The sequence below is a fragment of the Streptomyces sp. NPDC001100 genome, from assembly GCF_053598575.1.
The window spans coordinates 32,839-88,090 of record NZ_JBSFKO010000033.1; the positions used below are offsets into that span (position 1 = coordinate 32,839).

General features: G+C 70.7%; 50 protein-coding genes and 6 pseudogenes (1 of these 56 cut by a window edge). 22 read left to right on the forward strand and 34 right to left on the reverse strand.

Annotated features, from left to right (window positions below; all coding sequences use genetic code 11):
• The 4 genes from ACWDEW_RS35965 to ACWDEW_RS35980 all read left to right on the forward strand — a co-directional run.
• The coding region (locus ACWDEW_RS35965) for an FMN-binding protein (RefSeq protein WP_450518604.1) at positions 1-318 on the forward strand (318 nt) is incomplete at its 5' end.
• Positions 319-395: 77 nt separating this feature from the next.
• On the forward strand, positions 396-1,778 hold the full coding sequence (locus tag ACWDEW_RS35970) for a ferredoxin reductase family protein (RefSeq protein ID WP_450518605.1): 1,383 nt from the start codon (positions 396-398) through the stop codon (positions 1,776-1,778).
• Between the two features lie 19 nt (positions 1,779-1,797).
• Positions 1,798-2,577, forward strand: coding sequence for an FMN-binding protein (locus tag ACWDEW_RS35975; RefSeq protein WP_450518607.1), 780 nt, complete (start codon positions 1,798-1,800; stop codon positions 2,575-2,577).
• Positions 2,578-2,632: 55 nt separating this feature from the next.
• Positions 2,633-3,373 carry an FAD:protein FMN transferase gene (locus ACWDEW_RS35980; RefSeq protein WP_450518710.1) on the forward strand — a complete coding sequence of 247 codons (741 nt, stop codon included), beginning with the start codon at positions 2,633-2,635 and terminating at the stop codon, positions 3,371-3,373.
• Between the two features lie 80 nt (positions 3,374-3,453).
• Here ACWDEW_RS35980 and ACWDEW_RS35985 read toward each other — a convergent pair whose 3' ends face one another.
• The 5 genes from ACWDEW_RS35985 to argC are packed head-to-tail and all read right to left on the reverse strand — an operon-like array spanning position 3,454 to position 8,305.
• Positions 3,454-3,993 carry an arginine repressor gene (locus tag ACWDEW_RS35985; protein ID WP_019066294.1) on the reverse strand — a complete coding sequence of 180 codons (540 nt, stop codon included), beginning with the start codon at positions 3,991-3,993 and terminating at the stop codon, positions 3,454-3,456.
• Positions 3,994-4,012: 19 nt separating this feature from the next.
• Complete coding sequence (locus ACWDEW_RS35990) at positions 4,013-5,212, reverse strand: acetylornithine transaminase (RefSeq protein WP_450518609.1); 1,200 nt, start codon at positions 5,210-5,212, stop codon at positions 4,013-4,015.
• Entirely contained in the window at positions 5,209-6,129 is a 921-nt protein-coding gene (gene argB, locus ACWDEW_RS35995; RefSeq protein WP_450518611.1) for an acetylglutamate kinase, read from the reverse strand. The genes ACWDEW_RS35990 and argB overlap by 4 nt, the downstream gene beginning before the upstream one ends.
• Positions 6,126-7,280, reverse strand: coding sequence for a bifunctional glutamate N-acetyltransferase/amino-acid acetyltransferase ArgJ (gene argJ, locus ACWDEW_RS36000; RefSeq protein WP_450518613.1), 1,155 nt, complete (start codon positions 7,278-7,280; stop codon positions 6,126-6,128). The genes argB and argJ overlap by 4 nt, the downstream gene beginning before the upstream one ends.
• A complete protein-coding gene (gene argC / locus ACWDEW_RS36005) occupies positions 7,277-8,305 on the reverse strand; it encodes an N-acetyl-gamma-glutamyl-phosphate reductase (RefSeq protein ID WP_450518615.1) in 1,029 nt (342 codons plus the stop codon). Before argC ends, argJ begins: the two co-directional genes overlap by 4 nt.
• A gap of 97 nt (positions 8,306-8,402) precedes the next feature.
• On the opposite strand from argC, the gene ACWDEW_RS36010 reads away from it, so the two are divergent.
• Together ACWDEW_RS36010 and ACWDEW_RS36015 are read left to right on the forward strand one after the other, a co-directional pair.
• Entirely contained in the window at positions 8,403-9,146 is a 744-nt protein-coding gene (locus tag ACWDEW_RS36010) for a VOC family protein (RefSeq protein ID WP_450518616.1), read from the forward strand.
• 151 nt (positions 9,147-9,297) lie between these two features.
• Positions 9,298-9,936 carry a TMEM175 family protein gene (locus ACWDEW_RS36015; protein ID WP_450518618.1) on the forward strand — a complete coding sequence of 213 codons (639 nt, stop codon included), beginning with the start codon at positions 9,298-9,300 and terminating at the stop codon, positions 9,934-9,936.
• 70 nt (positions 9,937-10,006) lie between these two features.
• Here the strand turns inward: ACWDEW_RS36015 and ACWDEW_RS36020 are convergent.
• Positions 10,007-10,181: pseudogene (locus tag ACWDEW_RS36020) on the reverse strand (CGNR zinc finger domain-containing protein); the annotation flags it as partial.
• Between the two features lie 15 nt (positions 10,182-10,196).
• On the opposite strand from ACWDEW_RS36020, the pseudogene ACWDEW_RS36025 reads away from it, so the two are divergent.
• From ACWDEW_RS36025 to ACWDEW_RS36035, 3 genes and pseudogenes are all read left to right on the forward strand, one after another.
• Positions 10,197-10,364: pseudogene (locus ACWDEW_RS36025) on the forward strand (aminotransferase class V-fold PLP-dependent enzyme); the annotation flags it as partial.
• Between the two features lie 51 nt (positions 10,365-10,415).
• Complete coding sequence (locus ACWDEW_RS36030; RefSeq protein WP_450518620.1) at positions 10,416-10,862, forward strand: MerR family transcriptional regulator; 447 nt, start codon at positions 10,416-10,418, stop codon at positions 10,860-10,862.
• A complete protein-coding gene (locus ACWDEW_RS36035) occupies positions 10,859-11,299 on the forward strand; it encodes a carboxymuconolactone decarboxylase family protein (protein ID WP_450518622.1) in 441 nt (146 codons plus the stop codon). The genes ACWDEW_RS36030 and ACWDEW_RS36035 overlap by 4 nt, the downstream gene beginning before the upstream one ends.
• Here ACWDEW_RS36035 and ACWDEW_RS36040 read toward each other — a convergent pair.
• Positions 11,286-13,772 (reverse strand): annotated as a pseudogene (locus tag ACWDEW_RS36040) (alpha-L-arabinofuranosidase C-terminal domain-containing protein). The gene ACWDEW_RS36035 and the pseudogene ACWDEW_RS36040 overlap by 14 nt on opposite strands.
• 151 nt (positions 13,773-13,923) lie before the next feature.
• On the opposite strand from ACWDEW_RS36040, the gene ACWDEW_RS36045 reads away from it, so the two are divergent.
• Positions 13,924-14,175, forward strand: a complete 252-nt coding sequence (locus ACWDEW_RS36045) for a hypothetical protein (protein ID WP_450518624.1) — start codon at positions 13,924-13,926, stop codon at positions 14,173-14,175.
• A gap of 2 nt (positions 14,176-14,177) precedes the next feature.
• Entirely contained in the window at positions 14,178-14,621 is a 444-nt protein-coding gene (locus ACWDEW_RS36050) for a DUF6314 family protein (protein ID WP_450518712.1), read from the forward strand.
• A 34-nt stretch (positions 14,622-14,655) separates the two neighbouring features.
• Here ACWDEW_RS36050 and ACWDEW_RS36055 read toward each other — a convergent pair whose 3' ends face one another.
• Together ACWDEW_RS36055 and ACWDEW_RS36060 are read right to left on the reverse strand one after the other, a co-directional pair.
• The gene (locus tag ACWDEW_RS36055) at positions 14,656-15,249 is read right to left on the reverse strand and encodes a histidine phosphatase family protein (protein ID WP_450518626.1); all 594 of its coding nucleotides are present in this window, start codon (positions 15,247-15,249) and stop codon (positions 14,656-14,658) included.
• A 103-nt stretch (positions 15,250-15,352) separates the two neighbouring features.
• Positions 15,353-15,790, reverse strand: a complete 438-nt coding sequence (locus ACWDEW_RS36060; RefSeq protein ID WP_450518714.1) for a GNAT family N-acetyltransferase — start codon at positions 15,788-15,790, stop codon at positions 15,353-15,355.
• A 309-nt stretch (positions 15,791-16,099) separates the two neighbouring features.
• On the opposite strand from ACWDEW_RS36060, the gene ACWDEW_RS36065 reads away from it, so the two are divergent.
• A complete protein-coding gene (locus ACWDEW_RS36065) occupies positions 16,100-16,294 on the forward strand; it encodes a DUF1918 domain-containing protein (RefSeq protein WP_450518628.1) in 195 nt (64 codons plus the stop codon).
• Position 16,295: 1 nt separating this feature from the next.
• Here the strand turns inward: ACWDEW_RS36065 and ACWDEW_RS36070 are convergent, their stop codons facing one another.
• Positions 16,296-17,549 carry a glycoside hydrolase family 10 protein gene (locus tag ACWDEW_RS36070; protein ID WP_450518630.1) on the reverse strand — a complete coding sequence of 418 codons (1,254 nt, stop codon included), beginning with the start codon at positions 17,547-17,549 and terminating at the stop codon, positions 16,296-16,298.
• A gap of 170 nt (positions 17,550-17,719) precedes the next feature.
• Between ACWDEW_RS36070 and ACWDEW_RS36075 the strand changes: the two genes are divergently transcribed.
• Positions 17,720-18,580 (forward strand): 3-hydroxybutyryl-CoA dehydrogenase, encoded by an 861-nt coding sequence (locus ACWDEW_RS36075; protein WP_450518632.1) that lies wholly within the window; start codon positions 17,720-17,722, stop codon positions 18,578-18,580.
• 204 nt (positions 18,581-18,784) lie between these two features.
• A complete protein-coding gene (locus ACWDEW_RS36080) occupies positions 18,785-19,042 on the forward strand; it encodes a hypothetical protein (protein ID WP_043681816.1) in 258 nt (85 codons plus the stop codon).
• Positions 19,043-19,114: 72 nt separating this feature from the next.
• Here the strand turns inward: ACWDEW_RS36080 and ACWDEW_RS36085 are convergent, their stop codons facing one another.
• The 10 genes and pseudogenes from ACWDEW_RS36085 to infC form a co-directional block, all read right to left on the reverse strand.
• Positions 19,115-19,678: an NUDIX hydrolase gene (locus ACWDEW_RS36085; RefSeq protein WP_450518635.1), complete on the reverse strand. Its 564-nt coding sequence runs from the start codon at positions 19,676-19,678 to the stop codon at positions 19,115-19,117.
• Positions 19,679-19,747: 69 nt separating this feature from the next.
• Positions 19,748-21,088 (reverse strand): transcriptional regulator, encoded by a 1,341-nt coding sequence (locus ACWDEW_RS36090; protein WP_431249492.1) that lies wholly within the window; start codon positions 21,086-21,088, stop codon positions 19,748-19,750.
• A 201-nt stretch (positions 21,089-21,289) separates the two neighbouring features.
• Positions 21,290-22,444 carry a PP2C family protein-serine/threonine phosphatase gene (locus ACWDEW_RS36095; RefSeq protein WP_450518637.1) on the reverse strand — a complete coding sequence of 385 codons (1,155 nt, stop codon included), beginning with the start codon at positions 22,442-22,444 and terminating at the stop codon, positions 21,290-21,292.
• A 256-nt stretch (positions 22,445-22,700) separates the two neighbouring features.
• The gene (gene pheT, locus ACWDEW_RS36100) at positions 22,701-25,205 is read right to left on the reverse strand and encodes a phenylalanine--tRNA ligase subunit beta (RefSeq protein ID WP_450518639.1); all 2,505 of its coding nucleotides are present in this window, start codon (positions 25,203-25,205) and stop codon (positions 22,701-22,703) included.
• Positions 25,205-26,332: a phenylalanine--tRNA ligase subunit alpha gene (gene pheS, locus ACWDEW_RS36105; protein ID WP_450518641.1), complete on the reverse strand. Its 1,128-nt coding sequence runs from the start codon at positions 26,330-26,332 to the stop codon at positions 25,205-25,207. Before pheS ends, pheT begins: the two co-directional genes overlap by 1 nt.
• Before the next feature lie 166 nt (positions 26,333-26,498).
• Positions 26,499-27,635 carry an ATP-binding protein gene (locus ACWDEW_RS36110; RefSeq protein ID WP_450518642.1) on the reverse strand — a complete coding sequence of 379 codons (1,137 nt, stop codon included), beginning with the start codon at positions 27,633-27,635 and terminating at the stop codon, positions 26,499-26,501.
• A 56-nt stretch (positions 27,636-27,691) separates the two neighbouring features.
• Positions 27,692-28,531 (reverse strand): TrmH family RNA methyltransferase, encoded by an 840-nt coding sequence (locus tag ACWDEW_RS36115; protein ID WP_450518715.1) that lies wholly within the window; start codon positions 28,529-28,531, stop codon positions 27,692-27,694.
• Positions 28,532-28,735: 204 nt separating this feature from the next.
• The gene (gene rplT / locus ACWDEW_RS36120) at positions 28,736-29,119 is read right to left on the reverse strand and encodes a 50S ribosomal protein L20 (RefSeq protein WP_019066261.1); all 384 of its coding nucleotides are present in this window, start codon (positions 29,117-29,119) and stop codon (positions 28,736-28,738) included.
• Between the two features lie 102 nt (positions 29,120-29,221).
• Complete coding sequence (gene rpmI, locus ACWDEW_RS36125) at positions 29,222-29,416, reverse strand: 50S ribosomal protein L35 (protein WP_019065473.1); 195 nt, start codon at positions 29,414-29,416, stop codon at positions 29,222-29,224.
• Between the two features lie 107 nt (positions 29,417-29,523).
• A pseudogene (gene infC, locus ACWDEW_RS36130) lies at positions 29,524-30,235 on the reverse strand (translation initiation factor IF-3).
• Positions 30,236-30,573: 338 nt separating this feature from the next.
• On the opposite strand from infC, the gene ACWDEW_RS36135 reads away from it, so the two are divergent.
• Positions 30,574-30,945 carry a DUF1844 domain-containing protein gene (locus ACWDEW_RS36135; RefSeq protein WP_200714450.1) on the forward strand — a complete coding sequence of 124 codons (372 nt, stop codon included), beginning with the start codon at positions 30,574-30,576 and terminating at the stop codon, positions 30,943-30,945.
• Between the two features lie 4 nt (positions 30,946-30,949).
• Here the strand turns inward: ACWDEW_RS36135 and ACWDEW_RS36140 are convergent, their stop codons facing one another.
• Positions 30,950-31,684, reverse strand: a complete 735-nt coding sequence (locus ACWDEW_RS36140) for an SseB family protein (protein ID WP_450518644.1) — start codon at positions 31,682-31,684, stop codon at positions 30,950-30,952.
• Between the two features lie 150 nt (positions 31,685-31,834).
• Between ACWDEW_RS36140 and ACWDEW_RS36145 the strand changes: the two genes are divergently transcribed.
• Positions 31,835-32,833 (forward strand): serine hydrolase, encoded by a 999-nt coding sequence (locus tag ACWDEW_RS36145; RefSeq protein ID WP_450518646.1) that lies wholly within the window; start codon positions 31,835-31,837, stop codon positions 32,831-32,833.
• Positions 32,834-32,893: 60 nt separating this feature from the next.
• Here ACWDEW_RS36145 and mycP read toward each other — a convergent pair whose 3' ends face one another.
• Positions 32,894-34,069, reverse strand: a complete 1,176-nt coding sequence (mycP, locus tag ACWDEW_RS36150) for a type VII secretion-associated serine protease mycosin (protein WP_450518648.1) — start codon at positions 34,067-34,069, stop codon at positions 32,894-32,896.
• Positions 34,066-34,938, reverse strand: coding sequence for a hypothetical protein (locus ACWDEW_RS36155; RefSeq protein WP_450518649.1), 873 nt, complete (start codon positions 34,936-34,938; stop codon positions 34,066-34,068). The genes mycP and ACWDEW_RS36155 overlap by 4 nt, the downstream gene beginning before the upstream one ends.
• A 2,677-nt stretch (positions 34,939-37,615) precedes the next feature.
• On the opposite strand from ACWDEW_RS36155, the gene ACWDEW_RS36160 reads away from it, so the two are divergent.
• Positions 37,616-38,818 carry an amino acid deaminase/aldolase gene (locus ACWDEW_RS36160; protein ID WP_450518651.1) on the forward strand — a complete coding sequence of 401 codons (1,203 nt, stop codon included), beginning with the start codon at positions 37,616-37,618 and terminating at the stop codon, positions 38,816-38,818.
• Between the two features lie 54 nt (positions 38,819-38,872).
• On the opposite strand, the gene ACWDEW_RS36165 is transcribed toward ACWDEW_RS36160, so the two are convergent.
• Genes ACWDEW_RS36165 through ACWDEW_RS36175 form a run of 3 tightly spaced genes read right to left on the reverse strand, consistent with a single transcriptional unit; the run spans position 38,873 to position 42,472 of the window.
• A complete protein-coding gene (locus ACWDEW_RS36165; protein ID WP_381245938.1) occupies positions 38,873-39,655 on the reverse strand; it encodes a 3-oxoacyl-ACP reductase in 783 nt (260 codons plus the stop codon).
• On the reverse strand, positions 39,652-41,061 hold the full coding sequence (locus tag ACWDEW_RS36170; protein ID WP_450518653.1) for an aldehyde dehydrogenase family protein: 1,410 nt from the start codon (positions 41,059-41,061) through the stop codon (positions 39,652-39,654). Before ACWDEW_RS36170 ends, ACWDEW_RS36165 begins: the two co-directional genes overlap by 4 nt.
• 46 nt (positions 41,062-41,107) lie before the next feature.
• Positions 41,108-42,472, reverse strand: a complete 1,365-nt coding sequence (locus ACWDEW_RS36175) for a glutamine synthetase family protein (protein WP_450518655.1) — start codon at positions 42,470-42,472, stop codon at positions 41,108-41,110.
• A 96-nt stretch (positions 42,473-42,568) separates the two neighbouring features.
• Between ACWDEW_RS36175 and ACWDEW_RS36180 the strand changes: the two genes are divergently transcribed.
• Both ACWDEW_RS36180 and ACWDEW_RS36185 read left to right on the forward strand, forming a co-directional pair.
• Positions 42,569-43,303, forward strand: coding sequence for a FadR/GntR family transcriptional regulator (locus tag ACWDEW_RS36180; RefSeq protein ID WP_362972172.1), 735 nt, complete (start codon positions 42,569-42,571; stop codon positions 43,301-43,303).
• Positions 43,304-43,367: 64 nt separating this feature from the next.
• Entirely contained in the window at positions 43,368-44,087 is a 720-nt protein-coding gene (locus ACWDEW_RS36185) for a gamma-glutamyl-gamma-aminobutyrate hydrolase family protein (protein WP_450518657.1), read from the forward strand.
• Here the strand turns inward: ACWDEW_RS36185 and ACWDEW_RS36190 are convergent.
• A pseudogene (locus tag ACWDEW_RS36190) lies at positions 44,053-45,031 on the reverse strand (phosphotransferase family protein). The gene ACWDEW_RS36185 and the pseudogene ACWDEW_RS36190 overlap by 35 nt on opposite strands.
• Positions 45,032-45,365: 334 nt before the next feature.
• Positions 45,366-46,289 (reverse strand): LysR family transcriptional regulator, encoded by a 924-nt coding sequence (locus tag ACWDEW_RS36195; RefSeq protein ID WP_450518659.1) that lies wholly within the window; start codon positions 46,287-46,289, stop codon positions 45,366-45,368.
• Positions 46,290-46,359: 70 nt separating this feature from the next.
• On the opposite strand from ACWDEW_RS36195, the pseudogene ACWDEW_RS36200 reads away from it, so the two are divergent.
• Positions 46,360-47,482 (forward strand): annotated as a pseudogene (locus ACWDEW_RS36200) (TDT family transporter).
• Here ACWDEW_RS36200 and ACWDEW_RS36205 read toward each other — a convergent pair.
• The 4 genes from ACWDEW_RS36205 to ACWDEW_RS36220 form a co-directional block, all read right to left on the reverse strand.
• A complete protein-coding gene (locus ACWDEW_RS36205; protein ID WP_450518661.1) occupies positions 47,394-48,113 on the reverse strand; it encodes a helical backbone metal receptor in 720 nt (239 codons plus the stop codon). The pseudogene ACWDEW_RS36200 and the gene ACWDEW_RS36205 overlap by 89 nt on opposite strands.
• On the reverse strand, positions 48,113-48,676 hold the full coding sequence (locus ACWDEW_RS36210) for a helix-turn-helix domain-containing protein (RefSeq protein WP_019066149.1): 564 nt from the start codon (positions 48,674-48,676) through the stop codon (positions 48,113-48,115). The genes ACWDEW_RS36205 and ACWDEW_RS36210 overlap by 1 nt, the downstream gene beginning before the upstream one ends.
• A 394-nt stretch (positions 48,677-49,070) precedes the next feature.
• Entirely contained in the window at positions 49,071-50,894 is a 1,824-nt protein-coding gene (locus ACWDEW_RS36215) for an ABC transporter permease/substrate binding protein (RefSeq protein ID WP_450518663.1), read from the reverse strand.
• Positions 50,887-51,945 (reverse strand): quaternary amine ABC transporter ATP-binding protein, encoded by a 1,059-nt coding sequence (locus ACWDEW_RS36220; RefSeq protein ID WP_450518665.1) that lies wholly within the window; start codon positions 51,943-51,945, stop codon positions 50,887-50,889. Before ACWDEW_RS36220 ends, ACWDEW_RS36215 begins: the two co-directional genes overlap by 8 nt.
• A 202-nt stretch (positions 51,946-52,147) precedes the next feature.
• Here ACWDEW_RS36220 and ACWDEW_RS36225 point away from each other — a divergent pair, with 202 nt between their 5' ends.
• Complete coding sequence (locus ACWDEW_RS36225) at positions 52,148-53,077, forward strand: 5'-3' exonuclease (RefSeq protein ID WP_450518717.1); 930 nt, start codon at positions 52,148-52,150, stop codon at positions 53,075-53,077.
• 89 nt (positions 53,078-53,166) lie between these two features.
• Complete coding sequence (locus ACWDEW_RS36230) at positions 53,167-54,021, forward strand: siderophore-interacting protein (RefSeq protein ID WP_450518667.1); 855 nt, start codon at positions 53,167-53,169, stop codon at positions 54,019-54,021.
• A gap of 141 nt (positions 54,022-54,162) precedes the next feature.
• Here the strand turns inward: ACWDEW_RS36230 and ACWDEW_RS36235 are convergent, their stop codons facing one another.
• Both ACWDEW_RS36235 and ACWDEW_RS36240 read right to left on the reverse strand, forming a co-directional pair.
• The gene (locus ACWDEW_RS36235; RefSeq protein ID WP_450518669.1) at positions 54,163-54,939 is read right to left on the reverse strand and encodes an ABC transporter permease; all 777 of its coding nucleotides are present in this window, start codon (positions 54,937-54,939) and stop codon (positions 54,163-54,165) included.
• Positions 54,936-55,252 carry the 3' portion of an ATP-binding cassette domain-containing protein gene (locus ACWDEW_RS36240; protein WP_450518671.1) on the reverse strand. Its footprint extends 709 nt past the window's final position, so only the last 317 of its 1,026 coding nucleotides appear in the window; its start codon lies beyond the right edge, outside the window — the gene reads right to left on this strand; the stop codon is at positions 54,936-54,938. Before ACWDEW_RS36240 ends, ACWDEW_RS36235 begins: the two co-directional genes overlap by 4 nt.

The window sequence follows — 55,252 nt, forward strand, 5'->3', positions numbered from 1 at the left end:
TCCAGCGGGTCCAGCGGGTCCAGTGGGTCGACGACCACCGGCACCAAGACCGTCACCGGCGACACCGTGCAGACGCGTTGGGGCCCGGTCCAGGTGAAGATCACCGTGAAGAACGGCAAGATCACCGATGTCACCGCGGTCCAGTACCCCTCGGACAATCCGCGCGACCAGGAGATCAACTCCTATGCCCTGCCGCAGTTGAAGAGCGAGGCGCTGGCCGCGCAGAGCGCGAGCATCGACACGGTGTCGGGAGCCACGTACACGAGTGACGGTTACCGCCAGTCACTCCAGTCCGCACTGGACTCCGCGGGACTCTGAACGCACAGCCTCCACGGCACGTACTTCAGGGCCAAGGGGCCACGCCACCCCCCTTGTGCCCCGTCCACGGAGGAACCGTGACCACCACGCTCGCAGGCGGACGTGCCGCCCGCCGACAGACGATGCGCCGCATCCGCCCGCGCCGCTCCCCAGCGACCCTGCTGCTGCTCGCCGTCTGGGCGGGTGCCGCCGGAGTCCTGTGGCTGTGGTGGCAGAACACGCCGTCCATCGCCGACCAGAACGGCAAGATCCTCAACGCGGGCCGTATCACTGGTCTGTTGGCCGGATATCTGATGGCACTCGTCGTGCTCCAGATGGCCCGCGTGCCCGCTCTCGAACGGCGGGTCGGCTCCGACCGGGTCGCCCGCTGGCACGCGATGAGCGGCCGGTACACGCTCTGCCTGGTCTTCGCGCACGTCTTCCTCATCATGTGGGGCTACGCCCTCCAGGCGGGCAAGACGCTGAACGACATCGTCCAGCAGACCATCGACTCGGTGAACCAGCTGCCCGACATGGGCAAGGCCGCCATCGGCACCGGCCTGTTCGTGCTCATCGGCCTCTCGTCGATCGGCGCCGTCCGCCGCAGGATCCCGTACGACACCTGGTACCACGTCCACCTGCTGACGTACGCGGCGGTGTTCCTCACCTTCTGGCACCAGATCACCACGGGCAACGACTTCGCGCTGACGCCGCTCGCCAAGACCGTCTGGTACGGGCTCTACGGCACGGTCACCGCGCTGGTGGTCTGGTACCGGATCCTCACCCCGATCCGGCTCAACCTGCGCCACCGGATGTACGTCGAGGCGGTCATCGAGGAGACGCCGGGCATCGTGTCCGTGCTGATCGGCGGGCGCAAGCTGCACCGGATGGGCGCGGAGGCCGGGCAGTTCTTCCGGTGGCGGTTCCTCGCGCCGGGGATGCGGTTCAGCTCGCACCCGTACTCGCTGTCGGCGGCGCCCCGTCCGAACATGCTGCGGATCACGGTCAAGGCGATCGGCGACCACAGCACCCGGCTGCGTGAACTGCGGCCCGGCATGAAGGTGTGGGCCGAGGGCCCCTACGGCGCGATGACCTCGCAGCGGCGCACCCGCGGCAAGGTGCTGCTGGTCGCCGGCGGCGTCGGCATCACGCCGATGCGGGCGCTGTTCGAGACGCTGCCCGGCGCGGCCGGCGACATCACGCTGCTCTACCGGGCCAACACCACTCAGGACCTGGCGCTGTGGGACGAGTTGGCGAAGATCGCCGACGAGCGCGGCGCCCGTCTGATGTACGCGGTCAACAGCCCCGACGGGGAGCGCCCCGACATCTCGGCGGACTCCCTGCGGCGGAAGCTGCCCGACATCGACAACCACGACGTCTTCATGTGCGGGCCGCCCGGCTTCGCGCAGTCGGTCTACGAAGCACTGCGCGGCGCGGGGGTCCCCGCCCGCCGTATCCATCACGAGTCGTTCGAGATGTGAGCGACGGGAGTCAGGAGCAATGAAGAAGAGCCACCCCATCCGGCGTGTTCTGCTCGCGAGCGCCGCCACCGTGTCCGGGATCGTTCTGCTGCTCTCCCTGAAGCCGGCGACCGACTCCTCCTCGGCGTCCGCGCAGGGAGCGGCGGCCCAGGGGGCCGCCGCCGCGCAGGAGTCGCCCCAGGGCGGTGCCGCGGCGGCCGGGACCTCGACCATCACCGGTGCCGCCACCCAGACCGAGTACGGGGTCGTCCAGGTGCGCCTGACGGTCGCCAACGGGAAGATCACCAAGGCGGAGGCCGTCCAGGCGCCGCACGGCGGCACCAGCGACCAGAAGACCGCGCTGTCCGTCCCCAAGCTCAACCAGGAGGTGGTCGCCACGCAGAGCGCGGACATCACCTCCGTGACCGGGGCGACGTACACCAGCGGCGGCTACAAGAAGTCGCTTCAGTCGGCCATCGACAAGATGAAGGCCGCGGGCGCGGCGGCCCCGGCCAAGAGTTCGGCCGCCGCGGCGCCCGCCGCGCAGGCCAAGACGGTCACCGGCGATGTCGCGACGACCCAGTACGGGCCGGTCCAGGTCCGGATCACGGTCGCGAACGGCAAGATCACCAAGGCCGAGGCGGTGCAGGCCCCGAGCGGCGGGACCAGCGACCAGAAGACGGCGCTGGCGATCCCGAAGCTCAACCAGGAGGCCGTCGCGGCCGGGAACGCGAACATCGACTCCGTGTCGAGCGCCACGTACACGAGCGGCGGTTACAAGAAGTCCCTGCAGTCGGCGCTGGACAAGGCCGGTGGCTGACACGGTGACCGATCCCGCGGAGGCTCCCGCCGCGCTGCGGCACGCCGAGGAGGTCATGGGGACGGTGTTCTCCTTCGACATCCGGGGCGGGGAGCCCGAGGCCGTACAGGCGGTACTGGAGCAGGCCGTCGCCCAACTGCACCGGGTCAACGAGGTGTTCAGCACCTACCGCGACGACAGCCAGGTCTCCCGGCTGGCGCGCGGCGAGCTGACCGTGGCGGAGTGCGACGCCGAGGTCGCCGAGGTGCTGGAGCTGGGCGCCGAGGCGGAACGGGTGAGCTCCGGCTGGTTCAGCACGAAGTACGAGGGCCGCCTCGACCCGACCGGCATCGTGAAGGGCTGGGCGGCCGAGCGCGCGGCCGAGCTGATCGCGACGGCGGCCGGGGTGAGCGGGGTCAGTGTGAACGGCGGCGGCGACGTCCAGATGTTCGGCACCCCGGGACCGCACCGGCCCTGGCGGGTCGGCGTCTCCGATCCTCTCCGTCCCGGCGGTCTCGCGGCGGTGATCTCCGCGGCGGGCGCCGACGAACTCGCGGTCGCCACCTCCGGTACGGCGGAGCGCGGGGCGCACATCGTGGACCCGTCCACCGGCAAGTCCGCGGTGACCGACCTGGTCGCTGTCACCGTGGTGGCCCCCCGGCTGACCTGGGCCGACTGCTGGGCCACGGCCGCGTTCGCGATGGGTTCACGGGAGGGCCTGGCCTGGCTGGAATCACTCCCGGACGTGGAAGCCCTGCTCATCACGGCGGGCGACGAAGTCCGCTGCACGGACGGACTGGCGGCCCGCCTCGGCTAGGGATCCCCCATACGAGTCGGGGGCGCACCGGACAACTCCGGTGCGCCCCCGACTCGTAGCCCGTCGGTCCTACGGGTATGTCAGTGGTCGTTCTGCGCCAGCCGCAGCAGATGGTCCGCGAGGGCCTGTCCGCCGAGCGGGTCCCGGCTGATCAGCAGCAGGGTGTCGTCGCCGGCGATGGTGCCGAGGATGTCCTGGAGTTCCGCCTGGTCGATCGCCGAGGCGAGGAACTGGGCGGCGCCCGGCGGGGTGCGCAGGACCACGAGGTTGGCGGAGGCCTCCGCGGAGATCAGCAGCTCGGAGGAGAGCCGCCGCATCCGCTCCTCCTTCGCCGACTCCCCCAGCGGTACGCGCGGGGTGCGGAAGCCGCCCTCGCTCGGTACCGCGTAGATGAGGTCGCCGTCGTTGTTGCGGATCTTCACCGCGTTCAGCTCGTCCAGGTCCCGGGAGAGCGTCGCCTGGGTGACGCTCAGCCCGTCGTCGGACAGCAGCTTCGCCAACTGGCTCTGGGAGCGCACCGGTTGCCGGTTGAGGATGTCCACGATCCGGCGGTGGCGGGCGGTGCGGGTCTGCGGCACGGCCGGCCCCGCCGACTGTTCGTGCTCCTGCGCCTGACTCATCGTCGACTCATTCTCCGGATCATCCGTCCCCCTTGGCCACGTCCAGGACACCGGGCAACGCCCGGAGGAACGCGTCCACTTCGTCGTCGCCGAGGTTCAGCGGCGGCATCAGCCGTACGACATCGGGAGCGGGCGCGTTGACCAGGAAACCGGCGTCCTGAGCCGCCTGTTGCACCTGGGGCGCGAGCGGCTCGGTGAGCACGATACCCAGGAGGAGGCCCGCGCCCCGGACATAATCGATCAACGGGTGACGAGAACTGCCGTCGGCGCCCTCGATTCCGTCCCGCAGCTTCCCGCTCTGCCGCTTCACGTTGTCGAGCAGGCCCTCGGCCTCGATCGTGTCGAGTACGGCGAGACCTGCGGCGCAGGCGACCGGGTTGCCGCCGAACGTCGTGCCGTGCTGGCCGGGCTGGAGCAGGTCGGCGGCACGCCCGAAGGCCACGGTGGCACCGAGCGGCAGCCCGCCGCCGAGCCCCTTCGCGAGGGTCACGACATCGGGCAACACGCCTTCGTGGGCCTGGTACTCGAACCAGTGCCCGGTCCGGCCGATCCCGGTCTGCACCTCGTCGAGGACGAACAGCGCGCCGTGCGCGGCGGTGATCGCGCGGGCCGCCTTCAGGTAGCCGACGGGCGGTACGACGACCCCGTTCTCGCCCTGGATGGGCTCGATGATGACGAGCGCGGTGTCGTCGGTGACGGCGGCGGCGAGGGCCTGCGCGTCGCCGTAGGGGACGTGCGTGACATCGCCGGGCAGCGGCAGGAACGGCTCCTGCTTGGCGGGCTGGCCGGTGAGGGCGAGGGAGCCCATCGTCCGCCCGTGGAAGCCGCCTTCGGTGGCGACCATGTGCTGACGGCCCGTCAACCGGCCGATCTTGAAGGCGCCTTCGTTGGCCTCGGCACCCGAGTTGCAGAAGAAGACCTTGCCGTCCCGGCCGAAGCGCTCCAGCAGCCGTTCGGCGAGGGCGACGGGCGGTTCGGCGATGAACAGGTTGGAGACGTGCCCGAGTTCGGCGATCTGCCTGCTGACCGCCTCGACGATCGCCGGGTGGGCGTGGCCGAGCGCGTTGACCGCGATACCGCCGACGAAGTCGGTGTACTCGTTCCCTTCGGCGTCCCAGAGCTTGGCGCCCGCGCCGCGGACGAGGGGGAGCTTCGGGGTGCCGTAGTTGTTCATGAGCGACCCCTGCCACCGCTGGGTGAGCTCCTCGTTCGCGGTCATACGGCATCCCCCTGGTTCTCGTCGGGCTTCTGGTCGGGCACGACCATCGTGCCGATGCCCTCGTCGGTGAAGATCTCCAGCAGGATCGAGTGCTGGACCCGGCCGTCGATGACCCGGGCGGTGGTGACGCCGTTGCGGACGGCGTGCAGACAGCCCTCCATCTTCGGCACCATCCCGGAGCTCAACTCCGGGAGCAGCTTCTCCAGTTGGGAGGCGGTGAGGCGGCTGATCACCTCGTCGCTGTGGGGCCAGTCCTCGTAGAGACCCTCGACGTCCGTGAGGACCATGAGGGTTTCGGCGCCAAGAGCAGCAGCGAGTGCCGCAGCCGCCGTATCAGCATTGACGTTGTAGACATGTCCGTCGTCCTCGCTCCTGGCGATCGACGAGACGACCGGGATACGGCCGTCCGAGAGCAGTGCCTCGATCGCGCCGGTGTCGATCGCGGTGATCTCGCCCACCCGCCCGATGTCGACCAACTCCCCGTCGATCTCGGGCCGGTGCTTGGTGGCGGTGATGGTGTGGGCGTCCTCGCCGGTCAACCCGACGGCGAGTGGCCCGTGTTGGTTGAGCAGTCCGACCAGTTCGCGCTGGACCTGCCCGGCGAGCACCATCCGTACGACGTCCATGGCGTCCTCGGTGGTGACGCGCAGGCCGGCCTTGAACTCGCTGACGATGCCGTGCCGGTCTAGGGCGGCGCTGATCTGCGGGCCGCCGCCGTGCACGACGACGGGCTTGAGTCCCGCGTGGTGCAGGAACACGACGTCCTGGGCGAACGCGGCCTTCAGGTCCTCGTCGATCATGGCGTTGCCGCCGAACTTGATGACGACGGTCTTGCCGTTGTGCCGGGTCAGCCAGGGCAGCGCCTCGATGAGGATCTGCGCCTTGGGCAGCGCGGTGTGCTTGCGAGTAGTGCTCATGACGAGTACGCGCTGTTCTCGTGGACGTAGTCGGCGGTGAGGTCGTTGGTCCAGATGGTGGCCGTCTCACTGCCCGCGGCCAGGTCGGCGACGATGTGCACCTCGCGGTAGCGCATGTCGACCTTGTCGCGGTCCTCGCCGACGCCGCCGTTCTTGCAGACCCAGACGCCGTTGATGGCGACGTTCAGCTGGTCCGGATCGAAGGCCGCCTTCGTGGTGCCGATCGCGGACAACACCCGTCCCCAGTTGGGGTCTTCGCCGTGGATCGCGCACTTGAGGAGGTTGTTGCGGGCGATGGAACGGCCCACCTCGACGGCCTCGTCCTCGCTCGCGGCGTTGACGACCTCGATCCTGATGTCCTTGCTGGCGCCTTCGGCGTCGCGGATGAGCTGCTGGCCGAGGTCGTCGCAGACGGCACGGACGGCCTCGGCGAACTCCCCGTACTCCGGGGTGACTTGGGAGGCCCCGGAGGCGAGCAGCAGCACGGTGTCGTTGGTGGACATGCAGCCGTCGGAGTCGACCCGGTCGAAGGTGGTGCGGGTGGCGGCCCGAAGTGCCGTGTCCAGTACGTCACTTTCGACGTCGGCGTCGGTGGTGAGGACGACGAGCATGGTGGCGAGGCCCGGGGCGAGCATGCCGGCGCCCTTGGCCATACCGCCGACGGTCCAGCCGGCCTTGGTGGTCACGACGGCGGTCTTGTGGACGGAGTCGGTGGTCTTGATGGCGATGGCGGCCTTCTCGCCCCCGTGCGGGGTGAGTTGACCGGCGGCGGTCTCGACTCCCGGCAGCAGCTTGTCCATCGGCAGCAGGATTCCGATGAGCCCGGTGGAGGCGACGGCGACCTCGGCGGCGTTGAGGCCCAGCACGTCCGCGACCTTCTCCGCGGTGGCGTGCGTGTCCTGGAAGCCCTTCGGCCCCGTACAGGCGTTGGCACCACCGGAGTTGAGGATCACGGCGGAGACCTGGCCGCCCTTGAGCACCTGCTCGGACCACAGCACCGGCGCGGCCTTGACACGGTTGGAGGTGAAGACGCCCGCGGCGGCGAGGCGGGGCCCGTTGTTGACCACGAGGGCCAGGTCCGGGTTGCCGTTCTCCTTGATTCCGGCGGCGATGCCCGCGGCCGTGAATCCCTGTGCTGCCGTCACACTCACGGCGCGACTCCGATCGTAGAAAGCCCGGTGGTCTCGTCGAGTCCGAGGGCGAGGTTCATGCTCTGGACGGCACCGCCCGCGGTGCCCTTGGTCAGGTTGTCGATGGCGCTGATCGCGATGATGCGGCCCGCGGCCTCGTCGTACGCGACCTGCACCTGAACGGCGTTGGAACCGTAGACGGACGCCGTCGCGGGCCACTGCCCCTCGGGGAGGAGGTAGACGAACGGCTCGTCGGCGAAGGCCTTCTCGTACGCGGCGCGCACGGACTCGCCGGTGACGCCGGGCTTCGCCTTGGCGCTGCACGTGGCGAGGATGCCGCGGGGCATCGGCGCGAGGGTGGGCGTGAAGGAGACGGTGACGGGCTCACCGGCCGCCTCACCCAGGTTCTGGATGATCTCGGGGGTGTGCCGGTGGCCGCCGCCGACGCCGTACGGCGACATGGAGCCCATGACCTCGGAGCCGAGGAGGTGGGCCTTGGGCGCCTTGCCGGCGCCCGAGGTGCCGGAGGCGGCGACGATCACGGCCTCGTTCTCGGCGAGCCCGGCGGCGTAGACCGGGAAGAGCGCGAGGGAGGCGGCCGTGGGATAGCAACCGGGCACCGCGATGCGCTTGGACCCCTCCAACGCGGCGCGGGCGCCCGGCAGTTCGGGAAGGCCGTAGGGCCAGGTGCCGGCGTGGGCGGAGCCGTAGAACTTCTCCCAGTCGGCCGCGTCCTTCAGCCGGAAGTCGGCACCCATGTCGACGACGAGGACGTCCGGGCCGAGCTGTTCGGCGACGGCGGCGGACTGGCCGTGCGGCAGGGCGAGGAAGACCACCTCGTGTCCGCCGAGGACTTCGGGGGTAGTTTCCTCCAGGACCCGGTCGGCCAGCGGCAGCAGATGCGGTTGGAGGGTGCCGAGTTTCTGACCGGCGTTGGAGTTGCCGGTCAGGGCGCCGATCTCGACCCCGGGGTGCGCCAGGAGCAGACGCAGGAGTTCCCCACCCGCGTATCCACTCGCTCCGGCCACTGCCGCACGTACCGCCATGGAACCCTCCTCATCGATGGCATGACTATACGTTTCGATGCACGTTTATGCAATCCAATGCAGTGGGTACCGGGAGCGGCTGAATAGGATCGCCGGCATGACACTGCGACCCGTCCAGGCGAACATCAAGGCCGTCGACGACACGGCGGTCGGACGCTTCTGGGCGGAGGCGCTCGGCTGGAGCGTCTCCGGCGCGGAGCCGGGCGCGACGGCCGTCAAACCGGCCGGCTTCGACTGGCTCGACCCGGTCGGTGTCTGCGTCGACGTCATCGCCGTACCGGAACCCAAGACGGCGACGAAGAACCGCGTGCACCTCGATCTCGCCACCACCTCCGCCGCCCACCAGGCGGAACTGGTCGCGCGCCTGCGCTCGCTCGGCGCGACGCCCGTCGACGTGGGCCAGGGCGTGGTGCCGTGGAAGGTGCTCGCGGATCCGGAGGGCAACGAGTTCTGCGTGCTGGAGCCCAGGGAGATCTACCGGGACACCGGGCCGATCGCCGCCGTGGTGATCGACTGCGTGGATCCGCGGGCCATGGCCCGGTTCTGGGGCGCGGCGACGGACTGGACACTGCACGAGGTGAGTGACGACCACGCGACGTTCCGCTCCCCCAAGGGCGACGGCCCGTATTTCGAGTTCCTCCGCACCCCCGGCGCGAAGACGGTGCCGGACCGCGTCCATCTCGACCTGCTGCGGTACCCGAGCGACGATCAGGAGGCGGAGGCGATCCGGCTGCGCGCCCTCGGCGCCACCGACCTCGATGTCGGCCAGGGCGATGTCCCGTGGCGGTGCCTGTCCGACCCGGAGGGCCACGAGTTCTGCGTGCTGGCGCGCTCCTCCTGACGCGGAGCCTCGGCGACGGCCCCGGCGCGTGCGCCCGATCGGCATCCGGGGCACGCCCGGCCCGGGCACACCCGACGAATGACGTCGTACGACCGACGCCCGCCCCGCCTCACGCGTCACAGGCGGCCCATGACGCCCTACTGTCGTCGCCATGACGGAGCCAGTGGCAGAGACCCGCCCGCAGGAGAACGAACCGAGCCCGACCCGCCTGATCGCACTGTCCGACGGTATCTACGCCATCGCGATGACCCTGCTGGTGATCGACGTGGCCGTCCCCGCGCATCTGGACGACGCCGGATTCCACAAGGCGCTCGGCGAGGCGCTGCCCGGCATCGGGGCCTTCGCGCTGAGTTTCTCCCTGCTCTCGGGGTTCTGGCGCGACCACCGGCGCATCCTCACCGCGCTGCCCACCGAGACGCCCCTGGTCACGCACCTGATACTGCTCGGTCTCGGCCTGGTCGCCGTCCTGCCCTTCCCCACCGGGCTGCTGGCCGAGTACGCCTCCCATCCCGAAGCCGTCGCCCTCTACGCGGGTGCCATGACCGCGATCCACGGGGTGCACGTGGCCCTGCTGCTGCTCACACAAGACCAGGTGCACCCTTCGCCCGAGTCACCGGCCGCGGTGGCCCGCCGCCGCTTCACCGTCCAACTCGGCACCAGCGCGCTGGTCTTCGCCCTGTCCATTCCGCTGGCCTACGTCGACACGACGGCGGCCATGTGTTTCTGGGTCACGCTCGTGCCCGCCCACTACCTCATCGGTCACTACTGGCGCCGACTCCCGCGACCGTGAGGCGCCCGCGGTCCCGGTCGGCGATCGTCCGGCCGCCCGCCCCTCCCCCTCACTCGTCCGCCCTTCCCCGTCACTCGCCCGCTCGCTCCCGCTTGGCCGCGTAGGCCCGCGCCGCGCGGACCCGGTTCCCGCACCTTGTGGTGCACCAGCGCCGGGCGCCGTGCGAGCAGGAACCAGCGGGTGCAGCCCTGGGCGGCGCACGCGGTGAGTTGTTCGGCCTCGGCGCCCGTGAGCAGGTCGGTGGCGAGGTCGCGGCCCACGAGCGGGGCGTGGCCGTCCGCGTCGGCCACCACTGCGCCCGCCCGATCGTGCGCCGGTACGGCATCCCGGCGACCACCCGGGCGAGCTTCTACGTCTACAAGACCCCGGCCGAGGTCGATGCCCTGGTCGAGGGCGTCCGCGCAGCTCAGGACTACTTCGGTAGCTGATCCACGGCAGGGCTTGACCTGGAGCGCGCTCCAGGTTCTACGGTTGTGTTCATGAGCAGCGGACAGCCCCTGAACCCCCTCCCCGGGGACCGGGAACCCACCCTGACCATCGCCCAGGTCGCCGAGCGCACCGGACTCTCGCACGACACCCTGCGCTACTACGAGAAGGCCGGCCTGATCGAGCGGGTCGGCCGGAGCACCGGCAACCAACGGCGGTATCAGGCAGCCGACTTGGCGTGGCTGGAGTTTCTGCTGCGGCTGCGCGAGACGGGTATGTCGATCGCCGACATGCAGCGGTTCGCGGCGCTGCGGGCGGCGGGGAACGTCACGGTCCCCGACCGGCTGGCGATGCTCCGCGAGCACCGCGCCGAACTGGGCGACCGCATAAGGGTGTTGCGCCGCAACGCGACTGTGCTGGACCAGAAGATCGACCACTACGAACAGCTGCTCCTCGAAGAGACCGAGCACGAGCGGCCGGGAACGGACGGAACGACATGAGCGCGAGCACCACCCGAGAAGAGCGGTTCACCCACGGCCTGGAGGTCCTGAAGCGGGTCGACGGCGAGGCCGGGCAGCGGGTCGTCGACTCGCTCGCCGACATCAACCCCGAACTGGGCCACCAGGTCGTCGCCTGGGCCTTCGGCGAGATCTACGACCGTCCCGGACTCGCCCCGCGCGACCGCCAGTTGGTGACGCTGGGCATGCTCACCGCGCTCGGCGGCTGCGAGGCCCAGCTCGATGTGCATGTGAACGCGGCGCTCAATGTGGGCCTCACGCCGGAGGAGATCGTCGAGGCCCTGACGCATTCGGCGGTGTACTGCGGTATGCCGAAGGCCCTGAACGCGACCTTCGCCGCGAAGAAGGTCTTCGCCGAGCGCGGGCTGCTGCCGCTGGGGCAGCAGCCCACCACGGAAGCCGCAGCTACTTCTGCCTGATCCTCAGGAAGGTGATCGAGTTCGCCGGGAAGGTGTAACTGAACTTGTCCGCAACGCCCTTGAAGGTCGAGACGACCGGCGCGACCACCGTGGCCGTCTCGCTGTTCACCGCGTCGGGCGCGGCGGCGAGCGTGGTCACCTTCACCCTGGACGCGACCTCGGCGCCGCCCAGGTCGATCGCCGTACGGGCCGCCGCGGACTGGGCGTTGACGACCTTGACGATCAGGTCACCGGTCTTCGCGTCCTTGGTGACGACCTGACGGAACGGCTCGGCCGGCTTGTCGTCGGTGAAGCTTCCCCACTCCTGCCCGTCGAGGTAGAGGGTGACCTGACGGCCCCTCACCTTGATGTCGACGTCGTAGGCGCGGCCCGTCTCGATGGTTCCCGGCTTGGCGATCAGCGTCGACTTGCCGCCGTCCACGGCCTGTTCGACGGCGGTCTGGGTGTTGTTCCAGCCGCCCAGGTTCCACCAGTAGTAGTTGCCGGTGTCCTTGACGCCGAACGCGACCAGGAAGCCTTCTTTCCCCGCCTTCTTGGTGGCCTTCACGTGCAGGTCGTAGTCGTGCCAGGCCGAGTCGCCCGCCGACACCATGGTGTTCTCGGCGGCGGTGTCGGTCTGGACGTACTGCCCGTCCTCAAGGCTCCAACTCCCGCCTCCCGTATGGGTCCACCGGGTCGCGTCAACGGAGAAGTCGTCGGAGAACAGCGCCGTACCGTCCGCCGCCGTCACCCGCACATCGTCGTACGCCGCGCTCGTCGCCCAGGTCGACAGACCGACCGCGCCGGAGATCGGGGCGACAAGTGACGGTGTGCCGGTGGCAGTTGACGGCACCACCCGGCTGCCGACGTTGTTCATGAACAGCTTCTGGACCTCGTAGTTGGCGGAGCCCCATGACGCGCGGTTGTTGAACCAGACCAGGTCCGGACGCCACTAGACGGAGTCCTCGTTGGCGAACAGCGGTGCGTAGGAGGCGAGTTTGACGACGTCCGCGTTGCGTTCCAGACCGGTCATGTAGGCGGCCTCGGCGAGGCCGTTCTTGAACGCGTTGCCGCCGGAGGCGTATTCGCCGAGGAAGACCTTCGGGCCGGTGCGGTCGTAGGAGTCGTAGCGGCTGTTGTTCTGGAGGAACCACTGCGGGCTGTTGTAGTAGTGCTCGTCGACCATGTCGACCTTGGCGTCCCTGTTGAGCTGCCAGGCCGTGTCGAAGGTCGAACCGCTGTCGTCCGGGCCCGCGTTGGAGATCACGGTCATGTACGGGTACGCGGCCTGGATCGCCGTACGGAACTGGGTGAGGCGGGCGAAGAACTCGGTGGGGAGGTTCTCCTCGTTGCCGACCTCGATGTGGGTGAGGTGGAAGGGCTTGGGGTGGCCCATCTCGGCGCGCAGCCTGCCCCACTTGGAGGTGACCGGGCCGTTGGCGAACTCGACGAGATCCAGGGTGTCCTGGATGTGGCGCTTCAGCAGCGCGGGGTCGTCGACGGCCTTGTTCTGGCCGCAGCCGGTCACCAGGGCCGGTACGACGGGCAGCGGCATCGCGCCGATGTCCTCGGCGAGGCGGAAGTACTCGTAGTAGCCGAGTCCGTAACTCTGGTTGTAGCCCCAGAAGTTGGAGTTGGTGGCGCGCTGCTCGACCGGGCCGACGGTGTCCTTCCATTGGTACGAGCGCTTGCGCTGGTAGCCGGAGGCCGCACTGTAGTCGTCCATGGAACCGGTGTTGACCAGGCAGCCGCCGGGGAAGCGCACGAAGCCCGGGTGCAGGGCGGCGATCTTCTCGGCGAGGTCCTTGCGCAGGCCGTTCGGCTCGTGCTTGTAGGTGTCGCGGGGGAAGAGGGACCCCATGTCGAGGGCGGTCGCGGCCGAGGAGGCGACGGTGAGGCGGCCCGTGGTGCTGGTGCGGGTCGCGGTGAACGTGGCCCTGTACTTGGCCCAGCCGTTCTTCCGCACGGCGACCTGACGGGCGGTCGCCAGGGTGCCGCCGGTGTCCTGGAGGCTCACGGTGAGCGTGGTGCCGCCCTCGGCGCGGGCCCACACCGAGAAGTCGTACTTCTTGCCGTCCTCGACCGCGATGCCGGTGTTGTAGCCGGCGTCGGTGACGGACGAACCGGCGGCCAGGGAGAGGTAGTTGCGGTTGGTCTCGTTGAGGCGGCCGGCGTCGTTCACCACCTGGGCCGTGCCGGTGACCGTCCAACCGGTCAGCGGGGTGTACGACTTGTTGTCGTCGGTGGAGTACTCGAAGGACCGGTTCTGGACGAGTTCGGCGTACAGGCCGCCGTCGGCCGCGCGGTTGATGTCCTCGAAGAAGACGCCGTACATCGTTCTGTCGATCGCGGCGCCCCGCGCGCCCGGGTCGACGGTGATCGCGTAGTCGGTGACGTCGGCGGCGTGGGCGGGGGCGGGGACGACGGCCGCCGCCAGCAGGAAAGCGCTTGCCCCCAGGACAGGTCTCAGGCGGGTGCGGCTGGTGCGTGACATGGATACTCCGCGGCTCGTATCGGATCGTGCGCGACGCTCGAATGTCCAGTTCGAGATATCGGACATCGGTCAGCACTTCGAACGGCAAGATAGGCAATGGTCGTGAGCACGTCAATGGGACCGGCGCGGGCGGCGACGTAGGGTCGAGGGCATGTCCGCGTTGTTGCCGTACCTCGTCCTGCTCGGCTTTCTCGCCGTCACGCTGGGGTTCTTCGCCTTGCTCGCCCGGCGGATCCGTCGCCGTGGCACCGCCGGGGGCGCGATCGGCGGCGCCCTGGCCGCGTACGAGGAGGCCTTCCGGACCACACGTCACGCGTCGCACCACGAGATCCGGGCCCAGGCGGAGCGGAAGGCGCCCGCCGACTCGCCGGACGGGTGGCGCCGGTGGCGCAGGAAGGGATGACAGTGGGTGAGTTCTGGCCGGTTCCCGATGTGCTGGCGTATCTGTCCGGAAGTTGGCGGGTGCGGCGGTCGGTGCGGGATCTGGCGAGCGGGGACGCGGGCGAGTTCTCGGGTACGACCGTGTTCGGCGCGCTGCCCGAAGGGGGCCTGCTGCACGCCGAGTCGGGCACATTCGTCTGGCAGGGCGTGGCCCGTCCCGCCGAGCGGACCTTGCGGTTCTTGCCGGGCACGGCGCCCGGTACGGCCGATGTGCGCTTCGGAGACGGGCGGCCCTTCCACGCGCTGGATCTGACCTCGGGACGGTATGTCGCCGACCATCCCTGCTCGGCGGACCTGTACCGGGGCGAGTTCACGGTCCTGGACGCGGACCGGTGGCGGACGGTGTGGCGGGTGGGCGGTCCCGCGAAGGACCTGGTGCTCAGCACGGACTACGTGCGCGCGGGCTGAACTCGGACCGCTCTCCTCGTAGTCGGCCGAGGACTCAGACCCGCCTCGACTGAACCGCCGCTCCGTCGAAGCGCAGGTTCCAGCGGCCCGCGCTGCCGGTGACCGTGGTGGTCGACAGAGGGCGTACGTCGAGGTTCCAGTAGGTCGAGGGCGGGGCCTTGAGGGCGTAGACCAACGCGGCCCGGATGACCGAGGGTTCGGCGACGGCGACTATCCGGTCGCCGTCCTCGATGGGCCGGGTGTCCAGCCAGCCGCCCACCCGGGCGATGAAGGAGAGCAGCGACTCGCCGCCGTGCGGGGTGGAGCGCGGGTCGGCGAGCCAGGCGTCCACCAGTGCCGGTTCGCGGGCCATCGCCTCGCCGAGCGTCAGCCCGCGCCAGCGACCCATGTCGCAGTCCCGCAGGGCCAGTTGCACCAGCGGGGTGTAGCCGAGGCCGTCGCCGGTGGCGCGGCTGCGCGGGGTCGGCGAGCAGTAGCGCAGCTCCGCCGCCGCCAGCGGCAGCAGGATCGGGGCGGCGCGCTGGACCTCGTCCCAGCCCGCCTGGTCCAGCGGCCGGTCGTCCTCGAAGCGCTCCGCGAGCAGCGGGGAGCTGCGCGCGGCTGCGACGAACGTGACCCGAAGTTGCATGCGGCGATCGTGATCCGCCGAAGTACGCAGGTCAAGGGGGGCCGGATGAGAGTTACCGAGGGTGGGCGAAACCTTACTTCGAAGTCAGGACCAGCCGGACAAGTCACTCGAAATAAAGGGCCATCCACCGGTCGGGCCGCTCCAGTGGCTTGAATCCGACCTTCTCGTACACCCCGTGGGCGTCGTGCGTGGCGAGCAGGATCCGGCGCACTCCGAACGGCCGCAGCTCCTCGCGTACGGCGGCGACGAACGCCGTGCCGATGCCCTTGCCGCGTGCCGACGGGTCGACGTACACATCGCACAGCCACGCGAACAGCGCCCCGTCGGTCACCACGCGCGCGTACGCCACCTGCTCGCCCGAAGCCGTGTCGTACACCCCGCAGTTCAGCGAGGACGCGACCGCCCGCTCGTGCTGCTCGCGGGGGCGGCCCTTCGCCCAGTAGGCGTCGGTCGACAGCCAGTGGTAGGTGCGGTCGAGGTCGACGCGGGCGGAGTCGGCGGAGAACTCGTAGCCGTCGGGGAGGCTCGGGATGTCGTTCATGGCGGGAGACTTGCAGGCCAGGGGTTCGGACGTCGAGTGGTTTTCCCTGCGGCCCGGCGGGGGCCGGGCGCACAGTTCCCCGCGCCCCTTTGGGGCGCTCACCTCGCCCCCTCGGCGGATCTCGTCGTCAGCCGGATGGGGGCGGGCGGGGACGAAGAAGGTGTCGACGCCCTGGATGGCGGGCGGCATCGCCGTCACCCGGCGCGCCCGGAGTCGAGGGGCGTGCGCGACCCGGTCCCGGCCGGGCGGGTCGCCGTAGACTCGAAGGGATGGATCGCTGCTCCCGGACTCGGTGAGGAGGCGCTGCAGATGCGTGCGACCGTTGGCGACAGGCTCGTCCAGCACGGCAGGGTGGTCGGACTGCACGACCAGGTCTCGGAGGTCGTCGAGGTGATGGGCACGGAGGGCGAACCGCCCTACCGCGTCCGCTTCCCCGACGGGCACGAGGCCGTGATGTCACCCGGCCCCGACTGTGAGGTCAGGCACCAGGACTCGGAACGGTAGATCAGCGCGGGGGTTTCGCCGGCTGCCGGTAGTGGTCGGCGACCACCCGCGCCATGGCGCCGACCGGGTCCACCGCGACGTCCCGGGCGGCGAAGAAGACATGCCCGCCGACCTCCGGATAGCGGTCGGCGAGGGTGAGGTGGCGGGAGAGTTCGGCCGGGTCCTGCCAGGCCGCGGGCTGCGCCGGGTCGCCCGCCTTGTAGAGCGCCTCCCCCGCGTACAGCCGCGTCTTCGAGCCGCGCGCGACCGCCGCCCACCAGGGCAGCAGCTTCGCGTAGTCGGCGGGGGCGAAGCCGATGTTCCAGTACAGCTGCGGGACGATGTAGTCGATCCAGCCCTCGCGCACCCACTTCCGGGTGTCCGCGCAGAGATCGTCGTACGTCTGCACCCCGGCCGTGGTGTCGGAGCCGCGCGGGTCGGTGGCGGCGTTGCGCCAGACTCCGAAGGGGCTGATGCCGAAGCGCGTGCCCGGGCGGGTCCGCCTGATGCGGGCGGCGGTCTCGCGGATCAGTTTGTCGATGTTGTCGCGGCGCCAGGCGGCCCGGTCGGTGAAGGCGCCGCCGTACTTGTCGTAGGCCGCGTCGTCGTCGAAGGTCTGGCCGGCGACCGGGTACGGATAGAAGTAGTCGTCGAAGTGGACCGCGTCCACGGGGTACTTGCGCACCGCGTCGAGGATCGCGTTCTCGACGAAGAGCCGGACCTGCGGCAGTCCGGGGTTGTAGTAGAGCTTCCCGCCGTACGTCACGACCCAGTCGGGGTGCTTGCGCGCGGGGTGCGAGGCGACGAGCTTCGTGAGGTCGGTGTGGTTGGCGATGCGGTACGGGTTGAACCAGGCGTGCAGTTGCAGTCCCCGCACATGCGCTTCCGCCACGGCCGTCTTCAGCGGGTCCCAGCCGGGGGCGACGCCCTGGGTGCCGGTCAGGTACTGCGACCAGGGTTCGTACGGCGAGGGCCACAACGCGTCGGCGGTGGGCCGCACTTGGAAGATCACCGTGTTGAGGCGGTCGCGGACCGCCGTGTCGAGGTGCGCGATCAGTTCGGTGCGCTGCTGCGCGGCGGTCAAGCCCGGGCGGGAGGGCCAGTCGCGGTTGGCCACGGTCGCCAGCCACACGCCCCGCATCTCGGTGAGCGCGCGCGGACGCCCGGCCGCGACCGGCGCGCGCCCGGTGTCCGCAGCCGCACTGCCCGTGGCGGCCGTGCTCGCCAGGGTCGACAGCGCCGCCATCGCGAACGTCCGACGTGACAATCGCCCCATTCGTACACCCCCATACGCCGTGGATCCGTGCGGTCACGGATCGTCTCCGCGCCCCAGGATGCCCGACCCCGGCGATCGATCATCGATACTTGCGGGTAACGTGCACGATCGGAGCAGACTCCGGACAACGGGGTTCTACCAGAGCCCGCATCAGCAGCGAAGGGGACGATGTGACCGACATCGAGCGCGTCGGAGTGGTCGGCTGCGGCCAGATGGGCGCCGGTATCGCCGAGGTGTGCGCCCGCGCCGGCCTGGACGTGAAGGTCGCCGAGACCACCGGCGAGGCCCTGGAGATCGGCCGGACCCGGCTGTTCAACTCCCTGTCCAAGGCGGCCGAGCGCGGAAAGATCTCCGCCGAGGAACTGGCCGGCACACAGGCGCGGCTCAGCTTCACCACCGACCTCGGCGAGTTCGCCGACCGCGACCTCGTCATCGAGGCCGTCGTCGAGAACGAGCAGGTGAAGACCGAGATCTTCCAGGTGCTCGACCAGGTCGTGACCCGCCCCGACGCGATCCTCGCCTCCAACACCTCCTCGATCCCGCTGGTGCGGCTCGCGGTCACCACCTCGCGCCCCGACCAGGTCATCGGCATCCACTTCTTCAACCCGGCCCCGGTGCAGCAACTCGTCGAGCTGATCCCGGCGTTGACCACCTCCGAGGGCACGCTCAGCCGCGCCCAGCTGTTCACCGAGAAGGTCCTCGGCAAGCACGCGATCCGCGCCCAGGACCGCTCCGGCTTCGTGGTCAACGCGCTGCTGATCCCCTATCTCCTCTCCGCGATCCGGATGTTCGAGTCGGGCATCGCCAGCCGCGAGGACATCGACAACGGCATGGAGCTGGGCTGCGCCCACCCGATGGGCCCGCTGAAGCTGTCCGATCTGATCGGCCTGGACACGGTCGCCTCGGTCGCGTACTCGATGTACGAGGAGTACAAGGAGCCGCTCTACGCCGCTCCCCCGCTGCTCCAGCGCATGGTCGACGCGGGACGCCTCGGCCGTAAGTCCGGCTCGGGGTTCTACACCTACGGCTGAGCGCGCGCCGCGCGGCAACTCACCGTGATGTCGCGGCCGTTACGGGCCCGGCGCTCTTCGGAGTGCCGGGCCCGCGGCATTCACACACCGTGTGCGCATCGGGCCCGCATATGCCGCTCGCACACTCTCCCCGGGCGTCCACCAGGCGAGTTGACTCTTCATGCGCATGCAAGGGATGTTCCGACTACGGAAAGGAGCGGACACGTGACCGCCGACCCCGAGCATCCCGTGGTACATGGAGAACTCGCAGAGTTACGCCGCCGCCTCGACGTCGCCTACGCGCGGGTCGAGGGAGGGCTGGCCCTGCTCAGCCATCGCACCGAGGAGACCGACAAGGAAGTGGACGACTTGAGCGCACGAATCGTCGCCCTGGAGCACACGCGGTGGCCGTTGCCGGCCATCGCTGCACTGACCGCCGTGGGTGCGCTTGTCGTGACGATCTGGCAGGCGTTGGGGCGCTAGCGGTCGTGGGCCGGTCGATCGGCTGCGGGTTCGCCGTGGCTGGTCGGGCCCACGCGGCGGAGCCGCAGAATGTCACCGCCCCGCGCCCCTTTGGGGCGCTGCGTCCTCCCCGAGCCTCAAATGGTGCAACAGCAGTAACGCGGCCGCCATGTTGGCGGCCGGGACCTCCCCGCGGGCGACCATGTCGGGTACGAGTTTGAGCGGTACCCATTCCCGGCGGTCCGACTCGAAGTCGTCCACGGGGTGTCCGGTGTACTCGCCCTCGTCGGCCCAGAAGATGTGGTGCCGGGCGTCCGTGAGCCCGTTGGACGGTTCCACGCTCATCAGGTGGTGCAGGGGCCCCGGCCGCCAGCCGGTCTCTTCCTCCAGTTCCCTGGCGGCGGCTCGCGCGATGTCCTCGCCGTCCTCGACGACGCCCGCCGCGAGCTCCCACCCCCAGCTGTCGGTGATGAAGCGGTGCCGCCACAGGAGGAGTACTTCGTTCGCCTCGTTCACGACCGTCGCCACCGCCACCGGCCTCAGCCGTATGAGGAAGTGGTCCAGGTGCTGGCCGTCGGGTAGTTCGACATCCGCGAGATTGACGCTGAACCAGCGGTTTGAGTACACAGTTTGTTCGTTCTGTTTCGTCCACTGCACGGTTCTGCCACCTTCCGTCGAGTAAGTGGCAATATCGCAGCAGGGACTGTGTGGTGGTCTACGGCGCCTTTACAGCGGTACGCGCAGTGCCCCGTCGATGAGTTCGGCCGCCTCGGCCGTACCCGCGCAGTCGCTGCGCACCAGGTACTCGCGTACCGCGCGGAGTCTGTCACGCAGCCGCTGGGACTCCATCCCCCTGGCCTGCTCGGCCATCTGCACCGCCGTGGCCACCGCTTTGTCGGCGTTTCCCTGGCGCAGTTCGATCTGGCTGAGCATGGCGAGGCGGTGCACCCGGCCCCGGTCGTGCGCCGGAGTGTCCACGGCCGCCGTGGCGTGCTCCCCCGCCGCGGTCAGATCGCCCAGGCTGAGCAGCGCCTCCGCCACCTGGACGTTGACGAGACCAGGCTGGACATAGCCCGTCTCGTCGGGTTCGTATCCGCGCCGGATGCGTTCGGCGGCCTGCTCGGCCCGCCGGATGCAGGACAGGGCGCTCGTGCCGTCGCCGAGGTGTGCGTACGCCTTGGCCTGCATCGCGTACAGGTCGGAGGCGAGCGCCGGGGTGATCTGCCGCCCCGCGGCCCGCAGCGCGGCCTCCGCGAAGGCGACGGCCTGGCGGAACTCCCGCATGAACAGCGACTGGTTGACGAGCAGCGCGATGACGTAGGCGCCAAGTCCCCTGTCGTTACTGGCCTTTGCGAGTCTGAGCGCCTGGTGGAAGTAGCGCTGGGCGAGTCCGTGCGCGTCGGAGTCGTAGGCGCAGATGCCCGCGATCGCCACCAACCCGCCGGTCGCCCGGTGCAGTTGGCGGCCGGTGGCGTCGGTGTAGCTGCCGCGCAGCAGCGGGGCGGTCTCGGAGTTGAGGAAGCCGACGATGCGGGTGCGGGTCGCCACGCCGCCGGCCTTGCGGTACATCTGCTCGTAGTGGGCGCGGGCCGCGCGCAGCATCTCGATGTCCGCCATGCTCACCCGGTGCCGGCCGCCGCGCGAGACGTCCACGTCGTCCGGTGGGTTCTCCCACTCCCACACGGGCATCACGGCGGGGGTTCCGGTGACAGCGGGCGCGCCGAGGATGTGCGGGCGCTGCTGTTCGTCGGAGCGCCACAGGGCGGTGGCCCGCTCGACGAAGCCGGAGAGGGAGGTGCCGTGCGGGGCGGAGGGTTCGCCGGGGACGCCGAGGCCGATGTCGTCGAGGGTGACGGGGCGGTGCAGGCGGGTCGCGAGCACCTCGCAGATCAGGTCGGGCACCTGACCCCGTGGCCGTTGCCCCTTCAACCACCTTGCCACGGCGGTGTGTTCGTACCGGAGTGCGAGGCCTCGGGCCCGGCCCGCCTGGTTCACATGGGCGGCGAGTCCCGCGTGCGAGATGCCCGCCTCGTCCAGGATGGCGTCGAGAAGTGTGTTGGGCTGCATGGATGGCCCCCCGGTGACTCGGTGCGGACAGAGTAGTGCGGGTTGGTTCACACGGGGTGTGAACGGAGTGCGTGGATCCGGGGTGTGTGCGCGCTGTTGCGGAGAGTTTCCAACCGGTTGACTGGATTGCCTCGCAAGAGGCCGGCCGGGCCGCCGGCTCCCCCTCGTAAGTGCGGCGGCCTGGCTTCGCGGCGGTGGCTCCTAAACGCCGTTGTGCTGTGGGTGGTTGGTCGGGTGCGGGTGCGTTGTGGCTGGTCGCGCCCGCGCGGCGGAGCCGCTGATGTCACTGCCCCGCGCCCCTGAAGGGGTCGATGCGGGCCTGCGGTCGTTGCGCAGGACGAGTAGGGCGACGTCATCCGTGGGTGCGCCGCCCGCGTGACGCAGCAGCGCCGTGAAGACCGAGCCCAGCACGGACTGCGGTCCCGGGAAAGGCTGTTGGGCCGTCACCTCTGCCAGGACATCGGCCAGCGGGAAGAAACGGCCTCTCGCGTCACGGGCGTCCTCCGCTCCGTCCGTGTACAGGAACAGGGCCTCACCCGGGAGCAGTTGGCCGCAGCAGACGTAGGGAAGCACCGTCGGCAGCGGAAACGGGCCGAGAGGCGGGAGGGGATCCGCCCGGGCCAGCGGCTCGGCACCCGTTCCGCTCAACCGATACGGCCACGGATGCCCGCAGTTGAGAGCCCGGAGTTCGCCGTCCGACCCGATCTCCAGGAGCAGCACCGTGACGAACTCCTCGGCCACCGGACTGTCGGGGTCAAGGGTCCCCGTCGACGGGTGTTCCGCGCGGGCGCGTTCGCGCAGGTGACGGGCGAGGGCGCGGTCGAGGCGGCGTAGGACGCCCTCCAGGTCGGGTTCGTCGTGGGCGGCCTCGCGGAAGCTGCCGAGGACCGCGGCGACCGTGCCGATCGCGGCGATGCCGTGGCCTCGTACGTCGCCCATCACGACCCGGACTCCGTGCTCGGTGGCGATCACCTCGTAGAGATCGCCGCCCACCACCGCACCGCGCTCGGCGGACAGTTGGGCGGCGGCGATGTTCAGGCCGTCGAGGCGGGGTGGCAGCGGGCGGAGCAGCGCGTTCTGGGCGGCGCCCGCGATCTGGCGGATCTGGCGGAGTTCGCGCAGCAGGGAGCGGCGGACCTGGACGATGAGACCGGTGCCGACCGCGAAGAACACGGCGCTGGTGACGATGCGTGCGCCCATGCCGTTCTGCTGGGCGAGCGGGCAGGCGAGTTTGTAGGTGATCGCTATGGCGCCCCACATCGTGGGCAGCCCCAGGGCGAGCGCCCGGCGCAGTGGACGGCGGGCTCGCGGCCTCGGGCGCGGCCTGCGGGGTACCCCAGCCTTGATGCGGATCATGCCTGTGGCCCCCCAAATAGGCCCCGACAGCGCAATCGGACCGGCCCCGAAAGGCCGGTCCGATTCTGTCGACCACATGCCCCGATCGGGCCGGATCGCCCGAACTTCTCACCCGAACGAGTGAGGTGACATGAGACAGGCGCATTTATGCAGGTGGACCCTTGAAATGCGGGCCCACACCAGGCGCACCGAAGGGGCGCGGGGAACTACGCGACCAGCCACGACGCACCGGCAGCCGGCAGCAGCTCCCCACCCCTCAGCCGCGAAGTACCGCCCCAACCCGCTCAGCGGCGAGCGCCACCGCCGCGTCCCGAGCCGCCGACGCCTCATCGACGGTCAGTGTCCGGTCAGCCGCCCGGAACCGCAGCGCATACGCGAGCGACTTCTTGCCCTCGCCCAGCTGCGCGGCGTTGTCGTAGACGTCGAACAGCCGGATGGACTCCAGCAGTTCACCGGCGCCCTCGCGCAGCGCCGCCTCGACGTCCGCGTGCGGGACCGAGGCGTCGACGACCAGGGCGACGTCCTGCGTGGCGACCGGGAACGTGGAGATCTTCGGGCCCTTGGGGACACCCGACGACGCCGACTCCAGGACGTCCAGGTCCAGTTCCATCGCACTGGTGCGCGCGGGCAGACCCAGGGTCTTCAGCACACCGGGGTGCAACTCACCGGCGTACCCGACGACTTGCTCAACACCCTCGACGACAACGGCGAGTTCGGCGCAGCGGCCGGGGTGCCAGGGACCGTACTGGCCCTTGCGGACGATGAGTTCGGTACCGGCCTCACGCGCGAGCACCCGCGCCGACTCGACCGCGTCGGCCCAGTCGGACGGGCGGCCCTTGCCCCACCAGCCGGCCTGCTCGCGAGCGCCCGTGAGGACGACGGCGGCATGCCGGGGCTGGAGCGGGAGGGCCTCGGTGAGGGAGGCGATCTCCTCGTCGGTGGGACGCCGGTCGACGGGGAGTCGTACGGCGATCTTCAGCTCTTCTCGCGGATGGAAGACCAGGCCGGTCTCGAAGAGCGCGAGGTCGTGGGAGCCGCGACCGTCGTTGCGCCGCAACGCACCCAGGAGCCCCGGCAGCAGCGTCGTGCGGAGGGCGGGTTCCTCGTCGGAGAGCGGGTTGACCAGCTTGACGACCTTGCGGTTCGGGTCGTCGGCGGCCAGGCCGAACTGGTCGAAGACGTGCTCGCCGACGAACGGGTAGTTCGGCGCCTCCACGTAACCGGCGCCCGCGAGTGCGCGGCCGACCCGGCGGTGCAGCCGCTGGCGGTCGGTGAGGCCCCGGCCCGCGGGGGGCTTGGGGAGCGTGGAGGGCAGGTTCTCGTAGCCCTCCAGGCGGATGACCTCTTCGGCCAGGTCGTTCGGGTCGGTGAGGTCGGGGCGCCAGGACGGGACGGTGACGATCAGCTCGTCCTGCCCGTACACGTCGCAGCCGACCTCCTGGAGACGCCGTACGACGGTCTCGCGGCCGTAGTCGACGCCCGCCACCTTGTCCGGGTGGTCGGCCGGGATGGTGATGGTGTGGGGTGCCGACGGGGCGATGACCTCGGTGACGCCCGCGTCCGCGGTGCCGCCCGCGAGGAGGACCAGGAGGTCGACCGTGCGCTGGGCCGCCGCGGAGGCTGCCTGCGGGTCGACGCCGCGCTCGAAGCGCCGGGACGCCTCGGAGGCCAGCTTGTGGCGGCGGGCCGTGCGCGAGATGGAGAGCGCGTCGAAGTGGGCGGCCTCGACGACAACCTCGGTGGTGGTGTTCTCGGTGTCGTCGATCTCGGTGTTGGCGCCGCCCATGACGCCCGCGAGGCCAATGGGGCCGCGGTCGTCGGTGATCACCAGGTCCTGGGCGTCCAGCGTGCGCGTGACGCCGTCGAGGGTGACGAGCTTCTCGCCCTGCTCGGCCCGGCGCACGCCGATCGGACCCTGGACGCGGGTGCGGTCGTAGGCGTGCAGGGGCTGGCCCAGCTCCAGCATCACGTAGTTGGTGATGTCGACGGCGAGCGAGATCGGGCGCATTCCCGCCTTCTGGAGGCGGCGGGTCAGCCAGAGCGGGGAGCGGGCCTCGGGGTCGAGGCCGGTCACCGTGCGGGCGGTGAAGCGGTCGCAGCCCATCGGGTCGGAGACCTGCACCGGGTACCCGAACGCGTTCGGGCCGGGTACGTCGAGCAGGGCCGGGTCGCTCAGCGGGAGGCCGTAGGCGGTGGCGGTCTCGCGGGCGACGCCGCGGATCGACAGGGCGTAGCCGCGGTCGGGTGTGACGGCGATGTCGAGGACCTCGTCGACGAGCTGGAGCAGCTCGATCGCGTCGCTGCCGACCTCGTGCTCGGGCGGCAGGACGATGATGCCCTTGGTGCCGTCGTCGCCCATGCCCAGCTCGTCGCTGGAGCAGATCATGCCGTGCGAGGTCTTGCCGTACGTCTTGCGCGCGGCGATCGCGAAGTCGCCCGGCAGGACCGCGCCGGGGAGGACCACGACGACCTTGTCGCCGACGGCGAAGTTGCGGGCGCCGCAGACGATCTCCTGGGGCTCACCGGTGCCGTTGGCCTGGCCGACGTCGACCGTGCAGAAGCGGATGGGCTTCTTGAAGCCCTCCAGCTCCTCGATGGTGAGGACCTTGCCGACGACGAGGGGGCCCTTGAGGCCGTCGCCGAGCTGCTCGACGGTCTCTACCTCAAGACCGACGGAAATGAGCTTGGCCTGGACGTCGCGGCCGGTCTCCGTCGCCGGCAGGTCGACGTACTCCCGCAGCCAAGAAAGCGGGACCCGCATCAGATCTCCATCCCGAACGGCCGGGTGAACCGGACGTCACCCTCGACCATGTCTCGCATGTCTTCGACGTTGTGGCGGAACATCAGCATCCGCTCGATGCCGAACCCGAAGGCGAATCCGCTGTACTTCTCCGGGTCCACCCCGCAGGCGACGAGGACGCGGGGGTTGACCATGCCGCAGCCGCCCAGCTCGATCCAGCCCTCGGAGGAGCAGGTACGGCAGGGGCGGTCGGGGTTGCCGACGGACTCGCCCTTGCAGACGTAGCAGAGCATGTCCATCTCGGCGGACGGCTCGGTGAAGGGGAAGTAGTTCGGCCGCAGCCGGGTCTTCATCTCCGCGCCGAAGAGCGACTGGACCATGTGGTCCAGGGTGCCCTTGAGGTCGGCCATGGTGAGGCCCTCGTCGATGGCGAGGAGCTCGATCTGGTGGAAGACCGGGGTGTGCGTGGCGTCCAGCTCGTCCGTGCGGTACACGCGGCCGGGGCACACGATGTACACCGGCGCCTCGCGGTCCAGCATGGCGCGGGCCTGCACGGGGGACGTGTGGGTGCGCAGCACGACACCCGACTCGTCGCCCTCCGTGCCCTTCGGGCCCTGGACGAAGAAGGTGTCCTGCATCTGCCGGGCCGGGTGATCCGGGGTGAAGTTCAGGGCGTCGAAGTTGAACCACTCCGCCTCGACCTCGGGGCCCTCGGCGATCTCGTACCCCATGGACACGAAGACGTCCGCGACCCGCTCCATGAACGTGGTCAGCGGGTGCCGGGCGCCGGCCGGGACGCGGTCGTACGGCAGCGTGACGTCCACCGCCTCCTCGACCAGGACGCGGGCGTCGCGGTCGGCCTCCAGCTCGGCCTGGCGGGCGGCGAGGGCCTTGTTGACGGCGCCCCGGGCCTGCCCGACGAGCTTGCCCGCGGCTGCCTTGGCCTGCGGGGGCAGCGCGCCGATCTCGCGGTTGGCGAGGGCGAGCGGGGAGGTGCCGCCGGTGTGGGCGACCTTGGCCTCCTGGAGCGCGTCGAGATCACCGGCGGCGGCGAAGGCGGCGAGCGCCTCGTCCCGCATGCGCTCGATCTCTTCCGGTTTCAAGGCCTCGACCTCTACAGGGTCGTACGACTTATTCGGTGCCGACATCTCTTCCCGTGCTTCCGGTTGGCTGGCGGATGGTCCCCGTCCCGACTCGACTCGGGGGACGCGTCGTCGTCCCTGAAACGGGGACGCAAAGGTGCCAAAGGCCGAGTCTAACGGGGGTGAGGCAGGTGACCGCGCCCGTGGGGCCTCGTCGGCGGCTGCGGCAGGGTTACTGCAGATACGCCGGGGTGCCCACGGGCAACATAAATCGGAACTCGGCGCCGCCGCCGGGGGCCCGCCCGACCGTGATGGTGCCGCCGTGGGCTTCGACGATGCCCTTGACGATGTACAGCCCGAGTCCGGTGCCGCCGCGCTTGCTGCCCCGCCAGAAGCGGGTGAAGACGCGGTTCATGGACTCCTCCGGGATGCCTGGGCCCTCGTCGCTGACCGTCACCGATGTGCCGGTCTCCTCCCCCTCGCGGGGGGACGGCGAGGCCGTGACGTCGATAGTGACGGTTCCCTCGCCGTGGCGCACCGCATTTTCCAGCAGGTTGCTCAGCACCTGGTCGACCTTGTCGGGGTCGGCCCACAGGTCGGGCAGCGGCTGTTCGACACGGAGCATGAACCGGTCGGCGGGCTGCCCTGCGGCGACGTACGCCTGGATGTGACGGCCGACGGCCGCGCCGATGTCGACGGGCTGGCGGCGCAGTTCGAGCCGCCCGGAGTCGATGCGGGAGATGTCGAGCAGTTCGGCGATGAGCCGGGTGACACGGTTGGCGTCGGCGTCGACGGTCTCCAGCATCAGCCGCTTCTGGTCGTCGGTGAACCGTTCCCACTTGGCGAGCAGGGTCGCGGTGAAGCCCTTGACCGAGGTGAGCGGGGAGCGCAGTTCGTGGGCGACGGTGGCGATCAGCTCGGCGTGACTGCGCTCGGTACGGCGACGGGCCTCGGTGTCCCGCAGCGAGACGACGACACGACGGACCGGACCGAGCGGTTCCGCACGGACATAGCGAGCCGTGACGAGCACCTCGTGCCCGCCCGGCAGCAGCAGGTTCCGCTCCGGCTGCCGCACCCGGATGGCCAACCCCCCATAAGGATCGGTCAGTTGCCACCAGCGGCGGCCCTCAAGGTCCTCTAAGGGGAGGGCCTTCTCCAACCGCTGGCCGAGGGCGTCGGCGGCGCGGACGGAGGTGATGCGCTCGGCGGCGGCGTTGAAGCAGACGACCTGGCCGTGCTCGTCGGCGACGACCAGGCCGTCGGCCAGTTCGTCCGGGTCGATGCCGAGGCCGGTGAGGTCGTCGTGCCGGGCCGCGGACGGCCGGGGCACGCCCCGTGCTCCCGGCGCGCTGCTCGTGCCGACAGTCATCCCCGTACCCCACCTCTTCTCATACGGCGCAGGTGGCCCCCGAGCTGGTCACCCTACTAGCTGTCGGTGACGGAGCGGCACCCTCCGGAGCCGCGCTGTGCACGGGCAGACGCATACAGACATACGGCGGCGGCGGTGGCCAGGTTCAGGCTCTCGGCCTTCCCGTGGATCGGAACCCGCACGACGGCGTCCGCGAGTGCGCGGGTCTCCTCCGGAAGCCCCCAGGCCTCGTTCCCGAACACCCAGGCGGTGGGCCCGCCCATGGTCCCCTGGTCCAGCTCGTCGTCGAGGTCGTCGGTCCCGGCCCCGTCGGCGGCGAGGATCCGCACCCCGATCTCCTTGAGCCCGGCCACGGCCTGCTCGACGGGCACTCCGACGGCGACGGGCAGATGGAACAGGGACCCCACGGAGGCCCGTACGGCCTTGGGGTTGTAGAGATCGACAGAAGCGTCGGTCAGTACGACGGCCTCGGCACCGGCGGCATCGGCGCAGCGCAGGACGGTGCCGGCGTTCCCGGGATCACGCACGTTGGCGAGCACGGCGACGAGCTTGGGCCGGCCCTTCAGGATCTCCTCGAAAGGGGTGTCGAGGAACCGACAGACCCCGACGAGCCCCTGCGGGGTCACGGTCGTGGAGATATCGGCGATGACCTGCTCGTCGGCGAGATGTACGCGAGCCCCGGCGTCACGGGCCTCGCCGACGATGTCGGCGTAGCGCTCGGCAGCCTCGACGGTGGCGAACAGCTCGACGAGCGTGTCCTTGTACCCGGCCGCCTCCCGCACGGCTTGCGGCCCCTCGGCAAGAAACAGCCGCTCCTTGCTCCTGAAGTTCCGCCGCGCGAGCCGCCGGGCAGCGGCGACGCGGGGGGAACGGGGGGAGATGAGGTCGGGGGCCATGTTCTGCTTCACCTTCAAATCTCAGGACGCGCGAATTCCCCTGGGGGCGCGGGGCTGTATCGATTTGCGGCGCCGCCGCGTGGGCGCGACCAGCCACAACGAACCCGCACCCGACAACGAACCGGGACCGGGCCAGCAACAAAGGACCCGCAGGATAAAAACCTGCGGGCCCTTCAATCACGTCGGCTCAAAGCCAGCGCAGCGTCACGCGGCCTTCGGCGCGTTGACGTCGCTCGGCAGCGCCTTCTGCGCAACCTCGACCAGCGCGGCGAACGCACCGGCGTCGTTGACGGCCAGCTCGGCGAGGATCTTGCGGTCGACCTCGATGTTGGCCGCGTTCAGACCCTGGATGAAGCGGTTGTACGTGATGCCGTTGGCGCGGGCAGCCGCGTTGATGCGCTGGATCCACAGCCGACGGAAGTCGCCCTTGCGCTTCTTGCGGTCGTTGTAGTTGTAGACCAGCGAGTGGGTGACCTGCTCCTTGGCCTTGCGGTACAGGCGCGAACGCTGACCGCGGTAGCCGGAGGCGGCTTCGAGGATCGCCCGGCGCTTCTTGTGGGCGTTGACTGCCCGCTTGACGCGTGCCACTTGTTTAACTCCTTGTAGCGGGGCCGTGGTTGGACTCACACGGCCCGGAATCGATGGGGTCCCGGTCCAGACGTACGGCGCTCGATCGGAGCGCCGCGTACGTCACTTGCCGAGAAGCTTCTTGATCTTCTTGGCGTCGCCCGGGGCCATCTCGGCGTTGCCGGTGAGGCGACGCGTCACGCGGGACGACTTGTGCTCGAGCAGGTGGCGCTTGCCGGCGCGCTCGCGGAGCACCTTGCCGGAGCCGGTGATCTTGAAGCGCTTACTGGCACCGCTGTGCGACTTGTTCTTCGGCATAGCGCCGTTATCTCCTCGTCGGTGGCGCTCCGATGCCCGGTCGTGAAACCGGGCACGGTGGAGCGTCGCTCTTGTTTCGGTTGCGTCCCTGGACTGACGTCCGGGGATCAGGCGTCGGCGGAAGCCTCGGCCGGGGCCTCGACCTCGTCGACGATGTCCTCGCCCACGCTGTTCTCGTCCTCGGCGTCGGACTCCGCGGCGTTCTGCGACTTGCCCGGGTTGGCCTTCGCTTCCGCCTTGCGGGCGGCCTGGGCCTCGCGGGCCTCGGCCATCGCCTCGGTCTTCTTCTTGTGCGGGCCGAGCACCATGATCATGTTTCGGCCGTCCTGCTTCGGGTTCGACTCGACGAACCCGAGGTCCTCGACGTCCGAAGCGAGACGCTGCAGCAGTCGGTAGCCCAACTCGGGCCTGGACTGCTCGCGACCGCGGAACATGATCGTGATCTTGACCTTGTCGCCCTGCTTCAGGAACCGGACGACGTGACCCTTCTTGGTGTCATAGTCGTGCGGGTCGATCTTCGGCCGGAGCTTCATTTCCTTGATGACCGTGTGCGCCTGGTTCTTGCGCGCCTCACGGGCCTTCATGGCCGACTCGTACTTGAACTTCCCGTAGTCCATGAGCTTGCACACGGGCGGACGGGCGTTCGCCGCGACCTCGACCAGGTCCAGGTCGTACTCCTGCGCAAGCTCCAGGGCCTTAGCAAGCGGCACGATGCCGACCTGCTCGCCACTGGGACCGACCAGTCGCACCTCGGGAACGCGAATCCGGTCGTTGATGCGGGGTTCGGCGCTGATGGATCCTCCTCGGTTAGCACCACACGGCCATCTGGCGGACGGCCGCGTTTGTCTCGATAGACAGACCTAACCGCGCCGAAGCACAAAAAATGCCCCGGACGATCACAAGACGGGGCTCCAAAGCACTGCCGGAGCACCGCCGCGATGATCGCGGGGCGCGCTTTCGGGCGACTCCATCGTCCGTACGGAACGATGGCAACCGCCTGACCGGGGTGACCCGCCGTCCGTGAGGACAGTCAGGTGGGAGATCGGAGCCTCCACTTGTTGGCCGGGCACGCGAGTGCCTGGCCGGTCATCACACAAGGTTAGCAGCAACCCGGGGGTGGTGCGAACCGCCGTACACCGGGCCCTATCGTGTGGGGCATGAGTGACACGCCCCCCGAGTCCGCGAATCCCGACTCCCCCGACTTCGACGCCCTGACCCGCGACATCGCGGAGGTCCCGGCGGTCGAGGTGATCGTGACGGTCGCCGTCAACCTGATGAGCGCCGCCGCCGTGAAGCTCGGTCTGACCGACGAGGGCGACAAGTACAAGGACCTGGACGAGGCCCGCAAGCTGGTCACCGCCCTCGCCGGGCTCCTCGACGCGAGCACGACCGAGATCAGCTCCTTCCACGCGGCCCCGCTGCGCGACGGTCTGAAGTCGCTCCAGCTGGCGTTCCGCGAGGCGTCCCTCGTCCGCGACGAGCCGGGCCAGGGCCCGGGCGAGAAGTACACGGGCCCGGTCTACGGCTAGGAACTCACCCCACACGTACGTAAAAGGGCTCGCCCGGAGGCGTCGCCCCGGCCGGCAGGACCGCCAGGTCGAGGCCGTGCACCAGGCGGGCCCTCAGCGTCTCCTCGGCCGCGAGCCAACGTGCCACCCCGTGGATGCCGGCGGCGTGCGGTACGGCGGGTTCGAAGACCAGGGCGAGGGTGCCGTCCCCGCGGCCGGGGCCGAGATAGGCACGGAGTACCCCGCGCATGTTGCCGAGCGCGGAGCGGACCGCCGCCGCGACCGCCGGATCGGTGAGCGGGTCCACGCTGGTACGCCCCTCGGCGAGGGCCAGCAGCACGGGCCCCGAGAGCTCGAAGGACACCGGCCCGGCCAGGTCCAGCACGATCGTGTCCGCCTTCTCGTGCGCGGCGGCCTGCAGCGCCTGGTGCAGCGGTACGGCCACGGGGCGCGCCGCCGGGTCCCAGCGGGCCAGCGAGTCGCTGGAGGTGAAGGCGGGCAGCGCGGTGCGACCGCCTGCCTTCAGGGTGGGGACGGCCATGTCGCTGGTCTTCTCGCGGCGCAGCCCCTTCTCGTCGACCTCGACCTCGCCGAGCACGGCCACCACGGGCACGAGCAGCCGGGCGCCCTTGAGGGCCGCCAGGACGGGGTCCACGGCGGTGCGGTCCTCGGCCCAGGCGGCGAGCGCCGCGCTCAGTGCGGGATCGGCCGAGCCGTCGTCGTCGGAGTAGCCGGAGTCGGGAATGTTCTTGTTCGCCACGGTGACCGACCCTATCGGGGGGATGCTGCAGGGCTTGTGCGGGCCCTGAAACGCAGGAGACACAGGTTTCACACGTTTCTCAGAAACCGTTGACAGACATCTAACTTCCGTCTCACGGTTCGCACAGTCGTCCCCTCCACGATCGCGGGCATGGAGTCTTCCAGAGCCGCCCGCCGCAACCACCGCGCGCGTCCCCCCCGGCGCCGTCCACTCCTCTACACCGCCCTCGCCACCGTGGCGGTCGTGGGCGGTACGGCGGCCGGAACCGTGTACGTGAAGGCGCAGGCGCACTCCGGCCCCGTATCGTCGGCGGCGGCACCGTCCGCCTCGGCGTCGGTGTCGGCATCGGGCAGCGGGGAGGCGACGGTGGAACCGGTGACACAGCCGGCGGTGGACTACGACGCGCTGCTGGCCAAGGCCATGAAGGCGGTGACACCGGCCGGCGACCAGAAGGTGTCGGTCGCCGTGCTCGACGTGGACTCCGGTGAGAGCGCCACGTACGGCAGCACGGCCTACGACACGGCGAGCATCGTCAAGGTCGACATCCTGGCGGCACTGCTGCTCCAGGCGCAGGACGCGGGACGGCAGCTGACCACGACGGAGAAGTCGTACGCCACCACGATGATCGAGAACAGTGACAACGACTCCGCGACGGCGCTGTGGAACAGCATCGGCACGGCGGACGGGCTCGACGCGGCCAACAAGAAGTTCGGGCTGACCGGCACCAAGGGCGGCGACGGCCCGCTCTGGGGGCTGACCCAGACTACGGCCGCCGACCAACTCACCCTGCTCCAGCAGGTGTTCGGGGACGACTCCAAGCTGAGTTCGGCCTCGAAGTCGTACATCCAGGGGCTGATGGGGAAGATAGAGGCCGACCAGCAGTGGGGGGTGTCGGCGGCGGCCGACGGCTCCCAGTGGCGGCTGAAGAACGGCTGGCTGGCGCGGAGCACCACCGGGCTGTGGGACGTCAACAGCATCGGGCGGGTGACGGCGCCCGACGGGCACGAGTACCTGATCGCGGTGCTGTCGAAGGGCAGCACGACGCAGAACAAGGGGATCACGATGATCGAGGCGGCGGCGAAGGCGGGGGTCGCGGCGTTCGCGGGGTCCGACTCTTCTACGTGGGCCTCCGCGTCGGCCACCGACTGACTCGTCCGGGATCTCCTCCGAGGTCTTCTTCGGGGCCTCCTCGGGGATCTCCTCCGGGGGCTAGAAGCCCTCGGGCCGTTTGCGGCGGCCGCGCCAGAGGACGACCGCCGCGACGAGCAGGACTCCGCCGACGCTGCCCGCGAGGGGGCCCGCCCAGTCGGACGTACGGCTGTCGGTCTTGACGGGGTCGGGTCCCGCGCCGAAGTACTTCCCGCCGTAGGCGGCGGGGTGCAGGTTCGTCGGCTTGAGGGCGGCGGCGGCCTTGATCGCGGCGGCGGGGTCGATGAAACCGAAGCCGCGGGAGTCGTCACGGCCGCCGACCGGGGGGTTGCGGGCGGTGTCCTCAAGGAGCTTCTTGATCTGGGCCGGGGTCAGCCCCGGGTGGGCCGCCTTGATGAGGGCCACCGCGCCCGACACGAAGGCGGACGCGGCGCTGGTCCCCCAGCCCTCGTAGTACTTGTGGTCGGGGTCGGCGATGACGACGTTGACGCCGGGTGCGCTGACCGTGGCGTACCAGCGGCGGGTGGAGAAGGAGGCGCGGGTGCCGTAGCGGTCCACGGCGGTCGCGGCGATCACACCCGGGTAGGCGGCCGGGTAGGAGACGTGGTCGCCCTTCTCGCCGCCGTTGCCGGCCGAGGCGACGACGGCGACACCCTTCTTCAGGGCGTACTGCACGGCCTCGTCCTCGGCGGGCTCGGGGTGGGCGGACGCGGAGTCGTCGCCGAGGGAGAGGTTGATGACGTCGGCGCCGTGGTCGGCGGCCCAACGGATGCCGTCCGCAAGGGCGTTGCCACGGGTGGTGCGGGCCTTGCTGCGCGCGGAGTCGCCGTCTTCGAGGATCACGCGGACCGGCAGGATCTTCGCCTCCGGGGCGACACCCATGACGCCGTCCTCGTCCCCGGGGCCGTGTCCGTGCCCGGCGATGATGCCCGCCATGGCGGTGCCGTGGCGGGCCCAGGCCCGGTCGCCCGGCTTCGCCCCGAAGCCGACCATGTCCTTGCCCGTGAGGACGTTGCCGACGAGGTCGGGGTGGTCCGCCTCGACGCCGGTGTCGAGGACGGCGACGGTGATGCCCTTGCCCTTGGTGGTCTGCCAGACCTCCTGGGTGTGCATGGCGTCCAGGGCCCATTCCTGGGCGCGTATGCCGTCGGCGTGCGCGACGGTGGACGGGACCAGGGCGAGGGAGGCGGCCAGGAGGACGCTCACCAGCCCGGCGCGGCGGGACGTGACGCTCATCGGTTCTCCTCCGAGGCCTTCGAACTCGCCGCGGTCTCCGACGTCTTGGACGTCCCTGAGGCCGAGGTCCCGGAAGGTGAGTCGACGGTCTTGCGCAGGCTCCGCTCGACGCGGTCGGCGAGCCCCTGCGCCTCGTTGCCGAGACCCGACTGCGAGGGGGCCGTGGTGGAGCCGGAGGTGACGGCTTCGTCGGCGGGTTCGGGCGCGTCGACGGTACGGCCGTCCGCCCAGCCGGAGACGGCGTACACGACGACGGGCGCGTCGGTGAGGACGGAGACGGTCCAGGAGGCCCGCTGTTTGTCGCCGAAGGTGGCGGCGAGGGTGCCCTTCGCGGCGTACGGGCGGGGCAGGAGGTCGGTCCGGTCGCCGAGCTTCTCGTTCTTGAACCGGGTGGACAGCGAGGTCATCGCGGCGATGTCGGCCTTGGTGAAGAGGAGGCCGACCGTCGTGACATAGCTCTGGGTGGCGTCGGTGTAGGTGGCACGCAGGAGCCGCCGGCAGCCGACCGGGGCGAGCACTTTGCTCAACAGCGGGTCGAAGGCGCCCGCGCAGCCGGTGTCCGGAGCCACGGCGATCCGGGTCCAGGTACGGTCGGCGCCGCCGGGGCCCGCGCCCTGTCCCTGGAGGGTGGGCGGAAACAACTCGTCGACGGGCACGCTGTGCCACAACTGCCCGGCGGCGGCAAAGGTGCTCGCACCGCCGTCGTCCCCGTCGTCGCCGGTGAGCCAACTCCCGGTCACCGCACCGCCGATGAGCCCGAGACCGAGCACCACACAGGCGGCGACGGCTGCGGTACGGGACCGTATCCGCGCCCCCAACGGCCGCGGCCGTGCCCGCTCGTCATACCCCTCGGGCTCCCCGAACGACACAACCGGCCGCCCGCCGCCGGGAATTACGGGCGAGCTCCACGAAAAGGCGGGATCGGGACCGGGGTTGCCCCCGGGCCGCGGCATCTCGGAGGCGGGGCGAACGGGAGTCCCGGGGGCGGCGGGTGACCAGGCGCTGGTACCGGCGCCGTCGGGGACGGGGGGCGCGACGGGCTGAACCGGGGTACTGGGAGCGGCAGATGCCCAAGGGGCGGTGCCGGTGGTGTCGTCGGCGGGCCGAACCGGGTTGCCGGGAGCGGCAGTTGACCAGGAGCGGGCACCGGACGAGTCTTCGGCCGGCCGAACCGGCTTACCGGGAGGGGCCGATGACCAGGCGCCCGTGCCGTTGCCTTCGCTGGTGGGCGCCACGGACGGGGAGGAGCCGGACTCCGTGGGTCCGGCGGGAGGGGCCTCGGCGGGCCCGGACCCGGCAGTTCCGGTACCGGAGGGGGGATACGGCGCACCGGCACCGGAGGGCGACCACACACCGCGCGTGGGTGCACCGTCAGTTGGATCCGTGAACGATTCACCCCGCCAAGGCGCACCAGGGGGCGGTGGCCTCAGCAGAGAAGTGGTCCCCGACGGTTCCTCGGGAGTCCCGGCCGAACCCGACGGAGGCGCCGCAGACCGGGCCGGGGTGTCGCGTTGCCGGTCGACGGGCTGCGGCGAGGTCTCGGTCGCGGGGCGCGTCGGATCGGCGGGGCCGGGAGACGTCACGGGGCGCGGCGGAACAGCGGAACTGGGGGGCGTCGCCGGGCGGGACGGTTCCTGGCGCAGCCGGTCGGGCGACGGACGCGGAGGCTCACCAGCAGGCCGGGGTGGAACGGCAGAGCTGGGAGGCGTCGCCGGGCGGGACGGCTCCTGGCGCGGTCGCTCAGGGGTCTCTCGCGAAGCCTCGGTCACGGGGCGCGGCGGAACACCCGGCCCCGCAGGCGCGACCGGACGAGACGACTCTTGTCGCAACTGGTCGGGCGACTGACGCGGAGCCTCGCCCGCAGGGCGGGGCGGAACACTGGAACCGGGAGGCGTCGCCGGGCGGGTGGGGTCCTGGCGCGGTCGGTCAGGAGCGTCACCCCCAGGACGCGGTGGGACAGCCGGGCGCGGCGGGCTGGACGGCGTCCCGGAGGCCATGGGCGGGGTCGGGCGGAGGGGTGTGCTCGTCTCCGGCCTGGTTTCCCGGGGTGCTTCGCCGGCGCCCGTCGCCGTGGGCCGGTGAGGTGGCCGGGGCGGGACGGTACCGGGCCGTTCGGGGTTCGCGCGGCGCGGGTCGGTCGCGGATGCCGGCGGTGTGTCCGGGAAGCGTGCCGAGGCCGGCGGCGGAGGCGGGCTCACCGTCTCGGCGGCGAAGGGCGCGAAGGGCCGAAGACCGGGGAAGCGTGGCCGGGTGTCGGAGGTGCCTGATGCCGACGCGCCAACAGAACCTGAACCGGCTCCAGTTCGGGTCCCGGAGCCCGAGCCGACCCCGGACCGAGCCCCAGTCCCAGACCCGGACCCGGCCGCGGATCCAGACCCAGACCCAGACCCAGACCCAGACCCAGACCCAGACCCAGCCGCGGATCCTGCCTCAGACCCGGACCCGGACCCGACCCCGGATCCACCTCCGGACCCGTCTCCGGTTTCGGTGCCCGCCCCGGACCCAGCCCCAGCCCCGTTGCGGTCCCCAGCCCCATTGCGGGTCCCCGCCCCGTTACGACCCCCCGGCCCATCGCTCGCGATGCCGTCGCTCTCGAAGTTCTCGAAGTTCGCGAAGTTCTCGAAGCCACCGCCCTCGAAGCCGCCGCTCCCGAAGCCGTTGCCCTCGGACGCCCCGCGTGCGTCAGTGCCGTTGCCGGGACGCACCGCGCGCGCCTCGAAGTCGTAGCCCGGAGAAACCGAACCCCCGTCGAACCCGTTGCCCGGAGCCACAGCGCGGCCCGCTTCCGAACCGTTTCCCCGGAAGTCCGCGCCCGCGTCGGCCCCGGCGCTCCGTCGGGCCGCGCGTCTCGCGTTGCCGCCCTCCCACCACCCCGTACCGGGCTGGTCGCCGCCCCAGGTCACCCTGCCGCTACCGCTACCGCTACCGCCACCGCTGCCGGCCGACGCCGCTGGTCCGTCCTGCACGTCCGACTGCCCCTGTGTGTCCTGCGTACCCGACACCGACGGAACCGGTGGGACCAGTGGGACCAGTGGGATCGGTGGGACCGGACCGCGCCCCGAACCCGTCCCCGAAACGGCTCCGGAAGATCCCCCGGTGCCGGAATGCGGTCCGTCCAAGTCTTCGCCTGTCGTGTCGTTCACGGGCTGCGTCGAACTCCCCGAAGGGGCCTGCGGCGAGGTGGGATGGGGCGGTACGGGGGCGCGCCGCGCTTCCGTGCTCATGCACCCCCCGTTTCCTCGTACCCGGGCCACCGTTTTGTTTCTTGTGCGGGCCGGCGTGCTCCTGCCCTTGTTCGTATACGCACCGGCGTCCACCCCGCCTCACCCGGCACGCACACAAAAAAACAAAGTCGTCCCGAGCACGCATACCCGCCGCGGCGGACCGCCATCCCGGGCGAGGTCGAACGACCGGCGGCGTTTCCTCCGTGCGTGCGCGTCACTCTACGGGTTGCCCCCGCTCGAACGGGAACCAGTCCGCACCCCCGGGGCTTCTGCCCGGAACGTCCTACTACCCTGCGGTAATCCTGTCTGGCAGGCTGCGTTCATGACTGCGCGCGCCGCCGACCGGGCCCGTTACGACAGGGCCACAGCCCACCTCGACGCCCCTCTCGCGATCGTCGACCTGGACGCCTTCGATGCCAACGCGGACGACCTCGTCCGCCGGGCCGGCGGCAAGCCGGTCCGCGTCGCCAGCAAGTCCGTCCGCTGTCGAACCCTCCTCGAACGCGTCCTGGCCAGGGACGGCTTCGCGGGCCTGATGTCCTTCACGCTCGCCGAGTCGCTGTGGCTCGCCCGCTCCGGCTTCGACGACGTGCTCCTCGCCTACCCCTCCGCCGACCACGCCGCCTTCGCCGAACTGACCAGCGACCCCAAGCTCGCCGCCGCCGTCACCGTGATGATCGACGACCCGGCCCAGCTCAAACTCATCGACGACTCCCGCGCCGGCGGCACCGAAGTGGTGCGTGTCTGCCTGGAGTTGGACACCGCGCTGCGGATGCTCGGCGGCCGGGTGCGCATCGGCGCACTCCGCTCCCCGCTCCGCTCTCCCGCCCAACTCGCCGACATCGCAAGGACGGTGTCGCGTCGCCCCGGCTTCAAGGTCGTCGGGATCATGGCCTACGAAGGCCATATCGCCGGTGTGGGCGACTCTGTCACGGGGCGGCCCTTCCGCTCCCGCGCCATCCGGCTGATGCAGGCCACCGCGAAGCGCGAACTCGCCGAGCGGCGCGCGGAGGTGGTGCGTGCCGTGCGGGCCGTCGTACCGGATCTGGAGTTCGTCAACGGCGGTGGCACCGGCAGTGTCCAGTACACCGCCGCCGAGGACTCCGTGACCGAGATCGCGGCCGGTTCCGGGCTGTATGTGCCGCGCCTCTTCGACAACTACACGTCGTTCACCGCCCGTCCGGCAGCGCTCTTCGCCCAGCCCGTCGTACGGCGCCCGGGCGTCGGCGTGGTGACGGTCCTCGGGGGCGGCTACCCCGCTTCCGGCGCCGCGGGGCCCGACCGGCTCCCGGTGCCGTACCTCCCGGAGGGGCTGCGTTACGACCCCCAGGAGGGGCCCGGCGAGGTGCAGACGCCGCTGCTCGGCTCCCCCGCCGACGATCTGCTCATCGGCGACAAGGTGTGGTTCCGGCACGCCAAGGCCGGTGAACTGTGCGAGCGGTTCGACTCGTTGCACCTGATCGAGGGTGACCAGGTGACGGCCACCGTCCCCACCTACCGGGGCGAGGGCATGACCTTCCTCTGACGGCCGATGGGGGCCGTCGGGTCGACTGCCCCCGTCCCGGCGGGGGTTCACGTCCTACATGGGGGTGACGTACGCCCCCGAGATGCCGCCGTCGACCAGGAAGTCGGCGGCGTTGACGAACGACGAGTCGTCGCTCGCCAGGAACGCGACGGCGGCGGCGATCTCGGTCGCCTCCGCGAAGCGGCCGACCGGGATGTGGACCAGGCGGCGAGCGGCCCGCTCCGGGTCCTTGGCGAACAGCTCTTGCAGGAGTGGGGTGTTGACCGGTCCCGGGCAGAGGGCGTTCACGCGGATGCCCTCGCGGGCGAACTGCACGCCCAGTTCACGGGACATGGCCAGCACTCCGCCCTTGGAGGCGGTGTAGGAGATCTGGGAGGTCGCCGCGCCCATCCTGGCCACGAAGGACGCCGTGTTGATGATGGAGCCCCTGCCCTGGCGGCGCATGTAGGGGATGGCGGCCTTGCAACACAGGTACACGGAGGTGAGGTTGACGTCCTGGACGCGCTTCCAGGCCTCCAGGCCGGTGTCGAGGATGGAGTCGTCGTCGGGCGGCGAGATGCCCGCGTTGTTGAAGGCGATGTCGACGCTGCCGTAGGTGTCGAAGGCGGCCTTGAAGAGCGCCTCGACCTGCTCGGGGTCGGTGACGTCGACCTTCACGAAGAGCCCGCCGACCTCGTCGGCCGCCGCCTTGCCGTGGGTCTCGTCGATGTCGCCGCAGACGACGTTGGCCCCCTCGGAGGCGAGCCGCCGCGCGGTGGCGAGGCCGATGCCGCTGCCGGCTCCGGTGATGACGGCGGTACGGCCGACGAGTCGCCGGCAAACAATCTCTGAGGTCACTGTGCGGGGCCCTCCGTGCTGGTCGAGACGCTGGTGGTGGAGACGTCGCTGATGAAGACGTTCTTGGTTTCGGTGAAGGCGGTGAGCGCGTCCGGGCCGAGTTCACGGCCGATCCCCGACTGCTTGAAGCCGCCGAAGGGGGTCCAATAGCGGACGCTGGAATGGGAGTTGACGGACAGGTTGCCGGCCCGGACGGCCTTCGAGACGCGCAGGGCGCGGCCGACGTCGCGGGTCCAGATGGAGCCGGAGAGGCCGTAGTCGGTGGCGTTGGCGAGGCCGATCGCCTCCGCCTCGTCGTCGAAGGGGAGCACTACGGCGACCGGGCCGAAGACCTCCTCGACGGCCACGCGTGCGTGCGGGTCGACGCCGGTGACGACGGTGGGCGGGAACCAGAAGCCGGGGCCCTCGGGAGCCTTGCCCCGGATGCCGTCGAGGTCGTCCGTGACGTACGAACGGACGCGCTCCAGCTGGACCTTGGAGATCAGCGGGCCCATGTCCGTCTTCTCGTCGGCCGGGTCGCCGACCCTGACCGCCTCGATCGCGGGGGCCAGGAGGTCCAGGAACCGGTCGAAGACGCCGCGTTGGACGAGGATGCGGGTGCGGGCGCAGCAGTCCTGGCCGGAGTTGTCGAGGAAGGACATGGGGGCCGCCGCTGCGGCTGCCTCGATGTCGGCGTCGGCGAAGACGATGTTGGGGCTCTTGCCGCCGAGTTCGAGGGTGACGCGCTTGAGGAGTTCGGACCCCTTCGCCAACACCTGTTTGCCTACGGCCGTTGATCCCGTGAACACGATCTTCGCGACACCGGGATGCTCGACGAGCGCGGTGCCCGCGACCGGGCCGTGGCCGGGAAGTACCTGGAACAACCCCTCGGGAAGGCCTGCCTCCAGGGCGAGTTCGGCCAGCCGGAGCGCGGTGAGCGGGGTCGTCTCGGCCGGCTTGAGGATGACCGCGTTGCCCGCCGCGAGCGCCGGGGCGGTGCCCCAGGCGGCGATCGGCATCGGGAAGTTCCAGGGCGCGATCACGCCCACCACGCCCAGCGGTTCGAGGATCGTGACGTCAAGGCCGCCCGCGACCGGGATCTGACGGCCGGTCAGCCGCTCCACTCCCCCGGCCGCGTAGTCGAGCAGATCACGGACGTTGCCGGCCTCCCAGCGGGCGTTGCCGACCGTGTGCCCGGCCTCGCGCACCTCCAACTGGGCGAGTTCTTCGAGGTGTTCGTCGACCGCGGTCGCGAAGCGGCGCAGCAGCCGGGCCCGGTCGGCGGGCGGGAGCGCGGCCCATTTCGCCTGGGCCCGGGTGGCGCGTACGACGGCGGCGTCCACGTCGGCCGCGGTGGCGGCCGGGACGGTGGCGATGACCTCCTCGGTGGCGGGGTTCAGTACGTGCAGCGGGTGCTCGGCAGGCAAGGGGGTCCTCACAGGCGTTCGTCGGCAGGCAGAGGGGTCGGGGTCCTCACAGGCGTTCGAAGGAGCGGCGCAGCTCCCAGTCGGTGACGGCGGCGTCGAAGGCCTCCAGTTCGACGCGCGCCATGTTGCGGTAGTGCGCGACGACCTCGTCCCCGAAGGCGGCCTTGGCGATCGGGCTGTTCTCCCACAGCTCGGCGGCCTCGCGGAGGTTGGTGGGCACGTGCGCGTAGTCGCCGCTGTAGGCGTTGCCCGCACAGGCCTCCGGCAGCTCCAGCTTCTGCTCGATGCCGTAGAGCCCGGCCGCGACCAGCCCCGCCACCGCGAGGTGCGGATTGACGTCTCCGCCCGGCAGCCGGTTCTCGAAGCGCATGGAGCGGCCGTGGCCGACGACCCGCAGCGCGCAGGTGCGGTTGTCGTAGCCCCAGGCGACGGCGGTCGGCGCGAACGAGCCCGGCTGGAACCGCTTGTAGGAGTTGATGTTCGGGGCGTAGAGCAGCGAGAAGTCGCGGAGCGCGGCGAGTTGGCCCGCGAGGAAGTACCGCATGACCTCCGACATGCCGCCCTCGCCGTCCCCGGCCATGGCGTTGCCGCCCTTGCCGTCTCCCAGTGAGAGGTGGATGTGGCAGGAGTTGCCCTCGCGCTCGTTGTACTTCGCCATGAAGGTGAGCGAGACGCCTTCCTGGGACGCGATCTCCTTGGCGCCGGTCTTGTAGATCGCGTGCTGGTCGCAGGTGACGAGGGCGTCGTCGTAGCGGAAGGCGATCTCGTGCTGGCCGGGGTTGCACTCGCCCTTGGCGGACTCCACGGTCAGGCCCGCGGCCGCCATTTCGTTGCGGATACGGCGGAGCAGCGGCTCGATGCGCCCCGTCCCCAGCACCGAGTAGTCGATGTTGTACTGGTTGGCCGGGGTGAGGCCTCTGTAGTTGGCGTCCCAGGCCTGTTCGTACGTGTCCTTGAACACGATGAACTCCAGCTCCGTACCGACCTGCGCGGTGAAACCGTGCTCGGCGAGGCGCTCCAGCTGGCGGCGCAGGATCTGGCGGGGTGCGGCGACCACCGGCGATCCGTCGTTCCAGGCGAGGTCGGCGATGAGCATGGCGGTGCCCGCGTTCCAGGGCACACGACGGAGGGTGGAAAGGTCCGGGTGCATGGCGAAGTCGCCGTAACCGCGCTCCCAGGAGGACATCGCGTAGCCGTCGACCGTGTTCATCTCGGTGTCGACGGCGAGGAGGTAGTTGCAGCCCTCGGTGCCGTGTCGGAGCACGTCGTCGAGGAAGAAACGGGCGGCGAACCGCTTGCCCTGGAGCCGGCCTTGCATATCGGGGAAGGCCAGGACGACAGTGTCGATCTCGCCACTGGCGACGAGGGCGTGCAGCTCCTCGACGCTCAGCGGGGGTGTGCGGTCTGCCACGGGAAAGCTCCTTCGGCTTCTGCGCGCTTTTTCCGGCCGGGCCGGAAGCCATAAGGTATTGCGGAGAACCATTGCTTGGGAAGGGGGTGCCGCCATATGTCGCTGGATGCGGAGGACGGCGTAGAGGACCGGTTGACCCCGGTGCTGCGGCCGGTGCGGGCGGGCAACGGCTTCGAAGAGGCACTGGAACAGATTCTGCAGGTCGTGCGGCTTGGGCTGGTGCCGGGGGGCGAACGGTTGCCGGCCGAGCGGGAGCTGGCCGAGCGGCTGGGGATCAGCCGGGTGACCCTGCGCGAGGTTCTGAAGGTACTGCAGGACCAGGGGCTCGTGGAGTCACGGCGCGGACGCTACGGCGGGACGTTCGTGCTGCCGAAGTCGGACGCCGGCGGCGAGGACGAGCTGCGGCGGCGGATCAGCGCGGTCGACATCGAGGACGTGCTGCGGTTCCGGGAGGTACTGGAGGTCGGTGCGACGGGTCTGTGCGCGACGCACGGACTGACCGCCGAGCAGGCCGGGCGGCTGCGGGACGCCCTCGCCCGCACGCACGACGCCCCGCTCGCCGACTACCGCCGCCTGGACACCCTGCTCCACCTCACCCTGGCCGAGCTGTGCGGTTCGCCGACACTGACCGCGCAGTACGCGGCGGTACGGGCCACGGTCAACGACCTGCTCGACTGCATCCCCCTCCTGGTCCGCAACCTGGAGCACTCGCAGCGGCAGCACATCGCGCTGGTGGAGGCGGTGCTGGACGGGGACGCGGACGGGGCGCGGGAGATGATGCGGGAGCACTGCGCCGGGACGGCGGCTCTCCTGCGGGGCTTCCTCGCGTGACGGGTGGGGTTGTCTAATGGTCCCCGTCGAGTCCATTCACGTCGCTTGGCGGTCGGAGGAAAGCATGGCGGGCAGGCCGCTGATCGGCATCAGTACGTATCTGGAGGCGGGGGCGCGCTGGGGCGCCTGGGAGCTGGAGGCCGCGCTGCTGCCGGCCGGCTACCCGCGCCTGGTCCAACGGGCGGGCGGTCTCGCCGCGATGCTGCCGCCGGACGCCCCCGAGCACGCGGCGGCGACCGTGGCCCGCCTCGACGGCCTGGTGATCGCGGGCGGTCCCGACGTCGAGCCGGTCCGCTACGGCGCCGAGCGCGACCCCCGCACCGGCCCTCCCGCTCTCGCCCGCGACGCCTGGGAACTCGCCCTGATCGAGGCCGCGTTGGCGGCGGGGCTGCCCCTGCTTGGCATCTGCCGGGGCATGCAGCTCCTGAACGTCGCCGTGGGCGGCACCCTCGTCCAGCACATCGACGGCCACGCGGAGACACCGGGAGTCTTCGGCCGCCACCCGGTCAAGCCGGTACCGGGAACGCTGTACGCGGCGGCGGTACCGGAGGAGACCTCGGTCCCGACGTTCCACCACCAGGCCGTGGACCGCCTGGGCGCGGGCCTCGTGGTCTCGGCCTGGGCCGAGGACGGCACCGTGGAGGCGGTCGAACTCCCGTCCGCCGACTGGGTGTTGGGCGTCCAATGGCACCCCGAGATGGGCGAGGATCTACGCGTGATGCGGGCTCTGGTGTCAGCGGCCACAGTCGCTACTGCGACGGCGCCGTCTCCCACCGCGTCCTGAGCCAGGCGAGGGCCGCGTCGCCCTGCGCCCGCTGGAAGGCGCGCAGGGTGGGCAGGCCCGGCGGCGGGGGGCAGGAGCGAGTGCTCGACAAAGAACGCGGCGAGCCCCGCCAGGGTGGCGGTGACACCGGACGGATAGGCACCCTCCGCAAGGGGATGCCCGCTGAACAACTCCTCGGGATCCGGGCCGCCTTGGGCCCGCACACACGGCAACATGACCAGCAGGTCGAACCAGGGGGCGGCAAGGACGGCGTGCGGCCAGTCGACGAAGACGACCCCGCCGTCGTCCGTGAGCAGCATGTTGTCGGCACGCAGATCGGCGTGCGCGAGGGTGTCGCCGGCGGCGGACTCGGCCCAGGGGGCGGCGAGTTGGGCGAGCTCGGCGAGATGCGCGACCGTCCAGGGGTCGAGCCGTCCGGTGACGTCCCCCACCACCGCACCGTCGAGCAGACGCCGCCAGCCGTCAAAGGCGTCCGCGAGGCTCTCCGCCACGGGCGAGGCGGCAACGGGAGACGGCGTGAGAGCACGCCCGAGTTGCTCCACGGCAAGCAGCACCCGCGCCAACTCACCGTCCCGCCACGGGACATGAGGCTGCCGCCCCACCACCTCCTCGAAGACCAGCACAACCCAGGTGCCGTCGTCGTGGCTGCCGAGAAGACGAGGAGCAGGAACCCCGACCGGGAGGGCCGCAGCGTTACGGGCCTCGGCGCGATGCAACTCCGGGCTGTGCGGGTTGGCCTCGGCACTGACCGCCTTCACGAAGGCGCGAGTGCCGTCGACGGTCCGCACCCGAGCGGCGGTACCCGGCGAGAATCCGCCGACCTGAGTGACAGCACGCGTCACAGGCGAACCGAGCAACCGCGCGACGGCATCGCGGACATGGGCTGGGAGGTCTTCCCATGGGGTACGGACGCTGGTGGCGGGCGGGGCGACGGGAAGGGACATGCCGGTCATGGTGAGGGAGCGATGACGGCGCGCGCCAAGGGTTATCCTCCCGGGCGCCGACGCTCCGGGCCGGGGCGGCGCACAGCTCACCCCGCCGGGCAGGGGCCGCACAGATCACCCCACCGAACCGGGGCCGCACACCCCTCGCACCACCGCGCCGGGTGGCGCACAGCTCGCCCCACCGAGCCGAGGCCGCGCACCCCCTCACCCCACCGAGCCAAGGCCGCCAACCCCTCACCCCCACCGAGCCGGGCTGGCGCACTTCTCGACCCACCGAGTCGGGTGGTGGGTGGGCATAGGTCGGGGGTCTGGGGGCGGGCCCCCAGGCGGGGCGCTAACCCCGGGTCAGGGACAGCAGCTCCCGCGCCGGGCCTGTCGGTCTGTGGCCCGTTGGCCAGACCGCTCTCAGGTCTCGGGCCAGGGTGAGTCCCTCGACCGGGATGCGGACCAGGCGGCGCGTCGACAGTTCCTCGCCCACTGCGAGTTCGCTCAGGACAGCCGGGCCCGCTCCGCTCACCGCCGATGCCTTGACCGCCGTAGTGGAGGACAGCTCGATGAGAGGGCGGGCCAGGCCGCCCAGGGCCGCGTCGAGGACCTGGCGGGTGCCCGAGCCCTTTTCCCGGAGGATCAGCGGTGTGGACGCCAACTCCGTTGCGGGGACGGGTCGTCGACGGCGGGCCCAGGGGTGGGTCGGGGCCGTCACGACGATCAGGTGGTCGTGGGCGATCACCGTGGAGTCGAGGCCGGGCGGGACCGACAGGCCCTCCACGAAGCCCAGGTCCGCCTCGTCGGCGAGGAGCTGTTCCGCGACCGTCGTGGAGTTGCCGGCCAGCAACGACACCGCCGTGTCGGGGCGTTGGGAGCGCAGGGCCAGGAGCCAGCCGGGAAGCAGGTACTCCGCGATGGTCATGCTCGCCGCGACCCGGAGCCGGGAGTCGCGCCGGTGCCGTAGCGCCTGGGCACCCGCGTCGAACGCGGCGGCGGCCTCGACGACCCGGCGGGCCCAGTCCGTGACCAGGGCCCCCGCGTCGGTCAGACGTGAGCCGCGGGGTGAGCGGTCCACCAGGGCCACGCCGAGCTGCCGTTCCATCGAGCGGATCCGGCTGCTGGCCGCCGGCTGGGTGATGCCCAGTTCGCGTGCCGCGCCGCCGAGGCTGCCGAGCCGGGCCACCGCCAGCAGCAGTTCCAGCGCGCCCAGATCCGGCACCCGGTGCGCTATCGACCCTTCCCGCCCGCCGTCCGTCTCGTCACTGCTCATAAATCCAGTTTATGTCCCCATAGACACATACTCCCTGGTCGCCCGTCTCAGCCGGCGAGACGCTGGACACATGGTCACCGCAGTTCGTCACCTCGGACCCAACTGGTACGCGTCCGTCATGGGCACCGCCATCGTCGCCACGGCCGGCGCCGGGCTCCCCGGTCACCTCCCGGGACTGCGCACGGCCTGCACCACCGTCTGGGCCCTCTCCCTCGCCCTGCTCCTGGCCCTGCTCACCACCCGCACCCTGCACTGGACCCACCACCGCGACCGGGCCCGCGCCCATCTCCGCGACCCGGCGACGGCCCCGTTCTACGGCTGTCTCGCGATGGCCCTGCTGGCGGTGGGCGGCGGTGCGCTGGTCGTCGGGCAGGACTGGATCGGGCTGCGGGCGGCGGTCGTCCTCGACGCCGTGCTGTTCGGCGCCGGTACGGTCGTAGGGCTGGTGGCCGCCGTAGCCGTCCCGTACCTGATGGCCGTACGACAGCGTGTGCACCTGTCCGAGGCTTCCCCCGTGTGGCTGCTGCCCGTCGTCGCGCCCATGGTGTCCGCCGCCCTCGGGCCGCTCCTCGTGCCCCACCTGCCGGCCGGGCAGCTCCGGGAGACCCTCCTCCTCGCGTGCTTCGCGCTGTTCGGGCTGAGTCTGCTGGCCACGCTCCTGATGCTCCCGCTGGTCTTCGCCCGACTCGTCACCGGCGGACCGCTGCCCCTCGCACTCACCCCGACACTGTTCCTGGTGCTCGGCCCGCTCGGTCAATCGACCACCGCCGTAGGCAAGTTCGCGGACTTCGCCCCCGGCGTCGTACCGGCCGCCACCGCCCAGGCCTTCGGCCTCCTCGCCGTTCTCTACGGCGTCCCCGTCATGGGCTTCGCGCTGCTCTGGTTCGCCCTCGCCACCGCACATGTGGTCCGCGCCCGGCGCCGGGGCATGGGCTTCGCGGACCTGGTGGGCGTTCACCTTCCCGGTCGGCACCTGTGTCACCGGCGCCGAGTCCCTGGCCCGGCACACCGGCCTCGCCGGCTACGACGGGCTCGCGTTCGTCCTGTACGGCGTGCTCGTGGCCGCCTGGGTCACCGCCGCCGTGCACACGGCCCGGGGCCTGGTCAGCGGCGAGCTGCTCGCAGCGCCTCGCCCAGCACCCGTGGCGCTTCGGCCAGTGACGGCCCGTACCACGTCAGGTGCCGGCCACTGACGAGCGCACAGGGCAGGCCGGGGAAGGACTCGGGGCCGTCGTCGGCCGTGAAGCGGTACGGCTCGTCCGGGAGTACCACCAAGTCCCTTGCCGCCGCCCGCAGTTCGGCGATCGTGGCACGCGGGTAGCGCTCGGCGTGCGCCGCATGAACGTGGTCGACTCCGAGGCGGGACAGGACATCGCCCGCGAAGGTGTCCCGGCCGAGCACCATCCAGGGGCGGCGCCAGACGGGGACGACGGCGGTCAACCGGCTTTCGGGGAGCGGGAGTTCGGCCCATGCCCGCTCGGCCGCGTCCAGCCAGCGCGGTCGTACGGGCGCTCCGCAGGCGTCGAGGACCCGGTCCAGTTCGCCGAACGCCTGTGGGACGTCCCGCACTTCGGTGACCAGGACCTCAACACCCGCCTCCCGCAAGGCCGTCAGGTCCGGCTCGCGGTTCTCCTCCTCGTTGGCGACCACCAGGTCGGGCGCGAGGGCGAGGATCGGGTCGAGCTTCGGGTTCTTGGTGCCGCCGACACGGGTGACGTCCAGGCCGGCCGGGTGGCTGCACCAGTCGGTCGCGCCGACCAGAACTCCCGGCAGCGATACGGCTATTGCCTCCGTGAGGGACGGCACGAGCGAGACGACGCGCATCAGCGCGGGCGGTCCTGGACGGCCTCGATGTGCTCGGCCACCGCGACCACCACGACCCGGGTGTCCGGCACGGTCGCACGCCAGCGGTGGCGTACCCCGCCGGTCAGGTACATCGTGTCGCCGCGCACGAGTCGGTACGCGCGCCCCTCCGCCTCGATCTCGACGGCGCCGTCCGCGACATACATCAACTCGTCGTTGCGGTGCTGGAATTCGCGTCCCGCGTCATGGTCGCCGGTGAACTCCGAGGCGTGCAGCTGGTGATGACCCCGCACCAGCGAACGCATCCGGGGCGCCGCCGACTCGGGTTCCTCTGCGCGTACGACGTCGACGCTGCACGCGGGGTCGGCGGCGGCGAGGAGTTCGACGGCCGTGGTGCGCAGGGCGTCGGCCACCTTCTCCAGGGAACTGCGGCTGGGGCGGGCCCGGTCGTTCTCGACCTGGCTCAGGAAGGGCACCGACAGACCGCTGCGCTCGGCCACGACGGCGAGCGTCAGGTCCAGCGCGCGGCGCCGCCGCCGTACGGCCGCACCCACCCGAAGGGGCTGTTCTTTGTGGTCGCCCATCGCTCCGGCTCCCTCCTTCGCTCGTCGGCCCGCGGCCGGTTCTGAAACGGCCTCTGATGACTTCTCTGCACCCTACGCATGTTCGGCAAACCGTTTCATGCGCCTGTCACATCCACGTCACACAGCGTGCGATCGGACTTCACAGTTCTGGCCAGTGCGCGAGGTCCCGCCACCCCTCGATCGGCGCGAGACTTCGTCTCTACTCTTCAATGCGTACGCAGTCGCCTGTGTTCCCGCTCACATCAGGGGCCCGATTGCGCGGTTTCGTAGCGCTATGTGGTTGGCCGAATCCTTTTCGTGCCGGACAGGGGCACCGAGAAAGGTGGGCCCCGCCGCACGAAGGGGGGAACGTGCGGCGGAGCCCACCTCCGGGGCGGCGGCTGGGACTGTCAGGTCATCCGGCCGCCTGGCTCTTCTGGTTCTTCGCGACCGGGGCCCACTGGTCGACGAGGCCCGGGTGCTGCTTCAGCCAGGTGCGGACGGCGGACTGCTCCTGGCCCTTGCCGGACTTCTGGATCTGCGCCTCCAGACCGGTGAGCTGCGCCTCGGTCATCCGGAAGTCCCTCAGCCACTTCCCGACGTCGGGGTTGTCGGCGGCGAAGCCCTTGCGGGACACGGTGTGCACACCGTCGCCCTTGCCCCAGGCGTCCTTGGGGTCGGTGAGCTTCTTCAGCTTGTAGTCGCTGTACGCCCAGTGCGGCGACCAGAGCGTGACGACGATCGGCTGCTTCTTGGCATACGCGCGCTTCAGCTCGGCCAGCATCGCCGGGGTCGAGCCGTCGACGACGTCGTAGGAGCCCTGGAGGCCGTACTCCTTGAGGACCTTGGTCTTCAGGAGGCCCATCATTCCGGCGCTCGGTTCGATGCCGGTGATCTTGCCGCCGAACTCGGAGGCGTGGGTCTTGAGGTCGGCGAGCGTGTTGACGTCCTTCACATACGACGGGACGGTCAGCTCCAGGGACGTGGAGCCGTACCAGCTGCCGAGGTCGTCGAGCTGCTTGCCGTACTTCTTCCAGTACTCGGCGTGCGTGGTGGGCAGCCAGGCGTCGGTCTGGAAGTCGACCTGGCCGGTGGCGACGCCGGTGTAGAGGGGGCCGGCCGCGTACTGGGTGGTCGTGACCTTGTAGCCGCGCTCCTCCAGGATCTCCTTCCAGAGGAAGGTGGAGGCGATGCCCTCGTCCCAGGGGATGTAGCCGATGGTGATCTCCTTGCCCTTGCCGACGTCCGTCGCGGAGGTCGCCTTCGTGCCGGAGGAGGAGCCGAAGACGCCCAGGCCGCCTGCCACCAGGGCGAGGACGACCACGCCGATCACGGCGAACGCGGGGCGGGGGCGGTGGTTCCAGGGCTTGACGCTCTCCGTCGCGCGGGCCTTGGCGGCGGCCCTGCGGCCGAGCGGGGAGATCTGGGTGCCGAGCGCGCCGGTCATCCGGTCGAGGTAGATGGCGAGGACGACGATGCCGACGCCCGCCTCGAAGCCGAAGCCGATGTCGAGCTGGCCGATGGCCTCGTTGACGGCGCCGCCGAGGCCGCCGGTGCCGACCATGCCGGCGATGACGACCATCGACAGGCCCAGCATGATGACCTGGTTGACGCCCGCCATGATCGTCGGAAGGGCCAGGGGCAGCTGGACGCGCAGGAGGGTGTCGCGCGGTGAGGTTCCGAACGCATCGGCCGCCTCCACGAGTTCGGCGTCGACCTGCCGGATGCCCAGCTCGGTCATGCGGACGCCGGGGGCGAGCGCGAAGATCAGGGTGGCGATGACGCCGGCGGAGGTGCCGAGCCCGAAGAAGAGGATCGCCGGGATCAGCAGCACCATCGACGGCATCGTCTGGAGCAGGTCGAGCGCGGGCCGGACGACCGCGCTGACGGTGGTGGAGCGGGCCGCCCAGATGCCCAGCGGGATCGAGATCACCAGGGCGATGACGGTCGCCACCAGCACCAGGGCCAGCGTCGACATGGACCGGTCCCACAGGTCGAGCGAGTCGATCAGCAGGAACCCGGCGAAGGCCAGCACCCCCGCGACCAGTCCGCGCAGCCACCAGGCGAGCACCGCCAGGATGCCCGCGAGGAGCAGGGGTTCGGGCGCGGTGAGGACCGCGTTGACACCGTCGTACATGCCCTCGACGACCGTCTTGATCGCGTCGAAGAGCCAGGACATGTGGGCGACCAGCCAGTCGACACCGGAGTCGACCCAGTCACCGAGCGGAAGCCTAGGCACCGGCGGTCACCTGCTCGGGCTCGGTGGCGGATTCCCCGCCCATGAACGCGACCAGCCGTTCCTGCGCTACGACTCCTACGACCTCGTCGGCCGCGTCGAGCACCGCGACCGGGTGGGTGAGACGGGCGCTGAGGGCGCACAGGTCGGTGAAGGGGGTGTCCGGCGTGGCGGTCTCGCAGTCGCAGTCGGCCTCGTGGCCGTCGACGCCGGTGTCCATGACGGAGCTCGCGGTCAGCACGCGGGAGCGGTCGACGTCCTGGATGAAGGAGGCGACGTAGTCGTTGGCGGGGCGCAGCAGGATGTCCTCGGCGGTGCCGGTCTGGACGATGCGGCCGTCGCGCATGACGGCGATACGGTCGCCGAGGCGCATGGCCTCGTTGAGGTCGTGGGTGATGAAGACGATCGTCTTCTTCAACGACTTCTGCAGTTCCAGGAGCTGGTCCTGCATGTCCCGTCGGATCAGCGGGTCGAGCGCGCTGAAGGACTCGTCCATGAGGAGCAGGTCGGCGTCGGTGGCCAACGCCCGGGCCAGGCCCACGCGTTGCTGCATTCCGCCGGACAGCTCGTCGGGCCAGGAGTCCTCCCAGCCGGCCAGGCCGCACAGGGCGAGGGCCTCGCCTGCGCGGGCTTCGCGCTCGGCACGGGGCACGCCCTGGACTTCCAGGCCGTAGGCCGCGTTCTCGCGGACGCTGCGGTGCGGGAAGAGCGCGAAGTGCTGGAAGACCATGCTGATTTTGTGGGCGCGGACCAGGCGCAGTTCGCGGTCGGTGAGCGCGGTGAGGTCCTGGCCGTCGAAGAGGACGCGGCCCGCGGTGGGCTCAAGGAGTCCGTTGAGCATGCGCAGGAGCGTGGACTTGCCGGAGCCGGACAGGCCCATGACGACGAAGATCTGGCCCGGTGCGACGGAGAAGGAGGCGTCGATCACGGCTGCGGTGGTGCCGTCGGCGCGCAGTTCCTCCCGCTCGGCTCCTGCTCGGAGCCGTTCGACTGCCTGGTCGGGTCGTCTGCCGAACACCTTGTACAGATGTTCGGCTTCTAGCCTGGCTGACACGCGTACCTCTCGTTCGGGGTCAGGACGCGGAGGCATCGGGCCCGAGGGCCGTAGCGGTTGAATACTCAACCGGCAGCGCTCCGAAGCCGCGCCTGCCCCTGCTTTCCGGGCGCAAACACAGGAGTGGCCCAGCTCACCCACCAGCCGCCTTCGCCCCTCCGGGGGAAACGGGGAGGTGGTCCTCGCGCCGTCGTGCGGCATGATGCGTGACGTGACCGGACGACTGATGCTCCTCGACACCGCCTCGCTCTACTTCCGCGCCTACTTCGGCGTCCCGGAGTCCGTGAAGGCACCGGACGGAACGCCGGTGAACGCCGTGCGCGGGCTGCTCGAATTCATCGACCGCCTGGTCAAGGACCACCGCCCCGACCAGCTGGTCGCCTGCATGGACGCGGACTGGCGGCCCCAGTGGCGGGTCGACCTGATCCCCACCTACAAGGCGCACCGCGTCGCCGAGGTGCGCGAGAGCGGCCCGGACGAGGAGGAGGTGCCGGACACCCTCTCCCCGCAGGTGCCGATCATCGAGGCCGTCCTCGACGCGGTCGGCATCGCGCGCGTGGGCGTCGAACCGTACGAGGCGGACGACGTGATCGGCACGTTCACCGCGCACGCCAAGGGTCCGGTCGACATCGTCACCGGCGACCGCGACCTGTACCAGCTCGTCGACGACGCCCGTGGCGTCCGCGTCCTGTATCCGATCAAGGGCGTCGGCTCGCTCCAGCTCACCGACGAGGCGTTCCTGCGCGAGAAGTACGGTGTCGACGGCCGCGGTTACGTGGATCTGGCGCTGCTGCGCGGCGACCCCAGCGACGGTCTGCCGGGGGTGCCCGGGATCGGTGAGAAGACGGCGGCCAAGCTCCTCGCCGAGTTCGGTGACGTCGCCGGGATCATGGCGGCGATCGACGACCCGAAGTCCAAGCTCACCCCTTCGCAGCGCAAGCGCCTCGACGAGGCACGACCGTATGTCGCGGTCGCGCCCAAGGTCGTACGGGTCGCGGACGACGTACCGCTGCCCGATGTCGACCCCACACTGCCGCGCGCTCCGCGTGATCCGGAGCTGGTGGGCGCACTGGCGGAACGCTGGGGACTGGGCGGATCATTGCAGCGACTGCTGACCACGCTGGGCGCGTAAGCAATGTTCTTGCCCTCTCTTTCTTGCCTTTCACAGAGAATGTAGTGCTAACTTAGGTAAGCCTAAGCATGGGAATTCGGGAGGCCGTCATGGCAGAACGTCCGGCACGGAAGCCGCGTAAGCCCCACTCCGCGCAGGTCGTCCGCACCGAACGGCTGACCCCCCACATGCAGCGCGTGGTGCTCGGTGGCGAGGGTCTGGCCGACTTCTCCGCGGACAGTTGCACCGACCACTACGTGAAGCTGCTGTTCCCGGCCGGGGGCGCGACCTACCCCGAGCCCTTCGACGTGGAGCGCATCCGCGCGGAGTTCCCGCGCGAGCAGTGGCCGGTGACCCGGACCTACACCGTGCGCGCCTGGGACCCCGAACACCTCGAACTCACCCTGGACTTCGTGATCCACGGCGACGAGGGCCTCGCCGGCCCGTGGGCCACCCGCGTCCAGCCCGGTGAGACCGTCCACTTCATGGGCCCCGGCGGCGCCTACGCCCCCGACACCGACGCCGACTGGCATCTGCTCGCCGGGGACGAGAGCGCGCTGCCCGCGATCGCCCGGGCGCTGGAGTCGCTGCCCGAGGGCGCTACGGCACACGCCTTCGTGGAGATCTCCGGGCCCGAGGAGGAGCAGAAGATCGACTCGGACATCGAGGTCGTCTGGCTGCACCGCGGGGACCGCCCCGTCGGCGAGGCACTCGTCGAGGCCGTACGGGCCCTGGAGTTCCCGGAGGGCCGCGTGCACGCGTTCGTGCACGGCGAGGCGGCCTTCGTGAAGGACCTGCGGGCCCTGCTGCGGGTCGAGTCGGCGATCCCGCGCGAGGACCTGTCGATCTCCGGCTACTGGCGGCTCGGCCACAACGAGGACGGCTGGCAGGCCTCCAAGCGGGAGTGGAACGCGAAGATCGAGGCGGAGCAGGAAGGTGTGACGGGGGCCAGCGCGGCCGCGTAGGCGCGCGCTGGGGGTGCCACGACGGATCGTTGGCGTGTGCGGCGCCGTCGTGGCTGGTCGCGCCCACGCGGCGGAGCCGCATAGAGACACAACCCCGCGCCCCTTCAGGAGCGCCCCTTCGGGGCGCTCCCTTCCGGGGCTCTACACCGACCGTTGGTACGACCTGAACGTACGTATCGACAGCCACACCGCCACGACCGCCAAGCCCAGCAGCGCGCCGCCCCGGCTGAGCACGTCACCCCAGTCGGGGTGCTCGGACATCGCCGAACGGCCGGCCACCATCGCCCAGTTGAGCGGGTTGAAGTCGGCTATGTGCCGCATCCACGAGGGCATCTGCGAGGGCGCCATGAAGGCGCTGGACAGGAAGGTCAGCGGCAGCAGCAGGAAGGTGTTGATGCCGATGATGGACTCCCGCTCCTGCACCAGCATCCCGAGGGCGTTGGAGAGCGCCCCGAATATCGTGCCGAGCAGCACCGAGGCGATGACCAGGATCGCGATGCCGCCGACGCCGCCCGGGTAGTCGGCGCCGCCGAGCAGTCCGAGCAGCACGATGACCACCGACTGGAACGCGGTCACCAGGCCGTTGTTGACGACATTTCCGTTCATCAGCGCGGCCCGGCTGACCGGTGTGGTCAGGAAGCGGTTGAGGGTGCCGCGCTGGATCTCCTCCAATGTGCCCATGCCCGCCCACATGTTGGAGCTGAGCGCGCTCATCACGACCACACCGGGGACGAGGTAGTCCAGGTACGAGGTGGTGCCGAAGCCGCCGAGTTCGACGACCTTCTTGAAGAGGTTGCCGAAGAGGAACAGCCAGATCACCGGCTGGATGAGGGTGATGACCGCGAAGGCGGGCTGTCGTGCGAACACCCTGAGTTGGCGCTGCGTCATGTACCAGGTCTGGGAGACGGCGGTGCTCATCGCGCACCTCCGGCGACGGCGGCGAGGGCAGGCTGCTCGGCGCTGTCCGCGTCGGCCTCGGAGTAGCGGCGGCCGGCGTAGCGGAGGTAGACGTCGTCGAGCGAGGGGCGGGCGACGGTCGCGGCGGCGACCCCGACGCCGACGCGCTCGAACGCCGCCAGCAGGACGGGCATCGCGGCCGCTCCGTCGTCGGCGCGGGCACTGACCCGGCGTCCGTCGACCAGTACCTCGTGGACGCCGGGCAGTCCGACGAGGGCGCTCCTGAGCAGCGTACGACCGGCGTCGCCGACCGCTTCGCGCAGCTCCAAGTGGA

What these genes read in the sequence shown, in the direction of transcription:
- ACWDEW_RS35975 (WP_450518607.1), top strand. Translation starts at nt 1,798, where the DNA reads ATGAAGAAGAGCCACCCCATCCGGCGTGTTCTGCTCGCGAGCGCCGCC.
- ACWDEW_RS35980 (WP_450518710.1), top strand. Translation starts at nt 2,633, where the DNA reads ATGGGGACGGTGTTCTCCTTCGACATCCGGGGCGGGGAGCCCGAGGCC.
- ACWDEW_RS35985 (WP_019066294.1), bottom strand. Translation starts at nt 3,993, where the DNA reads ATGAGTCAGGCGCAGGAGCACGAACAGTCGGCGGGGCCGGCCGTGCCG.
- ACWDEW_RS35990 (WP_450518609.1), bottom strand. Translation starts at nt 5,212, where the DNA reads ATGACCGCGAACGAGGAGCTCACCCAGCGGTGGCAGGGGTCGCTCATG.
- argB (WP_450518611.1), bottom strand. Translation starts at nt 6,129, where the DNA reads ATGAGCACTACTCGCAAGCACACCGCGCTGCCCAAGGCGCAGATCCTC.
- argC (WP_450518615.1), bottom strand. Translation starts at nt 8,305, where the DNA reads ATGGCGGTACGTGCGGCAGTGGCCGGAGCGAGTGGATACGCGGGTGGG.
- ACWDEW_RS36010 (WP_450518616.1), top strand. Translation starts at nt 8,403, where the DNA reads ATGACACTGCGACCCGTCCAGGCGAACATCAAGGCCGTCGACGACACG.
- ACWDEW_RS36015 (WP_450518618.1), top strand. Translation starts at nt 9,298, where the DNA reads ATGACGGAGCCAGTGGCAGAGACCCGCCCGCAGGAGAACGAACCGAGC.
- ACWDEW_RS36030 (WP_450518620.1), top strand. Translation starts at nt 10,416, where the DNA reads ATGAGCAGCGGACAGCCCCTGAACCCCCTCCCCGGGGACCGGGAACCC.
- ACWDEW_RS36035 (WP_450518622.1), top strand. Translation starts at nt 10,859, where the DNA reads ATGAGCGCGAGCACCACCCGAGAAGAGCGGTTCACCCACGGCCTGGAG.
- ACWDEW_RS36045 (WP_450518624.1), top strand. Translation starts at nt 13,924, where the DNA reads ATGTCCGCGTTGTTGCCGTACCTCGTCCTGCTCGGCTTTCTCGCCGTC.
- ACWDEW_RS36055 (WP_450518626.1), bottom strand. Translation starts at nt 15,249, where the DNA reads ATGCAACTTCGGGTCACGTTCGTCGCAGCCGCGCGCAGCTCCCCGCTG.
- ACWDEW_RS36060 (WP_450518714.1), bottom strand. Translation starts at nt 15,790, where the DNA reads ATGAACGACATCCCGAGCCTCCCCGACGGCTACGAGTTCTCCGCCGAC.
- ACWDEW_RS36065 (WP_450518628.1), top strand. Translation starts at nt 16,100, where the DNA reads ATGCGTGCGACCGTTGGCGACAGGCTCGTCCAGCACGGCAGGGTGGTC.
- ACWDEW_RS36070 (WP_450518630.1), bottom strand. Translation starts at nt 17,549, where the DNA reads ATGGGGCGATTGTCACGTCGGACGTTCGCGATGGCGGCGCTGTCGACC.
- ACWDEW_RS36090 (WP_431249492.1), bottom strand. Translation starts at nt 21,088, where the DNA reads ATGCAGCCCAACACACTTCTCGACGCCATCCTGGACGAGGCGGGCATC.
- ACWDEW_RS36095 (WP_450518637.1), bottom strand. Translation starts at nt 22,444, where the DNA reads ATGATCCGCATCAAGGCTGGGGTACCCCGCAGGCCGCGCCCGAGGCCG.
- pheT (WP_450518639.1), bottom strand. Translation starts at nt 25,205, where the DNA reads ATGCGGGTCCCGCTTTCTTGGCTGCGGGAGTACGTCGACCTGCCGGCG.
- pheS (WP_450518641.1), bottom strand. Translation starts at nt 26,332, where the DNA reads ATGTCGGCACCGAATAAGTCGTACGACCCTGTAGAGGTCGAGGCCTTG.
- ACWDEW_RS36110 (WP_450518642.1), bottom strand. Translation starts at nt 27,635, where the DNA reads ATGACTGTCGGCACGAGCAGCGCGCCGGGAGCACGGGGCGTGCCCCGG.
- ACWDEW_RS36115 (WP_450518715.1), bottom strand. Translation starts at nt 28,531, where the DNA reads ATGGCCCCCGACCTCATCTCCCCCCGTTCCCCCCGCGTCGCCGCTGCC.
- rpmI (WP_019065473.1), bottom strand. Translation starts at nt 29,416, where the DNA reads ATGCCGAAGAACAAGTCGCACAGCGGTGCCAGTAAGCGCTTCAAGATC.
- ACWDEW_RS36135 (WP_200714450.1), top strand. Translation starts at nt 30,574, where the DNA reads ATGAGTGACACGCCCCCCGAGTCCGCGAATCCCGACTCCCCCGACTTC.
- ACWDEW_RS36145 (WP_450518646.1), top strand. Translation starts at nt 31,835, where the DNA reads ATGGAGTCTTCCAGAGCCGCCCGCCGCAACCACCGCGCGCGTCCCCCC.
- mycP (WP_450518648.1), bottom strand. Translation starts at nt 34,069, where the DNA reads ATGAGCGTCACGTCCCGCCGCGCCGGGCTGGTGAGCGTCCTCCTGGCC.
- ACWDEW_RS36160 (WP_450518651.1), top strand. Translation starts at nt 37,616, where the DNA reads ATGACTGCGCGCGCCGCCGACCGGGCCCGTTACGACAGGGCCACAGCC.
- ACWDEW_RS36180 (WP_362972172.1), top strand. Translation starts at nt 42,569, where the DNA reads ATGTCGCTGGATGCGGAGGACGGCGTAGAGGACCGGTTGACCCCGGTG.
- ACWDEW_RS36185 (WP_450518657.1), top strand. Translation starts at nt 43,368, where the DNA reads ATGGCGGGCAGGCCGCTGATCGGCATCAGTACGTATCTGGAGGCGGGG.
- ACWDEW_RS36195 (WP_450518659.1), bottom strand. Translation starts at nt 46,289, where the DNA reads ATGAGCAGTGACGAGACGGACGGCGGGCGGGAAGGGTCGATAGCGCAC.
- ACWDEW_RS36205 (WP_450518661.1), bottom strand. Translation starts at nt 48,113, where the DNA reads ATGCGCGTCGTCTCGCTCGTGCCGTCCCTCACGGAGGCAATAGCCGTA.
- ACWDEW_RS36210 (WP_019066149.1), bottom strand. Translation starts at nt 48,676, where the DNA reads ATGGGCGACCACAAAGAACAGCCCCTTCGGGTGGGTGCGGCCGTACGG.
- ACWDEW_RS36225 (WP_450518717.1), top strand. Translation starts at nt 52,148, where the DNA reads ATGCGTGACGTGACCGGACGACTGATGCTCCTCGACACCGCCTCGCTC.
- ACWDEW_RS36230 (WP_450518667.1), top strand. Translation starts at nt 53,167, where the DNA reads ATGGCAGAACGTCCGGCACGGAAGCCGCGTAAGCCCCACTCCGCGCAG.
- ACWDEW_RS36235 (WP_450518669.1), bottom strand. Translation starts at nt 54,939, where the DNA reads ATGAGCACCGCCGTCTCCCAGACCTGGTACATGACGCAGCGCCAACTC.